The following is a 56858-nucleotide window of genomic DNA, read 5'->3' as shown; positions in this document are numbered from 1 at the left end:
AGGGCGTGGGCGGGGTTGCGGACGTGGGGAGCGTGTGGCCTGCGATGACACATTCCTCAAATTTGACTACTGCGGGATCGGAATCGCCGAGGGTACAGGGCGTCGGCGCCGACCGGACGGCTCCACGCCGTGACGTGGGTCACTCTTCGAGCCTTGACGCATGCCCTGTACCTGCGCCTCCGTAGATGCCCCAGCCGGTGCACCCGACATCTCACGGTGGCGTCAGCAACACCCCGCCCCCGGGACAGTCCCCCGACCGGTCCGGGTGGTGGCGCCATGGCGGCAGTGGGCCCCGGATTCGTACGTTTCATGAGGTCAGCGCAGGTCACGAGGGACTGCCTGCCGACTGCCGACTGCCGCCCCGCCAACGACCGGAGACCGTCATGCCCCAGGCCATCGTGAACGCCGAGTCCGGCACGGCCGCTGTGAGGCTCGTGCCTCCTCCTCGCCCCGTCGGCCGGAGCAGCGAGTTCACCCCGCTCCTCAAGGCGGTGAAGGGACAGGGGCTGCTGGAGCGGCGCACGGGCTGGTACGCGGCGGGCATAGCCGTCAACCTTCTCGCCCTCGCCGCGACCGTCACGGCCATGGCGCTCACCGGCGACACCTGGTGGACCCTGCTGTACGCGGTACCGCTCGCGGTGCTGTGGGCCCGCACCGCGTTCTTCGGGCACGACGCGGGCCATGCCCAGATCACCCGTGGCCGGCGCGCGGGCAGGATCATCGGCCTGATCCACAGCGATCTGCTGCTCGGCATGAGCTATGCCTGGTGGAACGAGAAGCACAACCGGCATCACGCCAACCCCAACCACGTCGACAAGGACCCGGACGTCGGCGTCGGCGCGATGGTGTGGACCGAGAAGCAGGCGGAGCGCCGTGAAGGCTTCGCCCGCTGGCTCACCCGCAACCAGGCCCGGCTCTTCTTCCCGATGCTGCTGCTCGAAGGCATCGCGCTGAAGGTGTACGGATTCCAGGACCTGCGCAGGCAGCCGCCGCGCGAACGCGTCGTCGAGGCCCTGCTGCTCGTCGCCCACCTCGCCGGATACGCGACCCTGCTCCTGACCGTGCTCTCGCCCGGCAGGGCGCTGGTCTTCGCGCTGCTCCACCACGCGCTCTTCGGGCTCCACCTGGGCATGACCTTCGCGCCGAACCACAAGGGCATGGAGATGCCGGACGCCGATGACGAGGGCTGGGGCCATCTGCGCCGCCAGGTCCTGACCTCGCGCAACGTACGCGGCGGCTTCCTGACCGACTGGTTCCTGGGCGGCCTGAACTACCAGATCGAGCACCATCTCTTCCCGAGCATGCCCCGCCCGCACCTGCGCCTTGTCCAGCCGATGGTGCGCGCCCACTGCCGCGCGGTCGGCATCCCGTACACGGAGACCTCGCTGATCGACTCCTACCGGCAGGCCCTGCGCCATATGCACGCGGTCGGAGCGCCGCTGCGGCGCGGCGGGGCGGGCTAGCGGGAACGGGCTCGCGCTCGGGTCCTCGTCCTCACGGAGGAGTCCCTACGTCGGGTGCGCGCCGCATAGTGGAAGCAGACAGGGGAAGCGGAAAGCCGGTGTGCGGTGCGGACGGCGATTGTGGACATCTGTCCGCAATCGGATGCCGGGCGGCGGAACCAGGGGCGATTCCCGCACGTTCCCCGGACAGAGAGCGGCGGCAGCAGCGGCCGCGAAGGAGGCGACGGACATGTCGAAGCGCGCGATGATCGCCGCCGGTGGAGTGGTGGTGGGACTCATTCTGATCCCGCTGATCGGATTCCTGCAGGCGCTGCTGGTGCTCATAGGGGTGCCCGTCGTGGCCTATCTGCTGCTGGACCCGAGCCAGCGCCGCCGGCTGCGCCGCATCAGCCGCAAGGAACTGGGCCGCTGACCTGCTGAGACCGTCCGGGAGGCCCCCCGACCGCCCGGACGGCTCGCGACCGCGCCGGGATAGGGTCGAGGTGATCGACGGCACGGCAGGCAAGGGGGTCCGCGAGATGGGCGCAACGGTCACAGCGGTCAGCAGCAACGGCGAGTACGCGTTCACCAAGCCGAACAGGGACAGCATCACGCTGCTCCCCGGCCTCGGCGTGGAAGGCGACGTCCATGCGGGCGTGACAGTCAAGCACCGCTCCCGGGTGGCCCAGGACCCCACTCAGCCGAACCTGCGCCAGGTCCACCTCATCCATGAGGAGCTGTTCGGTGAAGTGGCCGAGAAGGGCTTCGAGGTCCGCCCCGGCCAGCTCGGCGAGAACATCACCACGGGCGGCCTCGACCTGCTCGCCCTGCCCACCGGCACGCTGCTGCGCCTCGGCGCGGAGGCGGTCGTCGAGATCACCGGACTGCGCAACCCGTGCGCGCAGATCGACAACTTCCAGAACGGTCTGCTCAAGCAGGTCGTCGGTCGTGACGAGACAGGCACCGTCGTGCGCAAGGCCGGGATCATGAGCGTGGTCCGGGCGGGCGGCGTGGTCCGGCCCGGGGACCCGATCGAGGTGGAGCTCCCGGCGGAGCCCCACCGCCCGCTCGAACGGGTCTGAGTCCGGGCGAGCTCCAGCGGGACGGGAGGCCAGGCGGATGCCTCAGTCGCTTTCCGTCCCCGCCCCACCCGCGTAGTAATCCCGCATCAGCTCCGCCGACCAGACCGGCTGGACCGTCTCACCGCGCGGTCCGAACTCCGCCATGTACGGCTTGATGTCCAGCACCGGCGTGCCGTCCACCGCGTCGAGGCCGGTCACATGCACGTCGAGCCCGTCGACCTTCACGAGCCGGCAGCGCGAGACCCCGAGCCGGTTCGGCCGGTTCTTGCCGCGCTGTGCGAAGATCCCGACGAGCGGCCACTCGGGGTTGCCGCGCGGGTGCCGGGCCCCCGACTCGATCTTCTCGGGCGCCACCCGGTCGAAGTGGTACACGACTTCCAGATGCGAGAAGTCCGCGAGCCCGAACAGCGCGTCGGGACCGAACTGTTCGGCATCGAGCCGGATAACCGCCGACTCACCGCCCCAGTGGTCGTCGACCACTTCCACGCGTCCGCCGACGACCCGGGCCACCGGACGGCACACCACTTCACCGCCGAACCCGCCCACATCACCCTCACCAGCCATGCGCGCTCCTCCCGTAAACCATCCAGACCGTCCGACACATCCGGTCCACCGGGTTCCAAGACGTTCCCCGGCGTACGCGAACGGGTCCCGGCGTACCCGTAATTACGTTGCGCCCGTGATCCAGGGGCTGCCAGGATCGTACGCATGATGATCCGAAAGGAGGCCGTCCGATCCCACGGTGATCGCTGATGGCCCACTCCACCCCGCCCCAGCCGCTGACTCCCGAGTGGATCAGCACGCACTTCGGCTCCCTGCCGTTCCCGGCCCGGATGCCCGCCCTCGCGCGGTACGCGCGGGCTCTCACCCCCGATGCCTACGCCACCCTGCACCGCGCGCTCGACGCCGGTGACCAGTACGAACGGCACACCGGACTCTTCCTCGCCGCCGCCCGCCGCGACCTCGACGCCGTGGTGGCCGCACTCGACGACCCGGTGCTCCGGCGCCGCGCGCTCGCCGCGGCCATCCGCCTGCCCGTGCCCGAACAGGCCCTCACGGGCCTCGTGTTGAGTGACATCCCCGCAGTCCGCCATTCCACGTACCAGGTACTTCGGCTCAGCCGCCGCAGGCACCTCGCCGACCGGCTCCTTCCCGAGGTGTACGAACGCCACGGTGCTCCGGGCGGCCCGACTGCTCACCGCCTGCTCCGCGTGCGTGGTCGACCGCTGGCTGCCCAGGACCGGTGCTCCGGACGGCGTCCTGTCCTCGCTCGCGCGCACCGCGCCCGCCGCCGTCGCGGTGCTGCTGAGCAGGGAGTACGGCCAATGGGCGGGCGGTCCGTATGTCCGCCGCCATGCGATGCGGCGCAAGCTCGTCGCCGCCGTCGTCGCGGAGCGCGACCCGATGGCGGGACTGCGTCTGCTGCGGAACGCGCCCCGCCTCATAGGGGAACGGGCCGCCGCCGCCCTCCTGCGATGCCCCGCCGAACTCCTCGACACCCTCCGTACGCTTGCGTCCCTCCCGCCCGATGACGGGGACAGGCCTTTCGAACTGGCCATGCCACCCGGCCCGTTGGCGCCGACGGCGGTCGCTGCTCTGCGCGCCCTGCCCGAGTCCGACCTGGTGGAACTGGCGACCCGGTGCCCGAGCGCAGGGGGCCGGTCGCGCGGTCCAGGACGGCTGGAGGTGGCCGCCGATCCGCTGCTGTCCTTGCTGCCGTCGGGCGAACGGCGGCGGCTGGTGGCCGAGCGCGCCCGTCGTCCCCGTGGGCGCGATCTGCTGCCGTCCGCGCTCGCCGCCCTCGATCCGGCGGACCGTGCCGAATTCGCCGACGCGTGGCTGGAACGCTGGAAGCGGCGCCCCACCCGCCACGCCGCGCTCGCCGTCACCCTGCCGCTCGCGGCCGCCGAACCCGTCCTGCGGGAACAGGCCGCGCAACACCGCGCCCACCATCGGGCGCTCGCCTGGCCCGTACTGCTGGCCTGTGCGGAACTCGGCGGTGATCCGGCGGAGTTCGCACGGATCGCCCTGAGCTGCGAGCGGGCTTGGCACGATCAGGAGGAGGTGCGTCGCCACACCCTCCAGCAACTGGCGGGAACGGCGGCGAGGCTGCTGCACGCCGTCCCCGAGCAGGTCTTGCGAGACGTCACCATGACGGTTGTGCAGTCCCGCGACTCCACGGCGGCGACCCTGGCCCCCGCCGCGCTGCTGCTGCGCCGGACCGCCGAGAGCGCCGCCGCCCGAGGCGACCGGGCGCGTGCCGCGTGCGCCGCCGTACTGCTCTGCCGGGTGGTGACCGATCCCCGCCACACGGGCTCGTACCGTCCGCTGAACGTCGATCTCCCGACGGCGCGGCACATATGGGCGCGATGGGCGGAGACGGGCTCGGCAGCCGCCGAGAGCCCGGGCCTGCCCATCGCGCTCGCCGCGCTCCTCGCCCCCCTTCTCACCGAGCTGCCCGAGGCCGACGCCCTGATGAGGCGTACGGCACTGGAGGACGAGGACCCCGAGGTGGCGGCGTGCGCGGCAGCTGTGTGGATCACGCCGACGGCCGTCAGGGAGGAGCGCTGTGCCCAGCTGATCGCCGCCGATCCGTCCTTCGCCACCGTTCCCGAGGTGCTGGTGACGATCGGCGAACGCCGCACGGATCTGCTCGACGCCGTCCTCGCGGCGGTGCGGGCCGGAGGCGACCGGGGGGTGCGCGGCAGGGTCCGGCCGAGGGGTGGTGCCTGGGTGCCACGGCTGCGAGCCGGCGCCACGGGGCGCTGGCAGCCGAGTCAACGCCGGGCGTGGTACGACGTGCTGGCGGCCATCGCCACGGACGAGCGCGAGCCGATACGGGCCCGCGCCGACGCGGCCGCCTGCCTCCGCTCACCCCTGCACCTGCGACACCTTCATGCCCTCGCCGAGCACGCGCCCCAGCCCGTGGCGGCCGCAGCCCTCACCGCCCTCGGTGAAACGGGCCCGGCGACCCCGGAACTCCTCGACACCTTGCTGCGGCACGCCGGAACGGGCGGCGTGCGGGGCCGAGCCGCCGTCGCCTCCGTGCGCGCCCTCCTGTCCGAAGCCCCCGACGGCGACGCCGTCCGGCTCCTGGGTCTCCTCCTCAACTCGCCCTCCTCACCGATCGGCTCACGCAAGGAGGCCGCCCGCATCCTGGGTGTCGTCGGTGGTTCGGCCGCCGACGGCACACTGCTCGCCGCCTGGGACCAGCCGCATCAACACCGCGACGTACGGGCGGCGATCGCGCCCTTCCTGCTGCGGCACGTGGAGCGCGAGGACATCGCCGTACGGCTCGTCGAGGGCGCCGGGGAACCGGCGATTCGTGAGGCGGTCATCACTCGGACCACCACATCTCCCACGTATCTCACCTTCCTCACCCGCCTCGTGCGCGACGGCGAGGACGACGCGGCGGGTGCCGCCTGTGGTGCCCTCTACGGCAGGATCGTCGGCGAGACCGAGGTGATCACCGACGCCGCCCGGGCACTCGGCGAAGCCGCAGTCGCCCCGGTCCGGCCGAGGACGGTGTGGTACGCGGCGATGACGACCCTGGCCACAGCGGCCGATCCGCCGACGCGTGACGCGGTGCGCGAGATGCTGGACGTCCTTGTACGCGGAGGCAGGGCGGATGCGGATCGGGAGTCGGCGGTGGGGGCCGCCGGGTCGCGAGCGGCCGCCCTCCAACGGCTCAACAGCTGTGCGAGCGTGCTCGATTCGAGGTACGGCCACAGCATCACGGAAGAGCGTGTCTCTGGGCTGTCGGCCGCGCTGGAAGAGGCCGGTCTGCTCCGCGACGCCGCGCGCCTCGCCACGGACGCCGCGTTGGCGGCACTCCGGCGCGACGACCCGGCGCCCGAGCAGTGGGCGAGGGCGCTGCGCCTGATCGAGGGGCACCCCGCCCGGATGCCCGACCTCGACTCGTACGCTCTCGGCTCCGCCCTGGAACGCCCCACCGAGACCGTGCGTGGAACGGCCCGGATGCTACGCGAGCGTGGCACCCCGGCGGCCGGACTGCTGGCCCTGGCGCTCGTACGGGCGGCGGGCGTGCGGACACGGTGGGACGAGGCGTGGCGGGCCGAACTGGACGCGCTCCGGCGCCATCCGGACGCGGACGTGGCTATGGAGGCGTTGCTGGTCGAGCCGGTCGACCGGGGGTGACATGTGCTGAAGGTGTGCTGACAGGCCCAGCGGCGGGGCGGTTCGCGTGGCGGCGCGTGGGCGCTCAGGATGGGCGCACGGCCATGGCGTCCAAGGCTTCGAGGAGCCCTGGCAGCTGCGGTCCGCGCCCCACCGGCACCACCTGGCCGGGCTCGTCGTCGAGCAGCACGAACGCGATGTCGTCGGTCCTGGCGACGATCGACCACCCCGGACCATCGGCCCGCAGCATCCGCGCCCCGCCCGGCGCGAAGTTCGACCGCACGCGCCCGAGCGGGGGAGGGGAGTCGAGGTACTGCCGCACCTCGGCGAGCACTTGCTCTACGCGCGCGTGAAGGTCGTTGGGGGCGTCGGCGGTGGCGGTGCCGGTTGCGTCGGCGGGTGCCGGTGGGCTGTCGGCGTCGGTGACGTCGTCCCCGGCGGCGACCGATATGGAGTCAGCGTCCGGGCGGCCGTCGTCCGGCGCCTTCTCCGCTGTGACGTCCGCAGGGTCTGCCTCCGCTTCGCCGACCGGGCCCGGCGCCTGCGCCTCGCCGTCCGGGCTTGCCGCCTCGGCCTCGCCGTCCGGGCTTGCCGTCTCGGCCTCGCCGCCGTCGGAGATCTGCTCCCGCCACATCGCCCACTGCAACGCGACCTCGTCGGCGCCGAGGCGCCGCTGCGGGGCGCCCCACACACTCGTGTCGGGCGGGGTGAGCGGCGGCAGCACCGTGCCGTCGTCGTCCGGTTCGGGCTCCGGGTCGTGCGGCGGGGCGACTCCCGGCGCGGCGACCGCGAGTTCCAGCGGCCAGCCGGGCAACGCGGCGACCACCGTACGCTCGTCCGGCGACAGGTCGTACTCCATCCCGCAGTCCCAGGAGGCGATCGCGACCGCGACCAGCGAGACGTCGTCGACGACCACGGTCCAGCGCGCGCCCGCTCCGTCCTGGCCGAGGACCATCCCGTACCCGCCCGCGTACGGTTCGAGGCCGAGTGCCGCACACGCCTCGGGGAAGTCGTCGCCGAGCACACTCGGGAACTGCGCGGGCGTCAGCAGCACCGCCGTGAGTACGTACAGCGCCTCATCGGCTGTCACGGCAGCCTCGGCCGCAGCTGTGGCAGCCGCCGCCTCGTCCGTCCCGGTCACGGAACCCACCCCTTCGGATCGCTCGTCGGCGCACCATAGCTACTCCACAAGCCGATCGTCGAGGGTTTGCGGCTCTGGACGCCACAGGCGGCAACAGTCGAGTTCAGACGGCATGGAGCCGCCGCACGACGAGATCGGTCACGATCGGGTGGAACAGGCAGGATCAGCCGATGTGAGCCGGGATCGGACGGTTGCGGCGGGCACGATGGGGCAATGTCAGCTGACCGGCAGCCCCATCAGCGACCGCGCGACGGACTGCGGCGACTCGTCGCGCTCACGCGCCAGCGTGATCACCGCGCGGCAGGCCAGCTCCCGTACGCCGAAGGACATCGCTTCGGGTGACACCCAGCCGGCCACTTCGTCGAGTGCTTCCTGGTCGTCGTCCGCGCAGGCCGCGACGTACATGGCCGCCGCCTCGAATATGTTGTGCTGCCGCGCGGGCTCACGCCGCGCCGGTTTCCGGCCTCTGCCGAACATACGAAACATTCGGACTGCCTTCCCCATGGGTGCTTCTCACAAGTTGCCCATCAAATGCCCACCAAACGTCCTTTCTCAACGTAGAGTTGAACGCCGGACAAAAGAAGGGCCCGCGAGGCACCCGCCCGAACCCCTCCGCCCGACCGTTGCCGCCTGGCCGTTCACGATTCGAGCGTACGCAGCGTGGTCCGCAGCCACTTCAGCTCGGCCGCACTCGTGGCCCGGGCCACGATGAGGATTCCGCTCCGGAACGGATCATCCAACTCCTCGGCCGCGAGCGGGTGTTCACCGTCGTAGAAGAAGCTCGCCGGCTCTTCGAGGAAGCCCAACCGCCGCCGCAGTACCGCCGCCTGCCGCTTCGGCTCGGGCAGGTGCCGCAGAAACGCCAGCAGGGTGAACCACCGGTTCTCGTCCGTGATCTCCAACTGCTCCGGCTCGGCGAGCCGCCGCACCAGTTCCGCCCGGCCCTCGGCGGTGAGCGTGAGCACATGGCGCGGCGCCGCCCCCGCCCCCGGCTGTGTCTCCCGCGCGAGCCACCCGGCCTTCTCCAGCCGCTTGATCGCCGGATAGAGGGTGCTCTCGGCGACCGGCCGCACGTGTCCGGTCAGCGCGGTGATGCGTTTGCGCAGCTCATAGCCGTGCAGCGGCGATTCGTACAGAAATCCCAGGATGGCGAGCTCAAGCATGCCCGCATTCTGCCGTACGCGCGGAGTACATCGCTATTGCAGTACATCGGTGCCGATGTATAGTCGCACCGCAGACACAGTCAGCAGGCGGAACGGGGGAGCGGGCCATGCGACAGACGGCGTTCGACAAGCGGGGCAGCCAGATCCGGTGGACGGAGTCGGCGGGAGCGAGCCATGAAGGTGCGGGCCTCCGTGACCCGGAGCCGGATGCACTGAAGCGCCCGGACGATTCGAGCTGGCCCGATCATTCGAGCGGGTCCGACCGGCCGAGCGGGTTCGACCACCTGACTAGGGTCGACCACCCGACTGCGTCCGACCGGCCGAGCGGGGCCGACCACCTGACTGCGTCCGACCGGCCGAGTGCGGCCGACGGATCCAAGCCGCCCCTCGTGTACGTACACGGCCTGGGCTCGGCCTCGACCATCTACCACGCCCACATCGCCGCCGACCCCGAACTCGCCTCCCGTAGGCAGCTCTTCGTGGACCTGCCCGGCCACGGCATCAGTGACCGCCCGGCCGACTTCGGCTACACCCTGGAGGAACACGCGGACGCCCTCGCCGCCGCGCTCGACGCCGCAGGCGCCACCGGGGCCGAGGTGGCAGGGCACAGCATGGGCGGCGCGGTCGCCATCGTCCTGGCCGCCCGCCGCCCCGACCTCGTGTCCCGGCTGGTCCTCACCGAGGCCAACCTCGATCCCCATCCCACCCCGATGGCCGGGAGCAGCGGGATCGCCACATACACAGAGGACGACTTCGTCCATGGCGGCGGGTTCGCAGCAGTCCTGGACCGCATTGGCCCGCTGTGGGCAGCGACGATGCGGCTCGCCGACCCGCTCGCCCTGCACCGCACGGCCGTCGGGCTCGTACACGGCACCCAGCCCACGATGCGCCACCTGCTGATGGGGCTGTCCATCGACCGTACCTATCTGGTCGGCGGCATCGAGGATGATCTGGCGGGCCGCGACGAGCTCATCGCCTCGGGTGTCCACGTCGAGGTCGTGCCGAATGCGGGCCACAACATCATGTTCGACAACCCGAACGCCTTCGTCCGGGCGATCGCCGACCGACGCTGACCGTCACTCGGGACGGGGTGGCCCGCCCGGTCCGCCCCCACCCCTCGTGCTATCCCTCGCGCACCGCGAGCGCGAGGAAGCGCGAGTCCTCGTCCACGTATGACACCAACCGCCATCCCGCCCCCGCGAGCAGCGGCCGAAGCTGCGGCTCCGCTCGCAGATCGTCCGGTGTGATCTGCCGTCCCTGGCGCGCGGCGAGGGCCGCGCGCCCGATGGGGTGGAAGAGGGCCAGCTGCCCGCCCGGCCGCACCACTCGCGCCAACTCCCGCAGGTTCTCGCCGGGTTCGGGCAGATGCGAGATCAGGCCCGCCCCGAAGACCGCGTCCAGCGAACCCGTCCGCAGCGGCAGCCGTGCCACATCGCCCAGCAGCAGCCGTCCGGCCTGGTCCCGCCCGGCCCGCACCGCCGCTTCGAGCATCTCGGCCGTCAGGTCGACGCCAAGTACCGTGCCGGTGGAGCCCACCGCATCCCGCAGCGGCGGCAGCGCCCTGCCGGTCCCGCAACCGGCGTCGAGCACGGCACCCCCGGCCCGCAGCCCCAGCTCCGCGACAGCCGCCGCGTACGCCGGACCGTCGTCCGGAAAACGACGGTCCCAGTCCGCGGCCCGAACACCGAAGAATTCCTGAACGTGCCTGTGGTCGTCGGTCATGTGTCCATGATCCCTCATTGGCGCGTCCCCTCCACCCTGGCGTGGATGGCTGAAACCTACGCTCTATGCACACGTTCGAACCCTGCTCGATCGTTCGGTAGCGCACTTGTGTCAAATTTCAACAGCTTTCGAAATGGGCCCCAGTCATGCGCCCCCTTCCGGACTACCGTCCCGGGGTCATGGGACACCTGGACCACGCCGCCTTCGGCTGGCTGACCCCCGTGCTGTCGTATGTGATGGCTTGCATCGGATCGGCTCTTGGACTGAGCTGCACCGTGCGGGCGCTCAGTGCGACCGGCCGCTCCCGGCGCAACTGGCTCGTCACCGCCGCGTCCGCGATCGGTACCGGCATCTGGACCATGCACTTCGTGGCGATGCTCGGTTTCGCTGTCACCGGCACGGACATCCACTACGACGTTCCGCTCACCCTCCTCAGTCTGCTCGTCGCGATGGTCGTCGTCGGCGTCGGAGTCTTCGCCGTCGGCTACGGCAAGGACCGCACCCGGGCCCTGTTGCTGGGCGGTCTCACCACCGGCCTCGGCGTGGCCAGCATGCACTACCTCGGCATGGCGGCCCTTCGCTTGCACGGCCAGGTGCACTACGACCCGGTTCTCGTGGGCCTTTCCGTGGTCATCGCCGTCGTCGCGGCCACTGCCGCCCTATGGGCGGGACTCAACATCAAGTCCCCTGTCGCCGTTGCCGTCGCGGCCCTTGTCATGGGCGCGGCCGTCAGCAGCATGCATTACACCGGAATGATCGCGGTGAGCGTGCACGTCACCCCGTCCAGCGGCGCACCGCCCGGAGCCACGGCCATGCAGTTCATCTTCCCCCTCGCTGTCGGTCTCGGCTCCTACCTCTTCATCACCTCGGCCTTCGTCGCGCTCTCACCGACGGCCCGCGAACGCACGGCGTACCGCATCGCCGAGTTCGCAGAAGCCGACGATCCCGCCGTCTCGTACGTCGACACGGGCACCCCCTCATCCAACTGACGCGTACAGCTGACCCCGTGCACCTTCCGCGCCACACCTACCTCACCCACCCACTCTCACAACGGCCCGTCCCGCGCCGAAGTTCCGTCCGCCGAACGGAAGTTCCTCGGAATTTTGCAGAACCGTTCCCCTCGACGCTGAACCGTTTCCCGTGAATGAGGCGATCCGTGCGTATACCCCGCAAGGCTCCGGGCGCCGCCCCCCGGCCGCTTCCGCCATCACCCGCCCGCGGTCGGCGTGCCCACGCCGGCCCGCCCGCCGCGGACGAACATCCGGGCGCGGATCACTTCGGCGGGGCGGACCCGTCCGAAGGGTTCGGGCCCGGTGCCTGGGTGAGGGGACGGCTGAAGCCGACGACGGTCCGGGCCAAGATCGTTTCTCTGCTGATGGTTCCGGTCGTCTCGCTGCTCGCGCTCTGGGGATTCGCCACCGTCACGACCGCGCGGGACGTCTCCGCACTACGTGACCTTCGCCGCGTCGACGAGCAGGTCCGCACACCGATGGCCGCCGCCATCACGGAACTTCAGGCGGAACGGCGAGCCGCGGTGAGTTACTTGGCCGCACCCGCCGACGACCGTTCGGCCGCGCTGGCCCTGCAAGCCAAGCGGACGGACCGCGCGATCGGACGACTCCGCCTGGGGGAGAGGAACACTGTCGCCGACGCCGGGGACGTGCCCGGCGACGCGGCCGGCCGACTGCGGCAGTTCGTGGCCCGGGCTCAGGGACTTTCGACTCTGCGGACCGACATCCTGGATCATCAGGCGAACTGGGACACCGCCTATCAGCAGTACACCGACACCATCACCTCGGCCTTCGACGTCACCGGCTCTCTCACCGGCATCCAGGACTCCGAAGTCGGCTCATACGCGCGCGTGGTGTACGAGTTCGCCCGCGCCGGCGAAATGCTCGCCCGTGAGGACGCGCTGCTCGCCTCCGCCCAGCTGACGCACCTGTTCACCGCCGCCCGTCACACCAGGTTCATCGGTGCGGTCGACTCCCGCTGCACTCTCACCGACGCCGCTACCACTGACCTCAGCGGTGCTGAACGATCGGCATGGCACACCCTTGGCGAGCAGCCCGCCTACGCCGCGCTCCGCACTGCCGAGGACAAGGTGGCGGTCGCCGCACCCGGTCACGACGCGGCCCAGGCTGTCCCGGCGTCGTCGTGGGACGACGCGCTCGGCACCGTCCAGAAGGGCATGCGCGACATCGAGAGCGGCGCCGCGCGCGATGTCGTCGGCCGCGCCGATCCGTTCGCGCGAGGCCTCATGAGCCCGGCCGGCGCGGCCGTGCTCTTCGGCCTCGTCGCAGTCGCCGCCTCTCTTGTCATCTCCGTACGCATCGGCCGTGGCCTGGTCGTCGAGCTCGTCAGCCTCCGCAATACCGCCCTGGAGATCGCCCGGCGCAAACTGCCGGCCGCCATGGACCGGTTGAGGGCGGGGGAAGACCTCGACGTCGAGTCCGAGGCGCCCCGAGGACCGGTGTCCGCGGACGAGATCGGGCAGGTCGGGGAGGCACTCGGCACGGTCCACCGGGCAGCCCTGGCCGCCGCTGCGGAACGCGCCGAACTGGCGAGTGGCATCTCCGGAGTCTTCGTCAACCTGGCCCGGCGCAGTCAGGTTCTCGTCCACCGTCAGCTCAATCTGCTCGACAGCATGGAGCGCCGCGCCGAGGACCCCGGTGAGCTGGGTGATCTGTTCCGGCTCGACCATCTCACCACCCGGATGCGTCGTCATGCCGAAAGCCTGATCATCCTGTCCGGCGCCGCCCCCGGTCGGGCGTGGAGCGTGCCCGTTCCCCTCACCAGCGTCGTACGGGCGGCCGTCTCGGAAGTTGAGGACTACGCGCGCGTGGAGGTACGCCAGCTCCCGGAGGCGGCGGTCACCGGAGGAGCCGTCGCCGACCTCACCCACCTGCTCGCCGAACTCGTCGAAAACGCAGCCCAGTTCTCCCCACCGCACACCAAAGTGCGCGTCAGCGGCGAGCCGGTGGGCAACGGATACGCCCTGGAGATCGAGGACCGGGGCCTGGGCATGGGCAGGGAGAGCCTTGACGAGGCCAACCACCGGATTATGCACTCCGAAGATGTCCACCTCTTCGACACCGACCGGCTCGGCCTCTTCGTCGTCAGCCGCCTCGCGGCACGGCACGGCATCAAGGTCCACTTGCAAGCCTCGCCGTACGGCGGCACGACCGCTGTTGTCCTCCTGCCGACAGGGCTGTTGGACAGCGCCCTCACCGTCGCCACGCACCTGGCGCACCACACGGCCCGGCGACTTGACCGAGACGCTGTCGCCGGGGGCGCCACCCGGTCGTCATCCGCCCAGCACGACGACCAGGCGGCGCCCACGGCGATGACAGACCTCGCGCCGGAACACACCGTCGCGCCCGCCATCTCCGCGCCCACCCCACCCCGACCGACCTTGGTTGCCCGGCCCGATACCGCGTCCACGCGCGCGACCCCATCGCCCGTGGCTCCACCGGCACCACCACCCGCTGTCGCCACCCTCCGACAACGTGCACGTACGGTCGCCCCAGACAGCGGCCACGGCGAAGGACTTCCGCGCCGTATACGCCAGGCGAGTCTGGCCCCCCAACTGCGCGAACCCCTCACCGAGGAACCCCCGATGGGCGAAGCCGACACACGCACCCCGGAACTGGTCCGCGACCGTATGACCGCGTACATGGGCGGCTGGGCCCGCGGCGGCGCCCCGCGCACCACCGCAGTGACCGGTGGCACCGAGCGCGCCGACAGCGGCACGGCCCCCGTGAATGGCGCCTCCAGAGATGACGACACAAGCGAAGGAGACCACGCATGATCGACCACCAGAGGCTCGACTCCCCGCACCGCGCCGGGGAACTCGACTGGCTGCTCGACGACCTGGTCGTGCGGGTCGGTGAGGTCCGGCACGCAGTTGTGCTCTCCAATGACGGGCTCGCCGTCGGCGCGTCCACCGGCCTCGGTCGTGAGGACGCCGAGCATCTCGCCGCCGTCGCCTCCGGGTTCCACAGCCTCGCCAAGGGCGCCGGACGCCATTTCCACACCGGAGGTGTGCGGCAGACGATGGTGGAGATGGACGAAGGTTTCCTCTTCGTCGCCGCTGCCGGGGACGGCTCGTGCCTCGCCGTACTGACCGCTCTCACGTCGGACATCGGGCTGATCGCGTACGAGATGGCCCGCCTCGTGAAGCGCGTCGGCGAGCACCTTCACACCCCACCCCGGCACACCATGCGGCCGTCGGCCGCTGGATGACCGGACGGCAAGGGCGTCCCATCCCATGACCGACGATCAGGCAGCCGCTCCGAAACCGGCAGGAAGCCGCTGGTACGACGCGGACGCGGGCCCGTTGGTGCGTCCGTACGCCATGACCGGCGGGCGCACCGAACCGGCCGTCGGCGGAACGGGGCTCGACCTCATCGCCCTCGTATCCGTGGCAGCCGACGCGCCGGGCGCCGCCGAGGAGTCCTTGCTGGGGCCCGAACATCGCTCCTTGCTCGCGTTGTGCCGGACGGAAACCCAGTCCCTCGCCGAGCTCGCGGCCGACTCCGACCTGCCCGTCGGGGTCGTCCGCGTCCTCATCGGCGACCTCCTGGAAGCCGGTCACATCACCGTGCGGCGGCCCGTGCCGCCCGCGCTGCTACCCGACGAGAAGATCCTGAGAGAAGTGATCGATGGCCTCCGAGCACTCTGACCCCACCCCCGCCCTCGCGTTGAAGATCCTGGTCGCGGGTGGATTCGGGGTCGGCAAGACCACGCTCGTCGGAGCGGTCAGCGAAATTCGGCCACTGCGCACCGAAGAAGTCCTCAGCGAGGCGGGCGAGTCAGTCGACGACACAGGCGGCGTCGACCACAAGACGACCACCACCGTGGCTATGGACTTCGGACGGATCACTATCCGCTCGGGGCTGTCCCTCTACCTGTTCGGCACTCCTGGACAGGACCGCTTCTGGTTCCTGTGGGACGAGCTTTCGCAGGGAACGCTCGGCGCGGTGGTTCTGGCCGATACCCGTCGTTTGGAGGACTGCTTCCCCGCAGTCGACTACTTCGAGCACCGCCGTATCCCGTTCGTCGTCGCTGTCAACTGCTTCGCGGGCGCGCGCAGTTTCGGCGCCCACGAGGTCTCCCAGGCCCTCGACCTGGACCGAGGTACCCCCGTTGTGCTGTGCGACGCCCGCGATCGCGACTCGGGAAAGGAGGTTCTGATCCGGCTCGTCGAGTACGCCGGACGCGTTCACACCGCCCGGCTCCTGGACTCCGTCGGGTGACCCACGCCTTTTCTGCCCCGGAGACCTGCTTGCCCCCGCGCGTCCCTTGGGTAAGGCTTGCCGCAGACCTGGGGGGAAACGGGGTACACATGAGCGGGGTGAGGCCGTGATGGCACTGAACAAGGAACTCGACTGGCTGCTCGACGACCTGACCAAGCGGGTCGAGCACGTACGGCACGCCATCGTCCTGTCCAACGACGGTCTGGTCACCGGAGCCAGCGCCGACCTGCCCCGTGAGGACGCGGAGCACCTCGCCGCCGTGTCCTCCGGGCTGCACAGTCTGGCCAAGGGATCCGGGCGCCACTTCGGGGCCGGTCATGTGCGCCAGACCATGGTCGAGTTCGATGAGGCGGTCCTGTTCGTCACGGCGGCGGGGGACGGCAGCTGTCTGTGCGTGCTGGGCACGGCCGATGCCGACATCGGCCAGATCGCCTATGAGATGACGCTGCTGGTCAACCGGGTCGGCGAGCACCTCGGCGTCTCGGCCCGCCGCCCGGGTCCCTCCATATCTGGCCTCTGACCAGCAGCTACTTGAGTGGTGCGCAACGGCCGACGGAAGTTATCCACAGGTCAAGCGGGATGTCCGCACGGAGGGTTACGGTCGTCACCGAGAGTATTCGCACTCACGGGGGAGGACCTCATGACCACGGACTTCATGACCGCCACGGACGCGGCCGAAGCGAGCGGCAGGACGCTGGCCTTGGGCCGGGCCGCACAGCAACTGGAGCTGAAGCGAGGTGAATTCGACCTGGCCGTACAGCTCGGCCATGTCCGCACCGTACGAGAAGACCTGAGCGTGCGACCTCGGGTCGCCGAGGAGGAGATCGAGCGGATTCGTTCGGCCGAAGGGTTCCCGGACGCCCTGCGTGAGCGGGTCCGTGTGGTGGGTACGACGGAGGCGTCCCAGCTGCTCGACATCGCCACCCACCGCTTCACCCGCCTCGCGCGCGCCGGCCACTTCACGCCGGTCAAGTGCTATCTGAACCGCTACCGGGCAGTGGTCTGGCTCTATCTCGCCGAGGAACTGACGGACATGGCCCTGCGGTATCCGGCGCTGCTCTCCGACCGACGGTTGCCGAAGGAACTGCTGGGCCGATTGGAGACGGGAGAGGACCGGCGCCCGCGCAACTGGCGCGGGCGCCGCGCCTCGATGCTGCTGCGGCAGACAGAGGATCCCTGGGAGCGGGCGGCGGGCATCGCCACCGCGCTGGACGCCGCGCATCTGGCGGAAGTCGTGAGTGATCCGTACGAGCGGGCGTATCTGGCCCGGCTGCGGCCCGAGCCGACCCGGGTCGGCCCGGACTCGCCGACTGCCCGGGAGATCATCGAGCGGTTGCAACTGGCCCAGGACCCGGACGAGGTCCTGTGGTACCGGATGGATCTCGCACGGACCCTCGAAGTCGCCCGCTCGACGCGTCCGGCACCCCGGCCGGAGTGGGAGCGCAAGCCGCGGGAAGCAGCGGCGCGTCCGATCTCCATGGCTGTGGACCCCGTGCGCGCTGCCGCAGTGCCTGAACCCGTGGCTGCGTTTCCTGCACCGGCGCCCGCACCACCCGCCGCACCCGCGCCCGCACCCGTACCCGCCGCACTGGCGCCCGCACCCGCACCCGTCATTCCCGAACCCGCGGTTCCGGTTCCCGCCGCGCCGCTTACTGCTCGCCTATCTGCCCCTGCCCCTGCCCCTGCCCCGGGCCCGGCCTTGGTCCCGAGGCTTCGACAGGTGGAGCCGGTGGCAGGCGGTGGAAGGCTCCGGCGCGGGCTGGCGCGTATCAGGCGTCCCAGGGCGGGCGCCCGGACGGCGACAAAGACCGCACCCTGATCCCGGCGGCGATGAGAGTGCGACGCTTCATGCGCCGGATCGGAGCGGCGAGATCAGTTCTGCAGCGAATGCTGCGCGGTGGCGGGCGGCCTGCCCCGGCGCCCGCGCCTTCGCCCACGTGTCCGGTCTCTCTGCGGCCACAGCAGTACGTACGCGGTGGAGACCACCACGAAGGCGAGCCGTATCAGTCCCTTAGTGGAGTCGTCCGGGACGACGAAGACCGTGCCGTAGAGAGCGATCAGTGCGAGCCAGCTCCACCACGGCACAAGACGGCGCTGCCCGATGACGTCCCAGAGCAGCGTGCCCAGCAGCACCGACGCCGTGTAGTACGTGTAGACACTCGGGTCGAGAACGATGCGGGCGTTGGCGCCGAGCAGCACCACGGCGGCCCAGCGCTTGCGCCAGACCGCGATCCCGCCGAGTGCCAGACTCAGCGCGGCCTGGGCCGGCCGGTCCCAGCCCGGTGTCTCGGCGTCCCCGACTCCGAGCCAGCGCAGTGCCGACGCGGGTTGGTTGGGTATGGCGAATCCGGTCGCGGCGAAACTGCCCGAGTTGCCTATGAAGAACGGCAGCCAGGCCACCGCGATCAGCCCCGCGCACCACAGTCCGGCGCGCAGCCACGACTGCCTGGGCAGTGCGAACAGCAGCATGGCGAAGCCCAGCGCGGTCGGTTTGGAGTCCACGGCGAGTGCAAGCCAGATGCCGGTGCCGACCGCGTTGCCCCGGGTGACCGCGCGCACGGCGAGGGTGGTGAAGAACAGCGCCAGGACATCGTCGAGGTGGCCGAACCGGACCGAGACCTCGATCCACATCGGGATGAAGGCGAGCCCCGCGATCAGGACTCGCTGGCGCAGCCGCTGATGGTTGGTACCGGTGCCCAGGAAGTGCCACGCGGCGCTGCGGCCGACCAACACCACGATCACCAGGCCGAGCACGGACATCAAGGCGGCGGCGAGGAACTGGCCGGTCGATTCGGGGAACGGGTTGAACAACCCGGCGACGAGGAAGCTGATCGGCCCCATCTGGAGCTCGGGGTGGTGCGCGTAGAGGTTGAGGCCACCGGTGCCGTCGCCGGACGGCCCCTGGTAGATCAGCTCCCCGCCGGTGCGCAGATAGTGCCAGGAGAACCCACCGTTCGGCTCCACCACGGCGAACCAGAGGGCGGTCCACGCGGTGAGCAGCACGAGGTGCATCCGCTGACTGATGACCGGCACGTGCGTTCAGCTCCTGATTCCCCGCCGGGTGCGTCGACTGCTCTCAGGGGCCTGCGGAGCCCAACAGTGAAGACGGGAGTCTGGAGTGACTCGTTCATTCAGAAGAGAATTTGTGCTTCCGCCCACACCCGAAGGGTGACGAATGGGTCAGTCGGCGCTGATGACACCGGCGAGGGTAGAGATGCCGTCTGTACGGAGAGCGAACGGCCGGTGAGCGTCGGACAGCAAGACTTCGGGGTCACGACCGACTGGGCGTCCCCTCGTTCCGTTCGTTCCTTCGCGTCGGTCATCGACAGGGCGCCCGCCTTGGAGACGTCAGATCGCGGGCTCGACTTCGAGGTGGCGGTGGCGGCGGGCGCCTCGGTATTCCAGTGCCTCCCAGCCCAGTGGGCGCAGTGCGTTCGCGCACCGCCGCAGCGCCTCGGCCTCGTCCTGCGCGGCGCCGCTGCCGGCCGGGCCCAGCCATTCCACGATGACGGCTCGGGTGGAGTCCGTGGGGGTGACTCGGTAACCGGTTGCGGTGCGTCGGCCGGTGGTGTCGACGGCGGAGGGCGGGATCCCTGCGGCCTCCAAGGTCAGGGCGACGGCTCGCACCATCTGGTTGCGCTCCCAAGCGGCGGGGACGGAGAGCGGGTCGGGGTGGTCGGTGTTCATCAGGCGGCGGATTTGTCGTAGTCCCTCGAACGCCACCCGCACGGCGGCCTCGCGCTGGGCGGGCGGTTCGGCCGTCGTCGGCTCGTCGCCGGTCGCCGCCTCGAACGCCGAGGTCCGTTCGCCGTGGTCGTTGGAAGGCGTCACCGTGTTCCTTCCGTGCGGTGATCGGGGGCATCGGGGAGTCAAGTGTCGCCGACCGGGCGGCTGAGGTGTGGGGGACTTTGGGATGCTCGCGCCTCCAGCTCGCTCCGGCGCCCACCCTGCTCGCTCCCGCGCCCACTCGCTCGCTCCCGCGCCCCCTTCACTCACTCCCGTGCAGCCCGCTTGCTCCCCTGCTCGCCTCGCCGAGGGCCCGCGCCGCCGCTCCCCGCCGTCCTTTGTGAGTAAAGCTTGCTCCATATGAGACATATTTGTATCATGTGAGGCATGGGAGGATCGTCATGCTGAAAGATGAAGCGCTGCTTGACGCGGCGGCGCGGGTACTTGCGGACAATCGTGGGGCCTCGCTGGTCCAGGTGGCTGCCGGGATCGGCATCAGCCGTGCGACGCTGAGCAGGCGCTATCCGACCCGGGAAGCGTTGATCAGGGCCGTCGCGGCGCGTGCCATCGAGGTCATCGACGAGCGGCTGGCCGAGACCGATCTGCCCGACGACGCCGACGCGGCGGACTTCGACGCGTCACTCGAACGGCTGATCGCCGACCTCGCGCCCGCTGTCGACCTGTACGGCTTCACGGCCCACGACGGCCTCGTTCTCGCCGACCCGGTCTTCCGGGCCGGGCTTGAGCGGCATGACCAGCGCGCGCTGCGTTTCGTGGCCCTCGGGCAGCGGCTCGGGCGGCTTCGCAGTGATCTGCCGCCGTACTGGATCTGGTACATGCTGTGGGGACTGCTCGACGCGGCCGCCGAGGGTGTCCGCGACGGGCATCTCGGACACCGGGAGATCCGCCGTCTGGTCGGCACGGTGTTCCGTCATGGCGCGGAACCTCCGGACGCGTCGCTCTGACGAGCGCGTCCACCTGGCTCGTACCGTCGAACGCCATGGCGCACAGGACGGGTACGGCACCTCGAAACAGCTCCGAACGGAACACCCATGCAAGCCTCTGTCTCCCGGCCCGTTACCGCCGACCTCACCGAGCGCCTGGATCCCCGGCGTTGGATCGTTCTGGCGATCCTCTCCGGGAGCCTGCTGCTGATCGCGATGGACACCACGATCCTCAACGTGGCGTTCCCGTCGCTCGTCGCCGACCTTCAGCCCGGCTCGATCGAGCAGCTCTGGATCATCGACGTCTATGCCCTGGCCCTCTCCGGGCTGCTCGTCACCGCGGGTGGTCTCGGTGACCGATGGGGGCGGAAGCGTCTGCTCCTGCTCGGTTTCGCGATATTCGCCCTGGCGTCGCTGCTCGCCGTGTTCGCCACCGCGGCTTGGCATGTCATCGGGGCGCGGGCGTTGCTCGGTGTCGGCGGCGCGGCGATCATGCCGTCCACGCTGTCGATCCTGCGGGATGTCTTCACGGACGCGCGCGAGAGGGCGTTCGCGTACGCCGTGTGGGCGGCGGTGCTCGGTGGCGGTATGGCGCTCGGCCCGATCATCGGGGGTCTGCTCGTTCAGGACCACGGCTGGCAGTCGGCGTTTCTGCTCAACATCCCTGTTGCCGCGCTGGTGATTGGCTTTGGGCTGTGGTTCCTGCCTGAGTCGCGTTCGGCGCGGAGTGGCAAGTGGGACTGGTGGGGTGTGGGTCAGTCGATCGTCGGCATGCTCGCCCTCGCGGGCGGTATCAAGCAGCTCGGCAAGAGTGGTGTCACCGACCCGATGCCGTGGATCCTGCTGACGATCGCGGCGGTCGCGCTGACCGTGTTCGTACGCCGTCAGCTCCGCCTGGAGATACCACTGCTCCAGGTACGGCTGTTCACCAACCGGGCCTTCAGTATCGCCGCCGTCGCCATTTTCCTTGGCATGGTCGGTATGGGTGCGGTGTTGTTCCTGGTGACCCAGTGGTTCCAGTATGCCCAGGGGTACACGCCGTTGCAGGCCGGGTTGCGGCTGCTGCCCGCGCCGCTGGGGCTGATCGTCACCTCGATGGTCACGCCCGCGCTGATGCAGCGCTTCCCGATCCGGCATGTCATGGGCGCCGGACTGGTCGCGATGGCGGTGGGGCTCGCGCTTCCTTGGGTCGTCCAACGGTTCGCGGAGGTCGGATACCCGGCGTTCGGAGTTGCCCTGGCGGTGCTCGGTCTGGGGGTCGGCGTGGCGACCACGGTGGCGTCCGTGACCTTGATGGCCGCGGCTCCCGCGAGTGACGTCGGTGGTGCGGCGGCGATCGAGGAGACGTGTTACGAGCTGGGTGCCGCTATGGGGGTGGCGATTCTGGGCAGCCTCGCGACCGCGCTGTACACGGCCAACCTGCCGTCGCTCGGCGGCCTGGACGGGGCGGCCGTCGGCAAGGTGCGCGACTCCGTTGGCGAGGCCGCGCATGTGGCCGAGGGGGTAGGTGGCTCGGCCGGCAACGCGCTGCTCGATGTCGTGTCGCACGCGTACAGTACGGCGATTACGCCTGCGTTCCTCGTAGCCGGGGGGCTGGTGGTCGCGGCCGCCGCGATGGTGTGGGCGTGGATCCCGAGGGACCTGCGTCCGACGGAGAACGCGCACTGAGGAGTGAGCCCCCACCCCGCCCGTTCCCTTAACCCTCCGGGGGATGGTGGGGGTTGAGGTGGGGGAGGGGGAGTTTTCCCGGGGCTCCGCCCCGGGAACCCCGGCGGGGCCTGCGGCCCCTGCACCCCGCGCTGCGGGCTCCGCCCGTCAGGAGAAGGCCCGGCCGGGGTTTCCCACAGCCCCGCCCCGGATCCCCAGCGGGACCCGAGCCCGTGCACCCCGGTGCAGGGCCCCGCCCAGCCCCGCCCCGGATCCCCGGCGGGACCCGCGCGCGTACACCCCGGTGCAAGGCCCCGCCCCTGCACCCCGTTGGGGTCGGTGGGCAGTGGGGCCTGCGGCCCTGGGGGTGAGCCGCGCGGCGGAGCCGGTGCGCCGAACGCCTCGGCGATGGCCTGGACATGGGTGCCGAAACCGGTCGGCTCCGGCGGCGGTCAGCTCTTGTTCCGTCCGCCGACCCCGCACACCGCTCGCCCCCGCCAGGAGAATCCTCATCGCCGTGTTCCCCGCGTCACGACTTCAGGAGCTGTACTCCGATCTTGTCGGTGGTGTCCGCGTCGCCGCTGAGTCGGTGGACCAGGATCCATCGGCCGCTGGGCAGGGCGCCCGCGAAGACGGAGGCGTCCTTGGTGGCGCCGTTGTGCCACAACAGGCCGCCGGTCCGCTGCCAGGAGGGGGCCGGGTCCCCGAGGCGGCGCTCGACGAGGAGCGAAGTGACCAGCCGGGCGGTCGCGTTGGGGGTCGCCCACAGGCCGCCTGCCGGGAGTATCGCGCCGGTCATGGTCCACGGTTTGACCGTGCGGCCGAACAGCCCGCGGGACAGCAGCCGTCGGTCGTGCGGGGGCGTGGACGTGACGTCGGTGATGCCGAGCGGGGTGAGGACGTGCCGGCCGAGGAGTTCTTCGTACGGTGCTCCGCCCGCCGCCACGAGCGCCGAACCGAGCACCGCGTAGCCGAAGTTGGAGTACTCCTCGCGCTCGCCCGGGCGGGCGGTCGTCAGCGAGTCGAGGCGCCGGAGCAGACTGTCGAGAGCCTGGGCGTCGAAGGGCGCGTACGGGTTCAGGGGGCGCAGTCCCGGCGGCAGCCGGGGCAGGCCGGAGGTGTGCTCGGCGAGGTGGCGAAGGGTGATGCCGGTGCCCGACGGCACGGGCAGGAAGCGGTCGAGCGGGGCGTCGAGGTCGAGGGCGCCCTCGGCGGCGAGGCGGACCAGCAGCGTGCCCGTGAGAGGTTTGGTCAACGAACCTATCTGGACGAACAGTTCGGGGTCGTGACCGTACTCGGCCCGTGGCGGGGCGGAGTCGCTGAGGACGCAGATCGGGACGGAAGCCATCGTCCCATGATCAGCGACGCCCTGGGCCGGGAACGCGGCGGGGGCCCGCCCCGAAAGGTGCCGGGGCGGGCCCGCCTTGCTGCGTGCCGGACGTCGGCGGTGAGGTGTCAGCCCCGGGGCAGCGTCAAGCCCTGGGCCTGCGGAAGGGCGGTCCAGTCGTTGGAGGCGATGGTCGCGTGGGACTTGGCGAGCAGCGCTATACGGGCCTGGGCGTCGGCCGGGGTCGGGTTCTTGTCGTCGAGGGCCGGTGCGACCTTGTGCGCGTCGGTCATGACCAGCAGATAGTGGCGGGCGTCGTACCAGGCGGTGTCGATCGTGCCGTTGAGATACGTGGCGGCGTCACCGTCGAAGACGACGAACCACGGGCGGAGCGAGGTGTCCGGGTAGCGGGTGCGGGGGTCGCCGCTCTGGGCGCCGTGGACGGTGGGGAAGATCTGCGCCTGGTCGGTCCGCCCGGCGGTGTGCAGATCGCGCAGGTAGGTCGCGTACTCCTTGTCGGTCCACAGCGTGTCGGTCGGATTGTTCTCCTCGACCGTGCCGGGAATGATCTCCAGGAGTACCCTTCCGGCGAGCTGCGCGCGCGTGGGCCAGTTTCCGGCGATGGCCGCCTCGTCGAGCGTGGCGTACCGGCCGCCGCCGGGCTTGGCCAGCAGATCGGCCGGGCGGAAGACCGTCGAGCCGAGGTGGGCGCTGATGGCCTTGTCCAACTGGGCCGGGCCGAGGCCGAAGTGGGACTGGAAGCCCGCCTTCATCTCCAGCTTGATCACGAGCGGCGCGTGCCCGGGGTGGGCCGCGAGCCAGACCCGTACGTCGTCGAGGCAGCTCTCCAGGTCCTTGTTCGCGCCGCCGGAGTAGAGCTGCGCGGGCGTGCTGGCGTTCACGCAGTTGTTGCTGTTGCCCAGGGGGTTGGAGTGGCTGACCTTCCACTCCTTGGTGATGAAGTCGTCCCACACATCGAGCTCGATCATGGAGGTGCCGGTGTCGAGCGCCTGCGCCAGATACTTGAACGCGGCCGGGTCGTATGTGTTGTGCAGACCCGACGAAGTGGCGCCGGACAGCGGCAGGGTGTCGGTCCCTGCGGGAGCGGCGGAGGCCGCGGAGGCCGCGTGGCCCCCGCCGGTGCCGACGAGCACGAGACCGGCGGCGAGCGCGCCGGCCAGCGCGGTGCGCAGGACTACGGGAAATCGGCGTCTGGGCAGCGGTTTTGGCACGGGGTTCCTCCTGTGGGGGATGGCTCTTCGCCGGACGGTGACAGCAGAGTGTGAATCGACGAAGTCATGACAAGCAACACGAGCTGCACTGCGGCTGCATTCCGCTCGCATTCCGCCTGCGTCGCCGCTGCCGGTCTCGTGCGCTGAACACCACGCCCGACAGCGGTCTGATGGACGGCCAGATCGTACGGTCGGGCCCCGCTGAGCTTCGCCAGCAACAGCAACAGCAGCAGCAACGACACCGACCCGGCCACCGGAGCCACCGTGTCCACCTGGCCGCTGACCACGACGGCCACCCGCGCCGCCCGATGCGGAACAGGCGGGCAAAGGCCGGTCGTCCGGCACCCGGATGGTCACCCCGGCCGTGTCGTGCGGCCCCGCCGGGGTCCGCCGCAACGATGATGCGCAAATGCGCAGGTTCAATCCCAAACAGGTACTTGTCGGTCGACCGCTCGACACCTCACGGCTCGGCGAGACGCTGCTGCCGAAGCGCCTCGCGCTGCCCATCTTCTGCAGCGACCCGCTCTCCTCGGTCGCGTACGCGACCGAGGAGATCCTGCTCGTCCTCGCGCTCGGCGGCGTCACCCTGCTGCATCTGGCCTGGTACGCGGCCGCCGCGATCGTCTTCCTGCTCGTCGTGGTCGTCGCCTCGTACCGGCAGACCTGCTACGCCTACCCCGGAGGTGGCGGCGCGTATGTGGTGAGCTCCGAGAACCTCGGCGCCACCGCTGCCCTCACCGCCGCGAGCGCCCTGCTGGTCGACTACGTCCTCACCGTCGCCGTGTCGGTGGTCTCCGGTGTGCAGGCCATCACCTCGGCGGTCCCCTCGCTCCACGACCACCAAGTGGCGCTCTCCGTCGGCTTCGTCACCATCCTGACCCTGCTGAACCTGCGCGGGGTGCGCGAGTCGGGGCGGATCTTCGCCATTCCCACGTACGGTTTCGTCGCCGTCATCTACGTGATGTTCCTGATCGCGGGCATCCGGCTGGCCGGTGGCACCACCATCCGGGCCGAATCCGCGCATCTGCCGATCCAGCAGGCGGGTACGTACGCCGGGCTCGCGCTGGTGCTGCTCGCGATGCGGGCGTTCGCGTCCGGCTGTACCGCGCTCACCGGTGTCGAGGCGATCAGCAACGGGGTGCCCGCCTTCCAGAAGCCGAAGAGCCGCAACGCCGCCGCGACACTGGCCGCCATGGGCTTCCTGTCGGTCACCATGTTCGTCGGGATCACCGCCCTGGCGCTGGTCTACAAGGTCCATGTGGCATCGGATCCCACCGAGTTGGGCCTGCCGGCCGGTACGGCGACGTCCACCGCGCTCGCCCAGATCGCCCGGGCCACCTTCGGGCATGTGGACATCCTGTTCTATCTGGTGCAGGCGTTCACCGCGGGCGTCCTGGTCCTCGCCGCCAACACCGCCTTCAACGGCTTCCCGATGCTCGCCTCGATCCTGGCCCGGGACCGGTACGCGCCGCGCCAGCTCTACAACCGGGGCGACCGGCTGGTGTACTCCAACGGCGTCGTGCTGCTCGCCCTCGCCGCGATCGGGCTCATCGTCGCCTTCGACGCCGAGCTCACCCGGCTCATCCAGCTGTACATCATCGGGGTCTTCGTCTCGTTCACGCTCTCCCAGGCGGGCATGGTCCGGCACTGGCGCAAGGAGCTGCGGGCGAATCCGACGGGCGCGCAGCGGCACAGGATCCACCGCTCGCTGGCGATCAACGCCGTGGGCGCCACCCTCACCGGCCTCGTCCTGATCATCGTGCTCATCACCAAGTTCACCCACGGCGCCTGGCTGGTCATCATCGCGATGCCCGTGCTGTTCCTGGGGATGAAGGGCGTGCGACGGCATTACGACCAGGTGGCCGGGCAGGTCGCCGTCGCGCCGGACGCGCGGCCGCGCAAGCCCGCGCGCCACCATGTGATCGTGCTGGTCGCGTCGGTGCACGCCCCGACCCTGAAGGCGATCGGCTTTGCCCAGGCCCTGCGGCCCAGCACGCTCACCGCGCTCACGGCCGCGGCCGACGAGGATGCGGAACGGCTGCGCCGGGCGTGGGACGAGCACGAGCTCGACGTCCCGCTGCGGATCCTGCACTCGCCGTACCGGGAGGTGGTGAGCCCGATCATCGCCCATGTGCAGGAGGTGGCGGCGGCGGACTCCGAAGCGGTGGTGTCCGTCGTCATCCCCGAATACATCGTGGGCCGCTGGTGGGAGCAGCCGCTGCACAACCAGAACGCGCTGCGGCTGAAGGCCCGACTGCTGTTCACCCCGGGGGTGACGGTCATCGATGTGCCGTACCTGCTGCAGTCGGGCCGCGAGGCCGGCCGCTGACCGATCAGCCGTTGACCCGATCAGCCACTGACCGGTCAGCCGCCGCCGGGAAGGGTGATCCTCACAGCGGAGGGCGGACATCCCGGGCCGGGGAGCTGAAGTGGTAGACGGGGCCCTGCTCGGCGTGCGGGAAGGTGAGGAGGGTGATCTCCAGCGTGCGATGGTGCTGGTCGCGCACCTCGCGGTGGATCTCCAGCTGGGGGACGCCGTTCGACGTCTCGTCGCCGGGCGCCATGATCAGCTGCTCGTTGTGCTCCAGGCTGAGCCCCGCGTCCGCCGCCCACGCGTACAGCCTGCGCAGATCGCTGTGGGTGTGGTGGGAGAGCGTGCGCTCGTAGCGGGCGAGCAGCGGGACCTGGGCGATGAGGCTGGGGGAGAGGTAGCTGACGGCGTGCTGGATGACCCGGTCGGCGGCGGAGGCCACGTAGTAGTGGACGAGGGTGCGGGCGCCGGCCCGCATGCCGAGCTTCGCCGCGTAGTGCGCGGGAGCGGGCTCCCAGACGAGCCGGGTGGCGGCCGGGACGCCCGCGCGGGGGCTGAGCGCGCCCAGCGGGAACTGCGCCTCCGGTGGCGCCTGGAGGAGCCGCGCGTGCGCCTCGCCCGGGCGGTCGCCGCGTACGAACGAGCCCCGCTTCTCGGTGCTGATCAGGCCCTCCTGCCGCAGTACGTCCAGGGCCTGACGGATCGTCTGGCGGTTGCTGCGGTAGTGCTCGGCCAGGATGCGCTCGGCGGGCAGCCGGTGTCCGGGGGCCGAAGTGCCGGACTCTATCGTCGACTTGAGGTCGTGGGCGATCTCCATGTATCGGGGAACGGGGGGAAGGGAATGACCATGTGTGCCGGGCATGTGTCTCCCTGGAGTGATCACTGCGGGTGTCTGAGTGGTTCTGTGGAGCGACTGCCTTTGTATCATTGGTCTAGACCGCAAGCGCGATCCACAGCCTCCGATTGGCGAGATTGCAACACGCGGGAGAGGCCGCGTGCGGGTCACGCGGGCAGGAATGGCCGGAGCGCGTCGATCGCTTCCGGAAAGCCGCGCAGGTCCGCCTCCGTCGCGAACTCGTGGTCCGCGTAGTCGAAGCCGGGCGTGACCACCTCGGCGACCAGGCCGTGTGCGGCGCCGTCGACGAGGTGGGACGCCTTCCAGTGGCCGCCGGGGACGAGCAGGAATCTCTCGTCGTCCGCGCCGAGCCGCACACGGCCGAGGCTGCCGTCCGGGGCGAGCGTGACGTATTCCAGCGGCCCGCCGTCGATCAGGAAGTGCAAGATGTCGCTGCGGTTGCGGTGCAGACGGCCGCGCGGCTCGTCCCGGGTGAGCAGATAGTGGATCGAGGTGGCGGCCGCCCGGGGGCCCCGGGGTAGCGACAGGGTGTGCGCGCTGGTGTAGATCCGGCGGAAGTAACCGCCCTCCGCGTGGGGTTCGAGCCCGAGCTCCGCAACCCAGTCCCGCATGGCGTGCACCCTTTCCGATCGCCGTCGCCCCCGGAGCCCCCATAGTGTCAGGTGCGGCCCGCCGTCATGGACCCGAGGCGCAGGTATCGGTCTGGAGGTCCTCCACCAGGGCGAACAGCCTGGCTTCGTTGCCCGCCAGGCCCGCCGCCCGCAGGGACTCCTCCGCCTCGGCCATCGGCCCGGCGAGCAGCGCCAGCGCGCGCGGGGCCGTCCGCGGGTCGGCGAGCACGGCCTGCGCGGTCCGCAGCAGCCGGACGTACGCCTTGGCGGCCGTGCGCTCCGGTTCCGTCATCTCGGCTTCTCCTTGTCTTCGGTACATCTGTCTCAGACGCCGCATCGCGTCGTATCCGGCGTGAAGGTGTCGGACCGTCAAGCATCTCTCGCGGCACTGACAATGAGAGGAGCGCGGCGCGCCAAGGCCGTCGACCGGGGCGTCGTGGGGACGGATGCGGGCCCGTACGCTCTGCCTCGCTCCGGCTCGTACGTTGTATGTTCAAGGATTCCCCATGGTCTAGTCCAAGTCGTTGACGTGCCCCGGACACGGCTCGATTCTGCTGGGAACCCATCCCCCCTCGGGGTCCTATCGGGACCCCTCGGGACTCCTCCCCCCACTCAGGAGACCTCGACATGAAGCGTCTTCGCGCGCTCCTCTGCGGTGCCGCCACCGCCGCGCTGGCCACGGCCGGCCTCTCCGCCTTCGTCGCCGGGCAGGCCGCCGGGGCGAGCGCCGACGCGACCGCCCTGAGCAACAGGTGGTACGCGGCGGCGCCCTATCTGATGCCGCTCGACAACAATCCGCCGAACGCCGCCGCCATCATGGACGCCACCGGGCTCAAGGCGTTCCAGCTCGCCTTCGTCCTGGCCCCCAACGGCGGCGGCTGCAGCCCGACCTGGGGCGGCACCGCGCCCGTCTCGTCCGACACGGCGGTCGCCGGGGTCATCGCGTCCATCAGAGCCAAGGGCGGCGACGTATCGGTCTCCGTCGGCGGCTACGGCGGCACCAAACTCGGCCAGAACTGCTCCGACGCCGCGAGCACCGCCGCCGCGTACCAGCAGGTCATCACCAAGTACGGGCTGAAGGCGATCGACTTCGACCTGGAGGAGCCGGAGTACGAGAACAGCACGGCCATCGCCCATGAGATCGGCGCCGCCAAGATCCTCCAGCAGAACAACCCCGGCCTGTACGTCTCGGTCACCACGGCCGGAACGGCCGACGGCACCGGCTGGTTCGGCAAGCAGATGCTCAACGAGGCCAAGGGGCAGGGGTTTGTGCCCAACAACTTCTCGATCATGCCGTTCGACGGCGGGTTCGGCGGCGCCGCCGCCCAGACGAGCGCGCTGACGAACCTCAACTCCATACTCCGGTCCACCTTCGGCTGGGACGAGGCGACCGCGTACGCCCACGAGGGCTTCTCCGGGATGAACGGCCGCAGCGACAGCGGCGAGTACTTCCGCCAGGCCGACTTCCAGACCGTGCTCGACTACGCGACCAGTCACGGCATGGACCGCTTCACGTTCTGGTCGCTCAACCGCGACCGGCAGTGCTCCCCGCCCGACAACAACGGCACCACCTCCGGAACGTGCAGCAGTGTGGCCCAGGCCGACTGGGACTTCGCCAAGTACTCGGTGACCTTCGCCGGCGCCACCCCTCCGCCCACCACCCCGCCGACCACGCCGCCCACTTCGCCCCCCGGCGCCTGCTCGGTGGCCGCCTGGAGCGCCACCGCCGTCTACACCAAGGGCAACGAGGTCTCCCACAGCGGCCACAAGTGGCTGGCCAAGTGGTGGACCCAGAACGAGGAGCCCGGCACCACGGGGGAGTGGGGCGTCTGGCAGGACGAGGGAGCCTGCTGATCGGCCGCACACCTCGCGCATCGCTGATCCGCCGCACCCCTTGAATCACTGATCCGCCACACCGCGCGGCCCGTATGTCCGGCGCGCCCCCTTGACCGGGGGCGCGTCGACGTATTTCCGGTAGTCGATCGGGGCAGTTGAGTCGGTTCGGGCGCGCGGTGCGTATGTGAGGTGGTGGAATCCGTCACTAACAGCACAGTCCATTTCGTCATAGAGGACATAGAGACGACGCTGGTGCCGTCCCGAGGGGGGAGACATGGAAGAGATCTGCGTACCGCTGTATGTGGAGCTGTTGCACGAGGGGGGTGATGCCATGACCCCGGTGGAAGCGGTGATGACCTACGACCCGGACGACCCGCTCGCGGTGTCGGTCGACTTCGTCTGCGGCAACGGCACCCACACCACGTGGACGATGGGACGGGACCTGGTGGCCGAGGGCCTGCTGTCGCGCCGTCCGGTCGGCCTCGGTGACGTACGGGTCTGGTACTGCGGCGACGGGGGGCTGCGGATCAGGCTGGATTCGGACGAGGGCAGCGCGGACCTCCTCGCGGGCCTGGAGGACGTCGCGGTCTTCCTCTCGCGTACGTACCAACTCGTGCCGGAAGGAAGCGAGTTAGAGGGTTACGACGTGGACCGGGCCGTCGGGCTGTTACTCGCGGCGACTCCGTCTCCCGCGGTGGCCCGCTGTCGGTGCGGCCGGGAGTGTCCATGTCGTGACCACGGCGGCCAGTAGCGCCGGTGGGGGGTTGAAAACTTTCCGCATGCGGCCCGTCCCGAGGTCCGGGGCGGGCCCACCGGCTCCGGAGCATCCCGCGTGAAGGTGTGTGTTCCCTGCGGCTATTGACAGTTCTGTCAATGACATGGACATTACTAGTCGCTCACCCGGTTCCGTCGCGGCGCACCGTCCCGCGCCGCCCGCGAGCCGTGCTCCGACCCCCCACCGTCGTACCCCATGACGTCCGGACGCCCCGTCCGGTACTGGAGGAGCCACGTGAACAGACACCTCCCGATACACGGCGCGAGATCCAGCGGATCGAACAGGTCCATCAGTTCGATCAGGTCCACCCGATCCCTGAGAGCCGTCCTCGCGGCCGCGCTGCTCGTGGTCGCCGCCGCACTCGGCACGCTGCCGGGCGCCGGCACCGCCGCCGCCCGCCCCCTCGACCGCGTCGGCGCCGCGCCCTCGCCCGACGCCCCGCACCGCGGAACCGTCGCCCACGCGCGCGTGCCCGGCCACGACGCCGGTCGCGAAAAGGCGGTGAAGGCACTCAAGGACGGCCGGTCCGCGCACCGCCGAATCGGCGCGGCCGATCTCACGCACAACTGGTGGGGCATCTTCCCGCAGCCCGGCACCCACGACGGCATCACCGCCACCCACAGCGTCGACCCCGCCTACCACGTCACCGGCCCGGACAACTTCACCTACGCGCCCACCACCAAGGCCCAGAACTCGTGCATCGAGGTGGTCACCGCGTACTGGAACAGCGGCAACGAGCTGTGGGCCTGGGACTGGTGCTCACAGGACGGCGGTCCGGCCAAGATCCTGCCCATCGACGCGGACTTCCGTACGAAGTACACCAGCACGGTCGATGGCCGCCCGTCCTTCAGCATCCAGCTCGTGAAGGACGCCGGTTCCGGCAACCGCTGGTCCTCCTACCTCTACAACTACCCCTCCGCGCGGTGGGAGTTGCTCTACCGCCAGTCCGGGACCGACCAGAGCGACCTCGACTACGGCTGGGACATCTTCGAGATATACGCGAGCACCGACCCGGCCACCGGAGTGGGCTACTTCTGCACCGAGGCGAAGAACACGGTCTTCGACAGCAGCGCCATCCAACTGCGCAGGAACGGTGCCTGGAGCCCCGCGCGGCCGGCCGACTCCCCGTGGACCGAGGCCGACCCGGCCGGGCGCGACTTCCTCTGCCCGCCCCTGAAGTTCCTCCAGGCCGGTGCCAACGACCACTGGACCGTACGGCAGTGACCGCGCCCGCGGGCTGAGCGCCGCCCCTTCACGTCCGGCCGTGTCCCTGGGCGGCCGGACGTCACGGCGCGTCGGCCGTCCACCACCGCGCCTTGTACAGGCTCGACCCCTTCAGCTCCTCCTCACCGCCCGGCCCGTGGAAGCGGATGTGCGAGGTGCACCAGGCGCAGGGCGAGCCCGCGCCGGGGCTGACGGTGAGGACCTGACCGGTCACCGGGTTCTGGCTGACGCTCTTGACCGTCGGCCGGTCGATACCGCCCTGGTCCCTGTACGGGACGAACAGGCCGTCGCGGACGCTGAGCCGGCGTACATGGCTGCTCGTCGACACCCACAGCCCGCCCTCGGCGCCGACCGCCTTCGCCAGGTCGTGGCCGCCGGACTCGGGCAGGGCGACCGTACGGGCGGCCGTCAGCCGGGGGTTCGCGGCGGTGCCGTCCACGGCGAGGCCGACGAGGCGGGTGTCGCCCAGCGCCCAGAGCAGGCCGCTCGTCCCGTCCCAGAACAGCCCGTGGGCATCCGGCAGCGCGAATTCGGCGTACACGTCGGAGCGGTCGCCCTGCGAGGCGGTGTAGACGCGTACGAAGCCACCGGTGCTCGCCGCCACCGCGATGTTGCCGTCCGGCAGCAGCTCGACGCTGTGCGGGTTGCTGCCGGACGGCAGGGCGGTCGCCCAGTACACCGTGGAGTCGTTGCGGTGGACCGCCGCCACGAGCCCGCCGGAGGCGCAGGTCAGCAGGAGCGGGCCGGTGGCCGGGAAGCGGGCCTTTGCCTCGCTGACGTTCTGCCAGGCCGTGCTGGTGTCGAGGTCGTCGAGGGCGGGGTCGTCGACGGGCGACCAGGACCACAGCGGCACCAGATCGGCCACGCGCGCCAAGCCGTCGAAACCCCCGGAGCGCCAGTAGGCACTGGTCGCGTCGAGCAGGAGCACGGACTGGGACGCCTGGTCGCAGGCGAGGATCTGGGTCTGCGGCGCCTGGCGCGCGCGGGGCGCGGGCAGCGGGCGCGGGGCATACCCGGCCGCGTGGGCGGGCGACGCCGCCAGCGCGGTCAGAGCACCGGCGACCGAGGCGCGCAGCAGGGCCCGGCGGGGCGTGGTGCGGCCGTGCGCGGGACTCGGGACGGATTCGGTGGGCACGGGGCCACACGTTGGCAGGCGTGGTCATTTCATATGCATAACCGGGCGCCGAGTCCCTCGCACTCCACCCGGACGGGCCAGTCGTCGGCTGTTTTCCCGATGGGCGCGGGCGGCGCGTACGTATGACTATGGAGCGGTGAACACGTCGACATCCGCACCCGGGGGTCTGCTCGCGCGGCCGATGGACAAGTCCGATGTGGCCGCCTGGCTGGAGCTGCGCGACGACACCGAGCGTGTCGACCGGACGGGCCACCGTGTCGACGCGGACGACCTCGCCGAGGAGCTGGAGAACCCGAAGCTGGATCCGGCCGAGTCCACGCTCACCGTGTGGGACGGCGAGCGGATGGTCGCGTACGCGCTGGTGCACGCGCCCGACGGCGCGGTGGACGCGGCCCGCTTCAACGGCGACGCGGCGGTCCGCCCGGGGTGGCGGCGCCGGGGGCTCGGCGGGCATCTGGTCGCCTGGATGGACGCGCGCGCCCGCGCGCGATACGCCCAGGACTTCACCCATCTGCCGGGCGAGCTCCTGATCAGGGGAAAGTCGGGCGACGACAACCTTCGGGCGCTCGCCGACGCGGCGGGCTTCAGTGCCTGCCGGTGGTGGTTCGAGATGACCCATCCGCTCGACGCGAGCCGTCCGATGCCGCGCGGGGTGCCCGCCGGGCTGCGCCTGGTGACCTTCGAGCCCGCCTACGACGAGGCGACCCGGCTCGCCCACAACGACGCCTTCCGCGACCACTGGGACTTCACGGAGCTGGACGGGACCGACTGGCGGACCTGGGTCGTGGGGGCCCGCTCGTTCCGCCCGGCGCTGTCCCGGCTGCTCCTCGACGGCGACGAGGTCGTGGCGTATCTGATCGCCGAGGAGTACGACGCGGACACCGCGGCCGACGGCACCCGCGACTGCCACATCGGCTATCTCGCCACCCGCCGCAGCCACCGGGGGCTCGGCGCGGCCCCCGCCCTGATGGCCGCCACCATGGAGGCGGCCCTGACCCAGGGCTACGACAGCGCCTCGCTCACCGTCGACACCGCCAACCCGTCCGGCGCACTGGGCCTCTACGAGCGCCTCGGCTTCACCACACACCGCGAATACGTCACGTACGCACGGCCGTTGAGAACCGGCTGACCCGGGAACGCCGCCACCGCGCGCGTAGCGGCCGCCCGGGCTTGTGCACGCCGAAGGCGCCCCCGCGGATCCCGCGAGGGCGCCTCCGGGTGGATCGCGTCGGGCGTCAGTGCTTGGGCGTGTTCGCCACGGTGACGTTGACGGCGGCCCAGGCCTTGTCGACCGTCTTGTACTCCACGCTGGACGCGCCGTACAGGTCGGACGCCGCCTTCAGCGTCGCGACACGGGCGTCGTGGAAGTCGGTCGAGGAGACCATGTAGCGGGTCAGGGCGCGGTAGAAGATCTGCGTCGCCTTGTCCCGGCCGATGCCGGTGACCGTCGAGCCGTCGTACGTCGGGGAGTCGTACTGGACGTTCCCGATCGTCTTCTGGCCGCTGCCCTCGGCGAGCAGGTAGTACGCGTGCGAGGAGACGCCGGAACCGGCGTGGACCTCGGTGTCGTACGACGCGGGCGACCAGTAGTCGACCGTGCCCTCCAGCTGGTCCATGGACGGCTTGTCCAGGCGGCGCAGGAAGGTCTGCGCGAGCCCGAGCTTCTCGCCGATCAGGTAGTTCGGCGGGTTGTTCGGGTTGTTGGTCTGGAACTCGACGTTGCTGCCGAAGATGTCCGCCAGCGACTCGTTCAGCGAGCCCGCCTCACCGAACTGGTTGCCCCGCGCGTCGACCCGGGTCGGCTGCAGGTTGGCGGTCGCGTCGACGACGCCGTGGGTGAGCTCGTGGCCCGTGACGTCGAGCACGACCAGCGGCTTGGTGAAGGTGTCGCCGTCACCGTCGCCGTAGAACATGCAGCCGCAGTCCGAGGACCAGAACGCGTTGCCGACGTTGGAGCCGAAGTGCACCATCGCGTGGGCGCCGGCACCGTCGTTCTTGATGCCGTTGCGGCCGAACGCCTTCTTGTAGAAGTCGAGGGTGCTGGTGATGCCGTACTGGGCGTCCACGGCGGCCGTCTGGCGGTTGCTCGTGGAGCCGTTGCCCCAGGTGTTGGAGTTGTTGGTGAGCAGCTTGCCCTGGGCGAACTGCTCCAGCTCCTGGCCACCGGCGTCACGCGTCTCGGTGTTGCCGCGCGTGGCGTCCTTGAGGAGGTAGGAGGACTTGCCGGTCTTCAGCGTGTTGAGCTGGACCTGACCGACGAAGATCGAGGAGCCGGTACCGATGGAGGGGATGCCCACGGTCTTCGGCGGGTTGAACCCGAACGCCGTGCCCGCCGAGGCGGTCGCCTTGGACGTGGCGGCGGCGGCCCCGGTCTTGGGCGCGAGCGTCTCGCCGCGCTGCTTGAGGGTCTGCTTCAGTCGCGGCGAGACGAACTCGTCGTTGACCGGGGTGTTGCTGAGCACGGCACCGGTCGCGGCGTTGATGACGACCGTGCGGGCGCCGCCCGCCTCGGTGGTCTTGCTGCCGCTGACCTTGATCTGGTAGGCGAGCGTCGTGCGGCCGGCGCGCGCGTCGACGACCAGCTCGGCGGTGCCCGCGTTGCCCTTCGCGACCGAGGCGGCCTTGGCCTTGGCCTGGTCGGGCGTCAGCTTGGGAGTGCTGGAGGCGACCTGCACCTGGTGGCGGACCGCGCGGGTCACGTCCAGGTACTTGGACTTGGCGTCCAGGTGCACGACCAGGTCGCCGCCGAGAACCGGCAGGCCCTTGTGGGCGCGGACGAAACGGACGTGCTGCTTGCCGTCCGCGTCGACCAGCGCGTCGGTGGCCGTCAGGGTGTCGTCCTTGGAGACACCGGTGGCCGAGGCGTGCGCGAACGCGGCGGCGCGCGCAGCGTCCACGACCGACTTGGCGGCCGTGGTGGAGGCGACGGAGGAAGTCCCCGTGACGGCGGGGTTCGCGAAGGCGGTGCCCACGCCCCCTGCCGTGATGGTCGCGGCCGTGGTGACGGCCAGGGCTATCGCCAGGCTGCGTATGTGGGGTGTACGCACTATGGAGGGTCCTTAGTGGTGCAGGGGCGGCCGGCTACAACCGCCCGTACGCACGGTGCTGTTGTGCACCGAGGGGACCGTGTGGTCCCGAGTCGAACCCTGCTATGCCTGACATGCGCATGTAAAGCCGTTTGATCGGCATATGTGCCTTTGGAACTCAGATTTAACAATCGCGTGTTCAACCAGTCGCGCTGAGGTGACGCAGGGGTGACGCAGAGGTGACTGACACGCGGGTTTGCTGTGGGGTTCCTGTGTTTCATTGGTCCAGATGCGCGGACGCGGCAAATGGTTGCACACCCCGCGCACTGTGCTTCTGATCACAGCGCGCGGGGCGGGGTGTGTGCGCCATGTACGCGGGTAGCTGCGGGTGTTGGGGGACGTTCTTCCGCCTTGACCCGTCTTGTGACAGATCACCCCGGTTCGTACATGCGGAAGGGAGTCAGCCCGCCGAGGGGCCGGTCCAGTCGGCGGGGACATGGCCGATCCGTACCCGCTGCGGATGGTCGCCGACCGGGACCGAGACGGTCTTCTGTCCGGTGGCGAAGTCGATCGCGGTGATACGGTCCGCGCCGCTCTCCGAGATGACACAGGACTTGCCGTCGCCGCTCACCGTCGCCCAGTACGGCTTCGACGCGGGAACCAGCGGGCCTTCCCGCAACGTTGTACGGTCGACGACCGTCGCGTAGTCGTCCATCGTCCCGGCCACGCAGAGCCTGGCCCCGTCGGGGCTCATGGAGAGCCCGTGGTGGCGCGAGTCGTTGACCCAGGTGGTGCGGTCCTTGCTGGTCGCGGGGTTCTCGGGGAGCGTCTTCGACCGGGTGATCTTGTCGCTTGCGACGTCGTACTCCAGGAAGCCGTTGAAGAACGAGACCTGGAAGTACGCCTTCGACTCGTCGGGGGTGAACACCAGCGGCCGTACCGCGTTGGACAGGTCCTTGCGGCCGAACGCGTCGAGCCGGGCGCGCATGTCGATGGTCTTGACCTGCTTGTAGGTGTGCGCGTCCACCACCGTGATGTGCCGGTCGCCCTTGGTCCAGTCGAGCCAGGGGGCGTCCAGCGCCGTGTCGACCTCGCCGATCGACATGTTCCAGAGGTACTTGCCGCCGTCGGTGAAGACGTTCTCGTGGGGTTTGTCGCCGGCTGCGAACGAGCCGAGCTGCTCGCCGGTGACGATGTCGAGCACGTGCACAGTGTTCGAGGTGGACGCGGAGACGGCGACACGGGCGCCGTCGGGGGAGACCGCCATGTGGTCGGAGCGGTAACCCGACACGGGGAAGCGCCAGTTGATGTGTCCGGTCGCGAGGTCGATCGAGACGACGTCGGCGAAGCTGGGTCGGGAGACGACCACGGACGAGCCGTCGGGCGTGGTGTACATGTCGTCGACGAACTGGTCGTGACCCTCGCCGGGCCCCTGTCTGATGCCCAGGAAATAGGCGAGTTTGACGGGGTTGAGGTAGATCTCGGTGAGCCGCTGGTCCTTGTCGGGGATGACGTTGATCCGCCCGATCTTGGCGAAGTCGCCGCTCGATCGGACGACGTCGGCGGTGCCGTCCCAGTTGTTGCCGACGAACATGACCTCCCGCAGTCCGGCGGCACCGGCGTGCCGTGCGGCGGTGGCCGAGGCGGTCGTGGCGGTGGAGGTGCCGGCCACGGCCAGGGTGAGAACGGCCGCCAGGGAGCCGAGTGTTCGGGTAACAGGCATCGTCACTCCGGTGATCTCGTGGGGGGCATGACAATGGCGTGCGATGTGGCTCCGGGAAAGTAGTGAGCGCCGGTCCACATCACAAGAGCCGTGACGATGAATGTTGGCGGCGCGACGCGACGCGAAAGGCCCGCCGCCGACCCGCGAGGGGTGGGCGACGGGCCTTCGACGGGAAGATCCGAACGTACCGGTGTACCGACACCCGGCGTACCGACTACCGGCGTACCGGCGTGCGGACCTGCCGACGTGTCGGCGTCAGCTGACGTTGAGCGCCGTGTCGTCGACGACGAACGACGTCTGGAGCGTGGAGCCCTCGACTCCGGTGAACTTCACCGTCACCGTCTGGCCCGCGTACGCGCTCAGGTCGAAGGTGCGCTTGGTGTAGCCGTCGGCCGCGTCGAGGTTGGAGTACGTGGCCAGAGTGGACAGGACCGTCCCGGAGCCGTTCACGACCTGCGCCTTCAGCGTGTCGTACGCCTTGGTGGTCGTGGTCTCGTCCGTGTCGATGTGCAGATAGAAGCTGAGCGAGGCCGCGCAGCCGGACGGGATGGTGACCGTCTGGGAGAGCGTGTCGGTGTGCGCGGTGCCGGTGCCGTCCAGCCAGGCGTCGTACGAGCCGGTGTGCGCGGGCTCGCCCGGGTCGTTGGTGATGACCCCGCTCGTGGCCGACCACGGCGAACTGCCGGACTCGAAGCCGGGGTTGGCGAGCAGCTGGGCGGCCGTGCAGGTACCGGTGCCGCCACCTGTGGTGCCGCCGGTGCTCCCACCTGTGGTGCCGCCCGTGCTGCCACCTGTGGTGCCACCGGTGCTCCCGCCCGTGGTACCTCCGGTGCTCCCACCCGTGCTGCCACCTGTGGTGCCGCCGGTCGTGCCGCCCGTGGTGCCGCCGGAACCACCCGCTCCGGCGAGCCACTCCGTACCGTTGAGGGCGAGTGCCGCGTCCGTGCCGGCCGGGTCGTCCCAGCCGTCGAACAGGGTGTTGTTGGGCTGGCCGGTGCCGTCGTCGATCGGCGAGCTGTCGCCCCAGAACGCCACCCGGCCGCTGCCGAAGGTGCTGGTCGCGAAGAAGGCGCCGGTGTTGCCGGAGTAGCCGGTGCGGTACACCAGGCCCTTGACCGACGGGTTGTCGGCGGGCTTCAGGGTGGCCGTCGTGCCGTTGCGGATGATGCTGCCGGTGACCTTGCCGAAGGAGCCGTTGAGCACCGGGTCGGTGCTGTCGGCGATGGCCCTCGGGTTGTCGTTGGCGATGTTCAGCGAGTCGATCGAGAAGCCGAACGGGTCGTTGTTGTTGACTCCGTTGTTGGTCATCAGATCGTTGAGGATCTGGACCGCGTCGGAGCCGTCGTTGTTGCGGTCCGAGCCGGTGTGGTCGGAGATCATGAACAGACCGCCGCCGTGCTGGACGAACTGCATGATCGCGGTCTTCTCGGACGCCGACAGCAGGATGTTCGGCTCCGGCAGCACGAACGTGTCGAAGTTCTGCAGGTCCAGTGGCGACGAGGTGCCGTAGGTGATGGTGCCCCCCGAAGGCAGCGTCTTCAGGGCGTAGTTGCCCGTCTTCTGGAGCGAGACGCCCCACGAGGACAGTGCGCCGGTCCAGTCGGTCTCGGCCGACGGGTTGGCGTTCTGGGCCAGCGGGTCGGGCTGGCTGGTGCTGATGATCCAGTCGGCGTTGCCGGCGGTCTCGGCCTTGGAATTGTCGAAGAGCACGCGGTGCGGGGTCACCGCGGCGGCTGCGGGGGCGGTGACGGCCAGGGCCGCCGCGCCGGTGCCCAGCATGCCGAACGCCACGAGCGTGGCGGCGAGTCTGTGCCGTGGCCTTTGGGGACTCCGGGTTCGGAGCATCCTGCTACCTCCATGAGGGGTGGGGGAGAGGCGGTGCGGGCGCCCAGTCTGCGCGCGTAGAACGGCAGTTGGGATACTCCCGAGCTACGCGTATTTGAACGGTACATGGCGAGATCGCATCGGTGCAGTGTCTCGGCCGTGACTCTTGAAACCGGCCCCTCGCGTAGGACGCACGCGCAGGCCCCCGCCGACCGGGTCGACGGGGGCCTGACGCTATGTCATATGCCTTAGCGGGTAAGGAGACTGTAGAACCCCCGGCCGAAGGTGGCCGCGACCAGGCGATGGTGGGTGGGGTCGTATGTGATGTCCGACACCGGCACCAGCGGCAGGCCGCTGCCGAGCCGGTGCCAGCCGCCCCGGCCGTTGACGAACACGCCCTGGTCGGTGGCCGCGTAGAGCGTGTTCCGGCCGACCGGCACCACATCGTTGACCGGCGCCTGGGGAAGGTTTCCGGACAGATCGGTCCAGCTCGTGCCCGCGTCCCTGGTCCGCAGCAGATGCGGTTGCGGCGATCCCGCCCGGTACCCGGACAGCGATACATACGCGGTCGCCGGATCGTCCGCGTCCACCGCGATCCGGGTCACCCACGGCTGCCCGGACAGGACCTGGGTCCAGTGGGCGCCCACATCGCGGGTCACCCACACCCGTCCGTCGTCCGTGCCCGCCCAGACGGTGTGTCCGTCGTGCGCGGCCGCGACCGTGGTGATCGTGCCGTAGGGGTAGGAGTCGCGGCTCGGCCCGCCGGTGAGGTCGGGGCTGATCGGCTGCCAGGTGGCGCCGCCGTCGGTCGACCGGTTGAGCCGGTTGCCGCCGTAGTAGAGGACGTTCGGGTTCACCGGGTCGAACTGCACGGGGGTGAGCCAGTTGCGGCGGTCGGACGTGGTGGCGCCGGTGTACTCGGTGAGTGTGGCGCCGCCGTCGGTGGAGCGGAAGCAGTTGCCGTACTGGTAGCAGGCGTACACCCGGTTCTTGTCGGTGGGATCGATCAGGTTCTGCAGCCCGTCGCCGCCCAGGTACTCGTTGAACGCGTCACCGCCCCAGGAGCGCACCGACCCGTTGTCCTGGGCGCCGCCGGATATCCGGGTGGTGTCCTGCGGGGTCGCCGCCACCGTGTAGAGCTGGGTCCACGGCTCGTACGTCGCCTTGGTCCAGCCCGAGTCGCCGCGTGCGTCGGAGCGGTAGACGCCGCCGTCGTTGCCGAGGTAGACGCGGCCCGGGGTGCGCGGGTCCCAGAGCAGGGCGTGCTGGTCGGAGTGGACGGCGTCCTCCTCGGCGGTCCAGGTCGCCCCGCCGTCCTTGGTGGTCATGAAGCCCACCCCGGCCGCGTGCACATGCCGGGCGTCGGCCGGGTCGACCCACACCTTGCCGAACCACCAGGAGTAGCTGGACTGCGAGTCGGCGAGCGTCGGGTTGTCGGGCAGTCTCGTCCAGCTGTCGCCGCCGTCGGCGGAGGTGAGGAAACCGCCGAAGGAGCCGCCGGTGGCGCCGACCAGGGCGTACAGGCGGCCCGGCTCCGAGCGCGCGATGCCCAGGCCGATGCGGCCCGAGTCGGCGGTGGGCAGTCCGCCGCCGAGCCGCCGCCAGTGGGCGCCCCCGTCGTCGGAGCGGTAGACGCCGGAGCCGGTGCCGCCGTAGGTGCGTTTGTCCGGCTCGCGCCGGTGGTCCCACAGCACGGCGTACACGCGGTCGGGGTTGGCCGGGTCGCGCTGGACGTCCACGGCTCCGGTGAAGCCGTTGGGCACGTCGAGCACCCGCCGCCAGGAGTCCCCGGCGTTCTCGGAGAGGTAGACGCCCCGGTCGCCGCCCGCGTTGTAGAGGGACCCGGTCGCCGCGGCGAGCACCCGGCGGGGGCTGCGCGGGTCCACGTCGATCGCGCCGACCGCCCCCGAGTCCCGCAGTCCGACCGCCCGCCAGCTGCGGCCCTGGTCGGTGGAGCGGTAGATCCCGGTGCCCTCGTAGGTGACGCTGCCGCCACCGGGGTTGGGCTCGCCCGTTCCCGCGTACAGCGTGCCGTCCGGGGCGGCGGCGAGTGCGCCCATCGCCTGGGTGCCGCGCTCCGGCCACGCCGGGGTGAACGTCTTCCCGGCGTCGGCCGAGCGCCACACCCCGCCGCTGGCCGCCGCCGCGTACACCGTGTCGGCGTGGCGGGGGTCGAGGGCGAGCGAGACGACCCGGCCGCCGATGTTCGTGGGGCCGATCGGCTGCCAGGAGCCGGGGGCCTGGGGCAGGTCGGCGGCCTGCGCGGCCGCGGTGTCGTAGGCGTGCCGGGGCAACGGCTGCCCGGGAACCGCCTTCTGCAGATAGCTGTACTCGGCGGGCGCGGCGGGGCCGGCTCCGTCGTCGTCCTCCAGGCCCCGGGCCGAGGCGGTATGGCCTCCCGGCGCCAGCAGCCCCGCGACCGCGAGGACCGCGATCGCGGCGGTGCGTATCCCGCTGGATCTCCCTGTACGCATGGACGGCTCCTTACGCGGCCGGGATCGCCGGTCCGCGACGAGGGGAAGAGCATTCCGGTGGCGCGCAACTCACGTAACAGGGGGAGAGTGTTCATCAACTGCCGCAGCCGCACCAGTAGTTGGCGGCGGAACGCGGTGTGAATGCGCCGGTGATCCGCACGGCGCCCCGCTCGGACAGGATCGGCCTGTTCATCACGATCGGGTCTCGGAGGCCCGGTGAGGGCTTGTCCGGGCTCGTGTAATCGATTCCAATCCTCCGTGTAATCGATTCCACGGCGGTACGAGGAGGGGGTGGTCCGGCGATGGCGGGCATCAAGGACGTCGCGGCCGAGGCGGGAGTGTCGGTCGCCACGGTCTCCCGCGTCCTCAACAACCACCCGTCCGTCAGCCCCGAGGCGCGCTCGCGCGTCCTCGCCGCCGTCGACGTGCTCGGCTACCGCCCCAACGCGGTCGCCAGGTCGCTGCGCACCGACCAGACCCGCACCCTCGGCCTGGTCATCAGCGATGTGCTCAACCCGTACTTCACCGAGCTCGCCCGCTCGGTCGAGCAGGAGGCCCGCGAGCTCGGCTACAGCGTCATCATCGGAAACGCCGACGAGCGGCCCGAGTTGCAGGACCACCACATCCGCACCCTGCTCGACCGCCGCATCGACGGGCTGCTCGTCTCGCCCACCGACGGCGGCTCCCCGCTGATGCTGGAGGCGGCCCGCGCGGGCACCCCGATGGTCTTCGTCGACCGTTGGATCCCGGGTGTCGATGTCCCCGTGGTGCGGGCCGACGGCCGCGCGGCCGTCCGCGACCTGGTCGCCCATCTGCACGGCCTCGGTCACCGCAGGCTCGCCATCATCGCGGGCCCGGCCGCCACCACCACGGGCAGCGAACGTGTCGAGGCGTTCCGGGACGCGCTGCGCGAACTCCGACTCCCGCTCCCCGACGCCTATACCGGCCAGGGCGACTTCCAGGCCGACAGCGGCCGCCGGACCACCGAACGCTTCCTCGCGCTTCCCGAACCGCCCGAAGTGGTCTTCGCCGCCGACAACCTGATGGCGCTCGGCGCCCTCGACGCGATCCGCGCGCACGGGCTGCGGGTGCCGTACGACATCGCGCTCGCCGCCTTCGACGACATCCCGTGGTTCGTGCACACCGATCCGCCGATCACCGCGATCGCCCAGCCGACCGACGCGCTGGGCCGGGCCGCCGTACGCGCCCTCGTCGACCGGATCGAGGGGCGGCCGCCGCAGTCGGTCACCCTCCCCGCCCGTCTCGTCGTGCGCCGCTCCTGCGGCGAGGGCTCCACCGGCACAGGGAGCGACGCATGAGCGAGCAGGGCGAGGTGCTGCGGACAGAAGGCATCCGCAAGGCGTTTCCCGGTGTGGTCGCGCTCGACGGCGTCGACTTCGCGCTGCGCCGCGGCGAGGTGCACGTACTCCTGGGCGAGAACGGCGCGGGCAAGAGCACCCTCATCAAGACGCTCTCCGGCGCCCACCGCCCGGACGGCGGCCGCGTCCTCGTCGACGGGCACGAGGTGCGCATCCACAGCGCGCAGGACGCCGAACGGCTCGGCATCGCCACCATCTACCAGGAGTTCACCCTCGTCCCCGATCTGACGGTCGCCGAGAACATCTTCCTGGGCCGCCAGCCCCGCCGGTTCAAGATGATCGACCGCAAGAGGATGGAGGCGGACGCCGCCGTGCTCCTGGAGCGGGTCGGCGTCGATGTCCCGCCCCACGCGCGCGTACGCGACCTGGGCATCGCCCGGCTCCAGATGGTCGAGATCGCCAAGGCGCTCAGCCTCGACGCCCGCGTCCTGATCATGGACGAGCCGACCGCCGTGCTCACCTCCGACGAGGTCGACAAGCTCTTCACCCTTATACGCGGGCTGCGTGCGGACGGTGTGGGCATCGTCTTCATCACCCACCACCTCGACGAGATCGCGGCGCTCGGCGACCGGGTCACGGTGCTGCGCGACGGCAGAAGCGTCGGCCAGGTGCCGGCCTCGACCCCCGAGGACGAACTCGTACGCCTCATGGTCGGCCGCGACATCGACCAGCAGTATCCGCGCGAACGCCCCGACGTCGGCGCCCCGTTGCTGTCCGTGCGCTCGCTGACCCGACAAGGCGCCTTCCACGACGTCAGCTTCGAGGTGCGGGCCGGTGAGGTCGTCGGCCTCGCCGGACTGGTCGGCGCCGGGCGCACCGAGGTCGCCCGGGCCGTCTTCGGCGCCGACCGCTACGACAGCGGATCCGTGGACGTGGGCGGGCGGCGGCTGCCCCGGCACGACGTGAACGCCGCGATGGGTGCCGGGATCGGGCTTGTCCCCGAGGACCGCAAGGGCCAGGGCCTGGTCCTCGACGCCTCCGTACAGGAGAACCTGGGCCTGGTCACGCTGCGCTCGGCCACCCGCGCCGGGCTCGTCGACCGCAAGGGCCAGCGGGCGGCGGCCGCGCGGATCGCCGAGCGGCTGGGCGTGCGCATGGCCGGGCTCGGCCAGCCGGTGCGCACCCTGTCCGGCGGCAACCAGCAGAAGGTCGTCATCGGCAAGTGGCTGCTCGCCGACACCCGGGTGCTGATCCTCGACGAGCCGACCCGGGGCATCGACGTCGGCGCCAAGGTCGAGATCTACCAGCTCGTCAACGAACTGACCGCCGCCGGGCACGCGGTCCTCATGATCTCCAGCGATCTGCCCGAGGTGCTCGGCATGAGCGACCGGGTGCTGGTCATGGCCCAGGGGCGCATCGCCGGGGAACTCCCGGCGGGCGAGGCGACCCAGGAGGCCGTCATGGAACTCGCCGTCGGCGCGGCGCCCGCGCCCGCCCCCGTGGACAACGAAGTGGAGGGCTCCCGTGGCCACTGACACGCTCCGGAGCGGCGCGGGCGTACCGGCGCTGCGCCGTCTGCTGCTCGACAACGGCGCGCTGAGCGCCCTGGTGGTCCTGCTGGTGGCGATGTCGCTGCTCTCCGGCGACTTCCTGACCACCCAGAACCTGCTCAACGTCGGGGTGCAGGCGGCGGTGACCGCGATCCTCGCGTTCGGTGTCACCTTCGTCATCGTCTCGGCGGGCATCGACCTCTCGGTCGGCTCGGTCGCTGCGCTGTCCGCGACCGTGCTCGCCTGGACGGCGACGAGGCAGGGCCTGCCGGTGTGGCTCGCGGTCGTCCTCGCCGTCGGCACCGGCATCGCCTGCGGCCTGGTCAGCGGCGCCCTCGTCGCGTACGGCAAACTCCCGCCGTTCATCGCCACCTTGGCCATGCTCTCGGTCGGCCGGGGCCTGTCGCTGGTGATCTCGCAGGGCAGTCCGATCGCGTTCCCCGACTCCATCTCCAGGATCGGCGACACCATCGGCGGCCGACTGCCCGTCCCGGTGCTGGTGATGGTCGCGATGGGGCTGCTCACGGCGCTGATCCTGTCCCGTACGTACCTCGGGCGCTCGATGTACGCGATCGGCGGCAACGAGGAGGCGGCCCGGCTCTCCGGGCTGCGGGTCAAGCGGCAGAAGATCGCGATCTACGCGCTCTCGGGTCTGTTCGCCGCCGTCGCCGGAATCGTGCTCGCCTCCCGGCTCGTCTCGGCGCAGCCGCAGGCCGCCCAGGGCTACGAGCTCGACGCGATCGCGGCGGTCGTCATCGGCGGCGCGAGCCTGTCCGGCGGAGTGGGCAAGGCGTCCGGCACCCTGATCGGCGCGCTGATCCTGGCGGTGCTGCGCAACGGCCTCAACCTCCTTTCCGTGTCCGCCTTCTGGCAGCAGGTCGTCATCGGCGTGGTCATCGCCCTCGCCGTCCTGCTCGACACGGTGCGCCGCCGGGCAGGGGCCGCGCCGGGGGCGGCGGGCGCGGGCTCCGGAGGCGGGTTCGGCGGCAGGGGCGGACCGGTGAAGGCGGCCGTCGCCGCCGTGTCCGTGGCGGCCGTCCTCGGCGCGCTCTCCTTCGTCCACACCGACTCGTCCGGGACCTCCACCAAGGTGGGCATGTCGCTCTCCACCCTCAACAACCCCTTCTTCGTGCAGATGAAGGCCGGGGCCGAGGCGGAGGCCAAGGCGGCGGGAATCGACCTCACCGTCACCGACGCGCAGAACGACGCCTCCCAACAGGCCAACCAGATCCAGAACTTCACCGGGGCGGGCATGAAGTCGATCATCGTCAACCCGGTGGACTCGGACGCCGTGGGACCGTCGGTGCGCGCCGCCAACAAGGCGGACATCCCCGTGGTGGCCGCCGACCGGGGCGTCAACAAGGCGACCGCGGCCACCCTGGTCGCCTCCGACAATGTCGCGGGCGGCAGGCTGGCGGCGAGGACGCTCGCCGACAAGCTCGGCGGCAAGGGCAGGATCGCCGTCCTCCAGGGCACCGCGGGCACCTCCGCCAGCCGCGAGCGTGGCCAGGGCTTCGCCGAGGGCATCAAGGCGTACCCCGGCATCACGGTCGTCGCCCGTCAGCCCGCCGACTTCGACCGCACCAAGGGCCTCGACGTGATGACCAATCTGCTCCAGTCGCACCCCGATGTCAGCGGAGTCTTCGCCGAGAACGACGAGATGGCGCTCGGCGCGGTCAAGGCGCTCGGTGCCAGGGCCGGATCCTCCGTGGCGGTGGTCGGGTTCGACGGAACTCCCGACGGTCTCAAGGCGGTCGGGGCGGGCACACTGTACGCATCGGTCGCGCAGCAGCCCGCCGAGCTCGGCCGCATCGCCGTGCGCAAGGCGGTCGAGGCGGCGAAGGGCGACAAGGTCGAGAGCACGGTGAAGGTTCCGGTCAAGGTCGTCCTGCGCGAAAACCTCGCCCAGTTCTCCTGAACGTCGCAGACTTCTCTCGACGGTCACCGGCCACCCCCTACCTCGGCCCCCAGCGAAAGCAGGACAGGGATGTACGACTACGACCTTCTGGTCGTCGGGTCCGCCAACGCCGACCTGGTCATCGGCGTGGACCGCCGCCCCGCGCCCGGCGAGACCGTGCTCGGCTCGGACCTGGTCGTCCACCCGGGCGGCAAGGGCGCCAACCAGGCCGTCGCGGCTGCCCGGCTCGGGGCGCGCACCGCCCTGCTCGCCCGGGTCGGCGACGACGGCCACGGACGGCTGCTCCTGGACTCGCAGCGGGCGGCGGGCGTGGACACCGTCGGCATGCTCGTCGGCGGGGCGCCCACCGGCGTCGCGCTGATCACCGTGGACCCGTCCGGCGACAACAGCATCGTGGTGTCGCCGGGCGCCAACGCCCGGCTCGCCCCGCAGGACGTGCGGGCCGCGGCGAGCCTGTTCCAGGCGTCGAGGGTGGTCTCCGCGCAGCTGGAGATCCCGCTGGAGACGGTCGTCGAGACGGTTCGCAGTCTCGCCTTCGGCAGCCGTTTCGTGCTCAACCCCTCCCCGCCCGCCCGGGTGCCCGCCTCGGTGCTCACCGCCTGCGACCCGCTGATCGTCAACGAGCACGAGGCTCGATTCCTGCTGGGCGACTCGGCGGGCCCCGCCCCCGAGGACTGGGCCCGGGCGCTGCTGCTGCGCGGCCCGCGCTCGGTGGTGATCACCCTGGGCGCGGCGGGCGCCCTGGTCGCGGCCGGCAGCACCAACTCCTTCGTACGGGTGGCCAGTCCGCAGGTCGACGTGGTGGACACGACCGGGGCCGGGGACGCCTTCACGGCGGCTCTGGCCTGGCGGCTCGGCCTCGGTGAGGACCTGGCCGAGGCCGCCGCGTTCGCGGTCCGGGTCGGCGCGGCGGCGGTGACCCGGCCCGGCGCGCAGGAGTCGTATCCGACGGCCGAGGAGGTCTTCGCGCGGTGAGGTGAGCGGCAGCGCGGCGCGTCCGTAGCCGTACGGTCGAGGCCGTACGGCTACGGCTGTTGTCGGCCATCCGCGTGGAATTGGCCATACCCCTACAAATCCCGGAAAGCAACCGACCTCACCCCCTACCGTGATCCCGATGCGTCGGCCGACGCAGCACGGCGGCCCACGGGGGCCATGCGCCAGGGAGTTGCGGGTTCATGAAACGACGGTTGGGCATCCTCGTCTCGGTCGGCGCGCTCACGTGCGGTGTCACCGGAGTGGGCACCGCGGCGGCGTCCGCCGCACCGGCCCACCCCACCGCGACCGCCGAGATCTTCGCCACCAGCAACACGGCCGTCATCACCGACCCCGCCGACCCCCGGCTGCGAACCCGGCTGCGCGGCTTCGACCGCGAGGTGCGCTCGGTCATCCGCGCCAACGGCGCCAGGGCGGCGAAGTCGTCGCTCCTGAACGGCGTCTTCTGGTCGTCCGACCTCAAGCAGGCGACGTACGAGCGCTCGCGCGAGTTCGACGTCAACCACGTCAGCGCGAGCGGCCTCCACCACATCGCGGACGTCATCCGCAAGGAGTTCAAGCAGGAATCCGTCCTGACGTTCCGTCATCTCCCGCGCGGCTCGGCGCAGACCAACGCCGTCGACATCGAGGCGACCGGCGTCACCTCGACCCACCTGCACGACGCGCTGCTCGCGGACCCCGAGGCCCGCGACGAGCTCGGCGGCGGTTCGGTCACCGCCCGCGACGGCAGGCTCATCCTCATCGCTCCGCTCGCCGATCTGCCGCTCGCCAAGAAGTTCGTGGGCGAGCTCGGGGTGGACTGGGCGCAGGCCGAAGTGCGGTACGGGGCCGAGGAGTTCGTCGGCGGTTGACACGCGGACGCGCGCGGGTCCGGAAGCCCGCGCGCGCCGACCCGAGTTGGTGCCGTCGCCGGTCGATTACGTAACGTAACCGCTTGCGCACCACCCGCCCCGTGGTCCGCGTGGCTGTCCCTGAGCAGCGGAATTGGCCACTTTAAGTGGCCGCACGACGGGTGCTTTTCGGGGGAGGGCGGCGCAAGCTGGAGGCGGAGCCGGGCCGTCTATCCCCGAGCAGACGGCCCAGCTCCGCCCGGGGCGCCGCCACCGAGCGGGAGGACGGCGCCCCTCGGACCGCTCCCGGATCAGCCCACCAGCTCCGGGTGGTGACGCCGCGCCACCTCCGGGTGGGCGCGCAGCCAGCCCTTGAGCTCATTGCGGCCGTACTCGGCGTGCAGCGGGTTGTCGGCGCTGTGCGCGACGCCGGGCGCGTGCGCCAGATAGCCGCCGGGGACCGTCTCGACGCGGGCGTCCAGGCGCGGGTTGTAGAAGAACGGCACCGAGTACCGCTCCACGGCCCCGGGCGGCGAGACGACGCGGTGGTCGGTCGCGGACAGATAGCCCTCGGTCGCGATCTCCAGGAGCTCGCCGAGGTTGACGACGAAGGCGCCGGGCAGCGGCGGAACGTCCACGAAGCCGTCGCCGAGCCGGACTTGCAGACCCCCGACGGAGTCCTGGAGCAGCAGCGTGAGGAACCCGTAGTCCTTGTGCGCGCCGACGCCCTGGCCGTCGCCCTCCGGCGCGCTTCCGGGGTAGCGGATCAGCTTGGTGTGCAGATGGGGGCGCTCGGCGAAGGCGGCGTCGAAGAAGTCGGCGGGGGCGCCGATGGAGGCGAGGAGCTCCTGGAGCAGCCGGTGCGCGACGGCCGCCAGCCGGTCCTGCCAGCCGAGCACGACGGTGCGCAGCTCGGGCAGCGCGTCGGGCCACTGGTTGGGCCCCTCCAGCCAGCGGTACGCCGGGTCGTCGGGCCCCACCACGGGCGCGGGCCGCTCGGCCCCGACGTCGAGCTGGTCCCGCCAGTCCGAACGCCCGCCCGTCAGCTCATGGCCGATGCGCGTGTAGCCCCGGAAGTGCGGCGAGCGCAGATTGCTCAGGGCGAGCCGATCGGCCTCGGGCAGCGCGAAGAACTCCCTGGTCAGCCGCAATATCCGAGCGACCTCGGCGTCCTCGATGCCGTGTCCCACGAGATGGAAGAACCCGGTGTCGCGGGCCGCGCGGTGCAGCCCCTCGCGAAAGGCGTCGCGCGTGGCCGGGTCGGCCGCCTGCGACAGGTCGACCACGGGCAGTGAGGTGGGAAGCAGGGTGGTGCTGGACATGGCGGGTTCCGTTTCCGTTCCGGGATATACGGAGGTCCTGTTCCCGGGGTTGCCGGGAGGACGGCCGGAACGGCTGGGCGAAAGGGTGCGCCGGAACCGGGGGTGACCGCGACAGGACCGTGGGGCAGAAGGGCGAGGGGCCCGGGGCGGGGCTCGAAGAGCCGGGCCGGGGGCCGGGGCCGAGAAGGCCGCGAAGGTCAGTCCTGCGGGCGACAGCTCATGGTCGTGACGCGCACGTAGTCCACGTGTCGGCGCATCACGAGAAGAGTCATGCCATGAGAGTACGCCTGCGCCGCGTGCCCGTGGAGGAGATCTTCCCCACACGCACGCGCCCCGACACTCACGCGGCCCGCATCCATCCGCCCGCCGATCCACCCGCGCTGATCCGATCAGGGGAACGACCAGCCTGTCGGGTGGGCGTGCGGGCGTCGGTTGGCGAGAGTCTGACGCGACCAGTCGGACACACCACCCAAGGGACTCCCATGCTCCGTCGCCTCGCCGTCGTCCTCGTCAGCCTCTCCGCAGCGGCCTGTTTCACCGCCGGCACCGCGACCGCCGCGTCCTTTGACGACCCGAGGGAGCTCACCCCTCGCGAGCAGGCGGGCCTGGAGTTCGCGGGCCATGTGCTCGGCGGCCTCCTCGGCGGCTCCCCGCTGCGCGGCGCGGGCTTCTGACGCCGTACGCGCTGATCCGGAGAACCAGGAGAACGCGAGACGGGCGCCCACCCCCGTCGGGGTGGGCGCCCGCATGTCGGTGCTCCGGTTACCGGATCACTTCACGTTGACCGCGGCCCAGGCCGCGTCCACCGTCTTGTACTCGGTGCTGCTCGCGCCGTACAGCGCGCTCGCCGCGCTGAGGGTGGCGGTGCGGGCGCCCTTGTAGTCGGTCGTCGAGGTCATGTAGGCGGTCAGCGCCTTGTACCAGATCTTGACGGCCTTGTCCCGGCCGATGCCCGTGACCTTGGAGCCGTCGGACGTCGGGGAGTCGTAGCTGACGCCGTTGATGGTCTTGGCGCCGCTGCCTTCGGACAGCAGGTAGAAGAAGTGGTTCGCGACGCCCGACGAGTTGTGGACGTCGAGGTCGCCGACCCCGGCGGACCAGTTGTCGGCCGAACCGCCGTCCTTGCTGGGCTTGTCCATGTACCGCAGCGGCTTGCCGTCACCGTTGATGTTGATCTTCTCGCCGATGAGGTAGTCACCGGGGTCGGAGGCGTTGTTCGCATAGAACTCCACCGCGGTGCCGAAGATGTCCGAGGTCGCCTCGTTGAGGCCGCCGGACTCACCGCTGTAGTTGAGGGCGGCGGTGGCCGCCGTCAGGCCGTGCGACATCTCGTGGCCCGCGACGTCGAGCGCGGTCAGCGGTGCGGCGTTGCCGGACCCGTCCCCGTACGTCATGCAGAAGCAGCTGTCGTCCCAGAACGCGTTGACGTAGTTGTCGCCGTAGTGGACCCGGCTGTAGGAAGCGACGCCGTCGTTCTTGATGCCGTTGCGGCCGAGGACGTTCTTGTAGAAGTCCCAGGTCACAGCCGCGCCGTAGTGCGCGTCCACGGCCGCCGTCTGGCTGTTGGAGGCCTTGCCGTCGCCCCAGGTGTCGACGGCGTTGGTGAAGAGCGTGCCCTTGCCGGACGTCTTGTGGCCCAGGTCGTACGTCTTGTGGCCGCCGCGCGCCGAGTCGTCGAGCTGGAACGAGGAGCCGGACTTCGAGGTGCCGAGCGTGACGCTGCCGCTGTACTGGCTGTTGCCCGTACCGGTCTTGACGGCCTGCCACTGCGAGAGCTTCTTGCCGGTGGTGGCGTCCGTGATGACGTGCAGCTGGCTCGGTGTGCCGTCGTCCTGGAACCCGCCGACGACGGTCTCGTAGGCGAGGACCGGCGTGCCCTTCGCCGCCCAGATCACCTTGCGCGGCGCCTGGTCGGCCGAAGCCTTCTGCGCGCCCGCGCTCTTGGCGACGCTGAGCGCGTTCTGCTGCACGGCACTCGCCGCGATGGCCGGCGTGGTGGACGCGACCTTGATGGCGGCTCTGGCCGCCTTGGTCACACCGGCGCTCTTGCCGTTCTTGGTGACGTGCACGACCAGGTCGCCGCCGAGGACCGGGAGGCCGTCGTAGGTGCGGTCGTAGCGGGTGTGGACGGTGCCGTCGGCGTCCTTGATCACATCGCGGACGACCAGCTTCTCCTGGGCGCCCAGGCCCAGTTCGGCCGCGGTCTTCGCGGTGGTGGCGTTCTGCTGACGGATCAGCTCGGCCCGCTGCGAGGCGGACAGGCTGAGCGGCTTCGCGGCACTGTCGGCGCTCGTGGGGGAGGCGCCGGCGGATCCGGAGGCCACGCCGGTGAGACCACCGGCGAGGAGCGCGGCGGCGGCGACGGAGCCGGCGACACGGGTGGAACGCGTTATACGAAAAGTCACGCGAGCGTCCCTTTCTAGGGAGTGGGGGGTTGATGGTGCAGGTGTCACGTGTGGGCACAGAGTGGCAGGCGGGACGCGTGCATGTCAGGAAGGTGACCATGAAATGGCCGGAAAGCCGCTTGGGGGCGGCGCGGCGGCGCGCGGGGCCGAAGTGGCCGTCCGGCCAAGGGATTTCGGGACCGATCAGTGGTCCCGGCGGCGCCTGACGAACCGGCTGTCGAAAAATCACCTGACCGAAAATCGACCCAACTGAAGTGGGTTCTCGATCGTCTGCGGGCCGAGGTCTGGACGTCCGGCGTCCGTCGTGGTTACTCTCCAGTACACCTAATCAACAAGTTGAGTATCCGAGTGTGGAGAGGTGGCTGAGGCGATGTCCGCCTTCCGTAAGGCCGTGGAATCCGGGGACCATGACGGCATCGAGGCGCTGCTCGCCGAGAACGTCGTGTTCACCAGCCCGGTGGCGTTCAAGCCCTACCCGGGCAGGGCGATCACGGCCGCGATCCTGCGGGCCGTGGTGCGGACCTTCGAGGACTTCCGCTATGTGCGCGAGATCGTGAGTGCCGACGGCCGCGACCAGGCGCTGGTCTTCAAGGCCACGGTCAACGGCCTGGAGGTCAACGGGTGCGACTTCCTGCACTTCGACGACGACGGCCTGATCGACGACTTCACCGTCATGGTCCGCCCGCTGTCGGGCGCCAACGCCCTCTCCGAGGCCATGGGTGCCCAGTTCGACCGCATCCGCGAGGAGGCGGCGGCCGGCTGATCCGGGTCCGTACGCACAGAAGCCCGGGTCGGCGAGGTACACCTCGCCGACCCGGGCTTCTTCAGCTGTTGCGAGCGATTACTCGATGACGAGCTCGACCTCGATGTTGCCGCGCGTGGCCTTGGAGTACGGGCAGTAGGCGTGCGTCGCCTCGACCAGCCGGCGGCCGGTCTCGCCCTCCAGGGCGTCCGGCAGCTCCACGCGCATGACGACGGCGAGGCCGAAGCCGGTGTCGTCCTTGCCGATGGAGACCTCGGCGGTGACGGCGACGTCCTTGGTGTCGAGCTTCATCTCGCGGCCGACCGCTCCCATGGCGCTGGCGAAGCACGCGGCGTACCCGGCGGCGAAGAGCTGCTCGGGGTTGGTGCCCTCACCGTTGCCGCCGAGCGCCTGGGGCATCGCGAGGGGGAGGTCGAGTCGGCCGTCCGAGCTCACGGCCCGGCCCTCGCGCCCGTTGGCGGTGGCGGCGGCGGTGTACAGCGCGTTCATGGAGGTGCCCTCTTCCGTCCGGTGGGGAGCGGCTGCCCGCTCCCGGCTACCCCCAAAGAGTTGCACACAACTAAATTGTGCGCAACTCAATGGCGGGCGACAAGCTACCCTGGACCCATGACCTCCTCGTCGACCCCTGCCGCGCCGTCCTCGCCCCTCGCGTCCGACGTCGATCTGCTCCGCCTCGACCACCAGGTCTGCTTCTCCCTGCACGCCGCGTCGCGCGCCTTCGGCGGCATCTACCGCGACGCCCTGAAGGACCTCGGCCTCACCTATCCGCAGTACCTGGTGATGCTGGTGCTCTGGGAGCACGGACCGCAGCCCGTCAAGGTGATCGGGGAGCGGCTGCGGCTCGACTCGGGCACGCTCTCGCCGCTGCTCAAGCGGCTGGAGACGGCCGGGCTCGTGACCCGTGAGCGCAGCGCCCACGACGAGCGGTCGGTGACGATCCGGCTGACCGAGGACGGCGGCGCACTGCGCGAGCGCGCGCTGCCGGTGCCGCTGAAGATTTTGTCGGCGACGGGCCTGTCGGTGGAGGAGGTGCTGTCGCTCCAGCAGCTCCTCGGCCGGATCACGACGGCTCTGGACCAGGCGAGCTGACCAGACCGGGACGCGCCGGGCGGGTCTGGAGCCGGGCCTCGGCCCGGGCCTTCGCCTCCGCCGCGTAGGTGTCCACGTACTCCTGCTCGGAGAGCGCCCGGATCGCGTACATGATCTCGTCGGTGACCGCGCGCAGCACTTCGCGCCGGTCGGGCATGTTCGCGTACCGGGAGAAGTCGAGCGGGGCGCCGAAGCGGATGGTGACCGGTACGCGGCGCGGCAGCCGCTGGCCGCGCGCCTGGGCCTCGAACGTGCCGATCATCGCGCAGGGGATCACGGGCGCGCCCGAGCGCAGCGCCATGGCGGCGACCCCGGCCTTGCCCTTGTACAGGCGGCCGTCGTGCGAGCGGGTGCCCTCGGGGTAGATGCCGAGCAGTCCGCCCGCCGCGAGCACGCGCAACCCGGTGTCGACCGCGGCCTGTGCGGCGTCTTTGCCCGAGCGGTCCACCGGTATTTGCCCGACCCCCCGGAAGAACCCGGCGGTCAGTCGGCCTTTGACGCCCCGGCCGGTGAAGTACTCCATCTTGCACAGATAGGTGATCCGGCGCCTGATGCTCACGGGAACCAGGAATGAGTCGCAGAACGAGAGATGGTTTCCCGCGATGATCGCCGCACCGCCGCGCGGCACGTGCCGCAGCCCCTCGACCCTGGGCCGCATGGGCCACCGGAGCAGCGGTACGAGCACGATGTATTTGAACGCGTAATAAAGCACGCCAGTGAGACCCTTTCCCCGGAGTGACCCCCGCGCCGAGGCACGCTAATGGCGGGTCGGGCGAATGGGGAGAGGGCCTAATGAGCCAGGCGTGATGGTTCAAAAACGCTGTTACGCCCCGGCGTTGACACCGGGGCGTAACATTTGCATTCAGAATTCAGCCGTTTGCGGACGGGTTTGCCGCCGGGCGCTTCGGCTGACGTGTCCGATCCGTATCGCTACGGGTGCCAGATTTCCTTGATGGCGACGACGTTGCCCTTGGCGTTCAGGGTCACGTCGTAGATGCCGCCGGAGCAGGTGAGCGGAGGCTTGACGGCCTCGTGGTCGTTGGCGAGGCAGTCGCCGATGTGGTCCCAGAGCTGGTACAGCTCGACCTTCTTGGTCTGGCCGGAACCCGTGGCGAGCTCCGCCGTGACGTTCTTCTCGAACCAGTACGGCTTGTGCGGGCCCTCGCCGTGGTAGATCCAGTCGTTCGGCGTGCACGCGGGCTTGGCGTCCTGTGCGTGCATGGTGTTCTGCTTGGGCCGCTCGATCGGGTGCAGCATCTTGTGACCGGCCGGGAGCTTGGGCGGGTTGCCGCAGTCCTGGTTGGGGTCGGCGGCCGGGTCGGCCGGGGTACCGGCCGTCGGAGTGGCCTTGGCGCCGGCGGACTTGGAGGCGGCGGGCGCCGAGCCCTTGTCGTCGGACGGGCCGCACGCGGTGACGGTGACAAGGGCCGCCGCGAAGGCGACGGCGGTGAGAAGACTACGAGTTGACGGCATTTCAGGTATCCCCCGAGGTGGTGCGTGAATTTGCGGCATGATCATGCCATACGGCGAGATCAAGCCACCAATCGAGCGGTTTCGGGGGTCGGCGGCCGCTGACGGTGGCGTACGGCCGCCATGGGCGGGGGCTACCGCGTCACTTCAGACCCATCGCCTCACATGCGTCCCTGACGTTGGCCGTGCAGATCTCGGCCGCCGAGTAGACGCCGTCGCGGATGACGGTCTCCTTGATGTTCGCCTTGGTGAGCGCGACGATCGGGATGATCACGGAGGGAACGCCCTTGGTGGTGGGGGAGTCGACCGTCGCCTTGGTGATGAGGGTCAGCGGTTCGCCCTTGGCGAGCGAGACCGCCATCTGCGCGGCCACCGGGCCTTCTTGGACGTACGGCTTGTAGACGCTCATGAACTGCTCGCCCGCGACGATGCGCTGCACGCCCGCGAGTTCCGCGTCCTGGCCGGTGACCGGGGGGAGCTTGGACAGACCGGCGGCCTTGAGGGCGGTGATGATGCCGCCCGCCATGCCGTCGTTGGCGGAGTACACGCCGATGATCTTGTCCTTGCCCAGGGCAGAGATCGCGCC

At 70.6% G+C, this 56858-nt stretch carries 51 protein-coding genes (1 of these 51 running past the window's edge); 27 read left to right on the top strand and 24 right to left on the bottom strand.

Annotation, left to right across the window (positions count from 1 at the left end; translation table 11 throughout):
• On the bottom strand, positions 1 to 46 hold the 5' portion of the coding sequence (locus ACGFRG_RS32165; RefSeq protein WP_393269740.1) for a DEAD/DEAH box helicase. 2885 nt of this gene lie to the left of the window's left edge; 46 of the gene's 2931 nt are visible here — the first part of the coding sequence; it begins with the start codon at positions 44 to 46; its stop codon lies beyond the left edge, outside the window.
• A gap of 337 nt (positions 47 to 383) precedes the next feature.
• Between ACGFRG_RS32165 and ACGFRG_RS32160 the strand changes: the two genes are divergently transcribed.
• The 3 genes from ACGFRG_RS32160 to ACGFRG_RS32150 all read left to right on the top strand — a co-directional run bounded on the left by ACGFRG_RS32160 (position 384) and on the right by ACGFRG_RS32150 (position 2524).
• Positions 384 to 1463 carry a fatty acid desaturase family protein gene (locus tag ACGFRG_RS32160; protein ID WP_393269645.1) on the top strand — a complete coding sequence of 360 codons (1080 nt, stop codon included), beginning with the start codon at positions 384 to 386 and terminating at the stop codon, positions 1461 to 1463.
• Between the two features lie 229 nt (positions 1464 to 1692).
• A complete protein-coding gene (locus ACGFRG_RS32155) occupies positions 1693 to 1875 on the top strand; it encodes a hypothetical protein (protein WP_361430874.1) in 183 nt (60 codons plus the stop codon).
• 106 nt (positions 1876 to 1981) lie between these two features.
• Positions 1982 to 2524: an MOSC domain-containing protein gene (locus tag ACGFRG_RS32150; protein WP_361430873.1), complete on the top strand. Its 543-nt coding sequence runs from the start codon at positions 1982 to 1984 to the stop codon at positions 2522 to 2524.
• Between the two features lie 42 nt (positions 2525 to 2566).
• Here ACGFRG_RS32150 and ACGFRG_RS32145 read toward each other — a convergent pair whose 3' ends face one another.
• Positions 2567 to 3088, bottom strand: a complete 522-nt coding sequence (locus ACGFRG_RS32145; protein WP_361430871.1) for an SAM-dependent methyltransferase — start codon at positions 3086 to 3088, stop codon at positions 2567 to 2569.
• A 609-nt stretch (positions 3089 to 3697) separates the two neighbouring features.
• Between ACGFRG_RS32145 and ACGFRG_RS32140 the strand changes: the two genes are divergently transcribed.
• Entirely contained in the window at positions 3698 to 6682 is a 2985-nt protein-coding gene (locus ACGFRG_RS32140) for a hypothetical protein (RefSeq protein WP_393269641.1), read from the top strand.
• 64 nt (positions 6683 to 6746) lie between these two features.
• Here ACGFRG_RS32140 and ACGFRG_RS32135 read toward each other — a convergent pair whose 3' ends face one another.
• From ACGFRG_RS32135 to ACGFRG_RS32125, 3 genes are all read right to left on the bottom strand, one after another.
• On the bottom strand, positions 6747 to 7802 hold the full coding sequence (locus ACGFRG_RS32135) for a hypothetical protein (RefSeq protein WP_393269640.1): 1056 nt from the start codon (positions 7800 to 7802) through the stop codon (positions 6747 to 6749).
• 216 nt (positions 7803 to 8018) lie between these two features.
• On the bottom strand, positions 8019 to 8288 hold the full coding sequence (locus ACGFRG_RS32130) for a hypothetical protein (RefSeq protein ID WP_393269637.1): 270 nt from the start codon (positions 8286 to 8288) through the stop codon (positions 8019 to 8021).
• Positions 8289 to 8440: 152 nt separating this feature from the next.
• A complete protein-coding gene (locus ACGFRG_RS32125) occupies positions 8441 to 8965 on the bottom strand; it encodes a PadR family transcriptional regulator (RefSeq protein WP_361430865.1) in 525 nt (174 codons plus the stop codon).
• A 338-nt stretch (positions 8966 to 9303) separates the two neighbouring features.
• Here ACGFRG_RS32125 and ACGFRG_RS32120 point away from each other — a divergent pair, with 338 nt between their 5' ends.
• Positions 9304 to 10038, top strand: coding sequence for an alpha/beta fold hydrolase (locus tag ACGFRG_RS32120; protein WP_393269737.1), 735 nt, complete (start codon positions 9304 to 9306; stop codon positions 10036 to 10038).
• Positions 10039 to 10087: 49 nt separating this feature from the next.
• Here ACGFRG_RS32120 and ACGFRG_RS32115 read toward each other — a convergent pair whose 3' ends face one another.
• Positions 10088 to 10687: a class I SAM-dependent methyltransferase gene (locus tag ACGFRG_RS32115; protein WP_361430864.1), complete on the bottom strand. Its 600-nt coding sequence runs from the start codon at positions 10685 to 10687 to the stop codon at positions 10088 to 10090.
• 179 nt (positions 10688 to 10866) lie between these two features.
• On the opposite strand from ACGFRG_RS32115, the gene ACGFRG_RS32110 reads away from it, so the two are divergent.
• The 7 genes from ACGFRG_RS32110 to ACGFRG_RS32080 all read left to right on the top strand — a co-directional run bounded on the left by ACGFRG_RS32110 (position 10867) and on the right by ACGFRG_RS32080 (position 17761).
• Entirely contained in the window at positions 10867 to 11676 is an 810-nt protein-coding gene (locus ACGFRG_RS32110) for an MHYT domain-containing protein (RefSeq protein ID WP_361430863.1), read from the top strand.
• Positions 11677 to 11843: 167 nt separating this feature from the next.
• Positions 11844 to 14495: a nitrate- and nitrite sensing domain-containing protein gene (locus tag ACGFRG_RS32105; RefSeq protein WP_393269633.1), complete on the top strand. Its 2652-nt coding sequence runs from the start codon at positions 11844 to 11846 to the stop codon at positions 14493 to 14495.
• Positions 14492 to 14929 (top strand): roadblock/LC7 domain-containing protein, encoded by a 438-nt coding sequence (locus ACGFRG_RS32100; RefSeq protein WP_361430861.1) that lies wholly within the window; start codon positions 14492 to 14494, stop codon positions 14927 to 14929. The genes ACGFRG_RS32105 and ACGFRG_RS32100 overlap by 4 nt, the downstream gene beginning before the upstream one ends.
• Before the next feature lie 25 nt (positions 14930 to 14954).
• Complete coding sequence (locus ACGFRG_RS32095) at positions 14955 to 15368, top strand: DUF742 domain-containing protein (RefSeq protein WP_361430859.1); 414 nt, start codon at positions 14955 to 14957, stop codon at positions 15366 to 15368.
• The gene (locus tag ACGFRG_RS32090; RefSeq protein ID WP_393269630.1) at positions 15349 to 15942 is read left to right on the top strand and encodes an ATP/GTP-binding protein; all 594 of its coding nucleotides are present in this window, start codon (positions 15349 to 15351) and stop codon (positions 15940 to 15942) included. The genes ACGFRG_RS32095 and ACGFRG_RS32090 overlap by 20 nt, the downstream gene beginning before the upstream one ends.
• 109 nt (positions 15943 to 16051) lie before the next feature.
• On the top strand, positions 16052 to 16462 hold the full coding sequence (locus ACGFRG_RS32085) for a roadblock/LC7 domain-containing protein (protein WP_361430857.1): 411 nt from the start codon (positions 16052 to 16054) through the stop codon (positions 16460 to 16462).
• A 120-nt stretch (positions 16463 to 16582) separates the two neighbouring features.
• Complete coding sequence (locus tag ACGFRG_RS32080) at positions 16583 to 17761, top strand: DUF6397 family protein (protein WP_393269628.1); 1179 nt, start codon at positions 16583 to 16585, stop codon at positions 17759 to 17761.
• Positions 17762 to 17814: 53 nt separating this feature from the next.
• Here the strand turns inward: ACGFRG_RS32080 and ACGFRG_RS32075 are convergent, their stop codons facing one another.
• The gene (locus ACGFRG_RS32075) at positions 17815 to 18975 is read right to left on the bottom strand and encodes a hypothetical protein (protein ID WP_393269625.1); all 1161 of its coding nucleotides are present in this window, start codon (positions 18973 to 18975) and stop codon (positions 17815 to 17817) included.
• A gap of 315 nt (positions 18976 to 19290) precedes the next feature.
• Positions 19291 to 19773 (bottom strand): hypothetical protein, encoded by a 483-nt coding sequence (locus ACGFRG_RS32070; RefSeq protein WP_361430855.1) that lies wholly within the window; start codon positions 19771 to 19773, stop codon positions 19291 to 19293.
• A gap of 296 nt (positions 19774 to 20069) precedes the next feature.
• Here ACGFRG_RS32070 and ACGFRG_RS32065 point away from each other — a divergent pair, with 296 nt between their 5' ends.
• Complete coding sequence (locus ACGFRG_RS32065; protein WP_361430853.1) at positions 20070 to 20633, top strand: hypothetical protein; 564 nt, start codon at positions 20070 to 20072, stop codon at positions 20631 to 20633.
• Positions 20634 to 20720: 87 nt separating this feature from the next.
• Complete coding sequence (locus ACGFRG_RS32060) at positions 20721 to 22280, top strand: MFS transporter (RefSeq protein ID WP_361430851.1); 1560 nt, start codon at positions 20721 to 20723, stop codon at positions 22278 to 22280.
• Positions 22281 to 22788: 508 nt separating this feature from the next.
• On the opposite strand, the gene ACGFRG_RS32055 is transcribed toward ACGFRG_RS32060, so the two are convergent.
• A complete protein-coding gene (locus tag ACGFRG_RS32055) occupies positions 22789 to 23607 on the bottom strand; it encodes a serine hydrolase domain-containing protein (RefSeq protein WP_393269620.1) in 819 nt (272 codons plus the stop codon).
• A 107-nt stretch (positions 23608 to 23714) separates the two neighbouring features.
• Positions 23715 to 24818 carry a phosphatidylinositol-specific phospholipase C domain-containing protein gene (locus tag ACGFRG_RS32050; protein WP_393269617.1) on the bottom strand — a complete coding sequence of 368 codons (1104 nt, stop codon included), beginning with the start codon at positions 24816 to 24818 and terminating at the stop codon, positions 23715 to 23717.
• A gap of 409 nt (positions 24819 to 25227) precedes the next feature.
• Here ACGFRG_RS32050 and ACGFRG_RS32045 point away from each other — a divergent pair, with 409 nt between their 5' ends.
• The gene (locus ACGFRG_RS32045) at positions 25228 to 27147 is read left to right on the top strand and encodes an APC family permease (protein ID WP_393269615.1); all 1920 of its coding nucleotides are present in this window, start codon (positions 25228 to 25230) and stop codon (positions 27145 to 27147) included.
• A 61-nt stretch (positions 27148 to 27208) separates the two neighbouring features.
• On the opposite strand, the gene ACGFRG_RS32040 is transcribed toward ACGFRG_RS32045, so the two are convergent.
• The 3 genes from ACGFRG_RS32040 to ACGFRG_RS32030 all read right to left on the bottom strand — a co-directional run bounded on the left by ACGFRG_RS32040 (position 27209) and on the right by ACGFRG_RS32030 (position 28888).
• Positions 27209 to 27946, bottom strand: a complete 738-nt coding sequence (locus ACGFRG_RS32040) for a GntR family transcriptional regulator (protein ID WP_361430843.1) — start codon at positions 27944 to 27946, stop codon at positions 27209 to 27211.
• A gap of 185 nt (positions 27947 to 28131) precedes the next feature.
• Entirely contained in the window at positions 28132 to 28596 is a 465-nt protein-coding gene (locus tag ACGFRG_RS32035; RefSeq protein ID WP_393269612.1) for a cupin domain-containing protein, read from the bottom strand.
• 64 nt (positions 28597 to 28660) lie between these two features.
• Positions 28661 to 28888, bottom strand: coding sequence for a hypothetical protein (locus ACGFRG_RS32030; protein WP_361430839.1), 228 nt, complete (start codon positions 28886 to 28888; stop codon positions 28661 to 28663).
• A 335-nt stretch (positions 28889 to 29223) separates the two neighbouring features.
• Between ACGFRG_RS32030 and ACGFRG_RS32025 the strand changes: the two genes are divergently transcribed.
• From ACGFRG_RS32025 to ACGFRG_RS32015, 3 genes are all read left to right on the top strand, one after another.
• Positions 29224 to 30450, top strand: coding sequence for a carbohydrate-binding protein (locus tag ACGFRG_RS32025; RefSeq protein WP_393269608.1), 1227 nt, complete (start codon positions 29224 to 29226; stop codon positions 30448 to 30450).
• Between the two features lie 256 nt (positions 30451 to 30706).
• Complete coding sequence (locus ACGFRG_RS32020) at positions 30707 to 31183, top strand: SsgA family sporulation/cell division regulator (RefSeq protein WP_361430835.1); 477 nt, start codon at positions 30707 to 30709, stop codon at positions 31181 to 31183.
• A 258-nt stretch (positions 31184 to 31441) separates the two neighbouring features.
• Positions 31442 to 32431, top strand: coding sequence for a carbohydrate-binding protein (locus tag ACGFRG_RS32015; RefSeq protein WP_393269604.1), 990 nt, complete (start codon positions 31442 to 31444; stop codon positions 32429 to 32431).
• Positions 32432 to 32492: 61 nt separating this feature from the next.
• Here ACGFRG_RS32015 and ACGFRG_RS32010 read toward each other — a convergent pair whose 3' ends face one another.
• A complete protein-coding gene (locus ACGFRG_RS32010) occupies positions 32493 to 33566 on the bottom strand; it encodes a DUF6528 family protein (protein ID WP_393269601.1) in 1074 nt (357 codons plus the stop codon).
• A 136-nt stretch (positions 33567 to 33702) separates the two neighbouring features.
• Here ACGFRG_RS32010 and ACGFRG_RS32005 point away from each other — a divergent pair, with 136 nt between their 5' ends.
• Entirely contained in the window at positions 33703 to 34695 is a 993-nt protein-coding gene (locus ACGFRG_RS32005) for a GNAT family N-acetyltransferase (protein ID WP_393269598.1), read from the top strand.
• A 106-nt stretch (positions 34696 to 34801) separates the two neighbouring features.
• On the opposite strand, the gene ACGFRG_RS32000 is transcribed toward ACGFRG_RS32005, so the two are convergent.
• The 4 genes from ACGFRG_RS32000 to ACGFRG_RS31985 form a co-directional block, all read right to left on the bottom strand.
• A complete protein-coding gene (locus tag ACGFRG_RS32000; RefSeq protein ID WP_361430827.1) occupies positions 34802 to 36613 on the bottom strand; it encodes a M4 family metallopeptidase in 1812 nt (603 codons plus the stop codon).
• Between the two features lie 439 nt (positions 36614 to 37052).
• Complete coding sequence (locus ACGFRG_RS31995) at positions 37053 to 38315, bottom strand: YncE family protein (RefSeq protein WP_393269595.1); 1263 nt, start codon at positions 38313 to 38315, stop codon at positions 37053 to 37055.
• 255 nt (positions 38316 to 38570) lie between these two features.
• Complete coding sequence (locus tag ACGFRG_RS31990) at positions 38571 to 40160, bottom strand: hydrolase (RefSeq protein ID WP_393269592.1); 1590 nt, start codon at positions 40158 to 40160, stop codon at positions 38571 to 38573.
• A gap of 227 nt (positions 40161 to 40387) precedes the next feature.
• Positions 40388 to 42613: a glycosyl hydrolase gene (locus ACGFRG_RS31985; protein WP_393269589.1), complete on the bottom strand. Its 2226-nt coding sequence runs from the start codon at positions 42611 to 42613 to the stop codon at positions 40388 to 40390.
• A 302-nt stretch (positions 42614 to 42915) separates the two neighbouring features.
• Between ACGFRG_RS31985 and ACGFRG_RS31980 the strand changes: the two genes are divergently transcribed.
• The 5 genes from ACGFRG_RS31980 (at position 42916) to ACGFRG_RS31960 (ending at position 49244) form a co-directional block, all read left to right on the top strand.
• Positions 42916 to 43932 (top strand): LacI family DNA-binding transcriptional regulator, encoded by a 1017-nt coding sequence (locus ACGFRG_RS31980; protein ID WP_393269586.1) that lies wholly within the window; start codon positions 42916 to 42918, stop codon positions 43930 to 43932.
• Entirely contained in the window at positions 43929 to 45467 is a 1539-nt protein-coding gene (locus ACGFRG_RS31975) for a sugar ABC transporter ATP-binding protein (RefSeq protein WP_393269582.1), read from the top strand. The genes ACGFRG_RS31980 and ACGFRG_RS31975 overlap by 4 nt, the downstream gene beginning before the upstream one ends.
• Entirely contained in the window at positions 45457 to 47400 is a 1944-nt protein-coding gene (locus tag ACGFRG_RS31970; protein ID WP_393269579.1) for a substrate-binding domain-containing protein, read from the top strand. The genes ACGFRG_RS31975 and ACGFRG_RS31970 overlap by 11 nt, the downstream gene beginning before the upstream one ends.
• 69 nt (positions 47401 to 47469) lie before the next feature.
• Positions 47470 to 48375, top strand: a complete 906-nt coding sequence (locus ACGFRG_RS31965) for a ribokinase (protein WP_361430820.1) — start codon at positions 47470 to 47472, stop codon at positions 48373 to 48375.
• Positions 48376 to 48575: 200 nt separating this feature from the next.
• Positions 48576 to 49244 (top strand): hypothetical protein, encoded by a 669-nt coding sequence (locus ACGFRG_RS31960; protein WP_393269576.1) that lies wholly within the window; start codon positions 48576 to 48578, stop codon positions 49242 to 49244.
• 290 nt (positions 49245 to 49534) lie between these two features.
• On the opposite strand, the gene ACGFRG_RS31955 is transcribed toward ACGFRG_RS31960, so the two are convergent.
• Entirely contained in the window at positions 49535 to 50545 is a 1011-nt protein-coding gene (locus ACGFRG_RS31955; RefSeq protein ID WP_361430818.1) for a 2-oxoglutarate and iron-dependent oxygenase domain-containing protein, read from the bottom strand.
• A 482-nt stretch (positions 50546 to 51027) separates the two neighbouring features.
• Here ACGFRG_RS31955 and ACGFRG_RS31950 point away from each other — a divergent pair, with 482 nt between their 5' ends.
• Positions 51028 to 51219 (top strand): hypothetical protein, encoded by a 192-nt coding sequence (locus ACGFRG_RS31950; RefSeq protein ID WP_361430817.1) that lies wholly within the window; start codon positions 51028 to 51030, stop codon positions 51217 to 51219.
• 96 nt (positions 51220 to 51315) lie between these two features.
• Here ACGFRG_RS31950 and ACGFRG_RS31945 read toward each other — a convergent pair whose 3' ends face one another.
• Positions 51316 to 52950, bottom strand: coding sequence for a M4 family metallopeptidase (locus ACGFRG_RS31945; protein WP_361430816.1), 1635 nt, complete (start codon positions 52948 to 52950; stop codon positions 51316 to 51318).
• 370 nt (positions 52951 to 53320) lie between these two features.
• Between ACGFRG_RS31945 and ACGFRG_RS31940 the strand changes: the two genes are divergently transcribed.
• Complete coding sequence (locus ACGFRG_RS31940) at positions 53321 to 53713, top strand: nuclear transport factor 2 family protein (RefSeq protein ID WP_393269571.1); 393 nt, start codon at positions 53321 to 53323, stop codon at positions 53711 to 53713.
• Positions 53714 to 53791: 78 nt separating this feature from the next.
• Here ACGFRG_RS31940 and ACGFRG_RS31935 read toward each other — a convergent pair whose 3' ends face one another.
• On the bottom strand, positions 53792 to 54202 hold the full coding sequence (locus ACGFRG_RS31935; protein ID WP_361430813.1) for an organic hydroperoxide resistance protein: 411 nt from the start codon (positions 54200 to 54202) through the stop codon (positions 53792 to 53794).
• A gap of 117 nt (positions 54203 to 54319) precedes the next feature.
• On the opposite strand from ACGFRG_RS31935, the gene ACGFRG_RS31930 reads away from it, so the two are divergent.
• The gene (locus ACGFRG_RS31930; protein ID WP_361430812.1) at positions 54320 to 54802 is read left to right on the top strand and encodes a MarR family transcriptional regulator; all 483 of its coding nucleotides are present in this window, start codon (positions 54320 to 54322) and stop codon (positions 54800 to 54802) included.
• Here ACGFRG_RS31930 and ACGFRG_RS31925 read toward each other — a convergent pair.
• From ACGFRG_RS31925 to ACGFRG_RS31915, 3 genes are all read right to left on the bottom strand, one after another.
• Entirely contained in the window at positions 54774 to 55514 is a 741-nt protein-coding gene (locus tag ACGFRG_RS31925) for a lysophospholipid acyltransferase family protein (protein ID WP_393269567.1), read from the bottom strand. The genes ACGFRG_RS31930 and ACGFRG_RS31925 overlap by 29 nt on opposite strands.
• Positions 55515 to 55732: 218 nt before the next feature.
• Entirely contained in the window at positions 55733 to 56275 is a 543-nt protein-coding gene (locus ACGFRG_RS31920) for a hypothetical protein (RefSeq protein WP_393269565.1), read from the bottom strand.
• A 139-nt stretch (positions 56276 to 56414) separates the two neighbouring features.
• On the bottom strand, positions 56415 to 56858 hold a 444-nt coding region (locus ACGFRG_RS31915; protein WP_393269562.1), incomplete at its 5' end, for a substrate-binding domain-containing protein.

The sequence above is a fragment of the Streptomyces sp. NPDC048696 genome, from assembly GCF_043198895.1.
In the GTDB taxonomy this organism is placed as follows: Bacteria; Actinomycetota; Actinomycetes; order Streptomycetales; family Streptomycetaceae; genus Streptomyces.
This window is presented reverse-complemented; position numbering and strand designations above follow the sequence as displayed.

Coding starts and splice junctions, on each gene's coding strand:
- ACGFRG_RS32155 (WP_361430874.1), top strand. CDS start 1,693: ATGTCGAAGCGCGCGATGATCGCCGCCGGTGGAGTGGTGGTGGGACTC.
- ACGFRG_RS31950 (WP_361430817.1), top strand. CDS start 51,028: ATGCTCCGTCGCCTCGCCGTCGTCCTCGTCAGCCTCTCCGCAGCGGCC.
- ACGFRG_RS32145 (WP_361430871.1), bottom strand. CDS start 3,088: ATGGCTGGTGAGGGTGATGTGGGCGGGTTCGGCGGTGAAGTGGTGTGC.
- ACGFRG_RS31990 (WP_393269592.1), bottom strand. CDS start 40,160: ATGCTCCGAACCCGGAGTCCCCAAAGGCCACGGCACAGACTCGCCGCC.
- ACGFRG_RS31960 (WP_393269576.1), top strand. CDS start 48,576: ATGAAACGACGGTTGGGCATCCTCGTCTCGGTCGGCGCGCTCACGTGC.
- ACGFRG_RS32060 (WP_361430851.1), top strand. CDS start 20,721: ATGCAAGCCTCTGTCTCCCGGCCCGTTACCGCCGACCTCACCGAGCGC.
- ACGFRG_RS32150 (WP_361430873.1), top strand. CDS start 1,982: ATGGGCGCAACGGTCACAGCGGTCAGCAGCAACGGCGAGTACGCGTTC.
- ACGFRG_RS32040 (WP_361430843.1), bottom strand. CDS start 27,946: ATGGAGATCGCCCACGACCTCAAGTCGACGATAGAGTCCGGCACTTCG.
- ACGFRG_RS32090 (WP_393269630.1), top strand. CDS start 15,349: ATGGCCTCCGAGCACTCTGACCCCACCCCCGCCCTCGCGTTGAAGATC.
- ACGFRG_RS31935 (WP_361430813.1), bottom strand. CDS start 54,202: ATGAACGCGCTGTACACCGCCGCCGCCACCGCCAACGGGCGCGAGGGC.
- ACGFRG_RS31930 (WP_361430812.1), top strand. CDS start 54,320: ATGACCTCCTCGTCGACCCCTGCCGCGCCGTCCTCGCCCCTCGCGTCC.
- ACGFRG_RS32035 (WP_393269612.1), bottom strand. CDS start 28,596: ATGCGGGACTGGGTTGCGGAGCTCGGGCTCGAACCCCACGCGGAGGGC.
- ACGFRG_RS32045 (WP_393269615.1), top strand. CDS start 25,228: ATGCGCAGGTTCAATCCCAAACAGGTACTTGTCGGTCGACCGCTCGAC.
- ACGFRG_RS32055 (WP_393269620.1), bottom strand. CDS start 23,607: ATGGCTTCCGTCCCGATCTGCGTCCTCAGCGACTCCGCCCCGCCACGG.
- ACGFRG_RS31965 (WP_361430820.1), top strand. CDS start 47,470: ATGTACGACTACGACCTTCTGGTCGTCGGGTCCGCCAACGCCGACCTG.
- ACGFRG_RS32125 (WP_361430865.1), bottom strand. CDS start 8,965: ATGCTTGAGCTCGCCATCCTGGGATTTCTGTACGAATCGCCGCTGCAC.
- ACGFRG_RS32100 (WP_361430861.1), top strand. CDS start 14,492: ATGATCGACCACCAGAGGCTCGACTCCCCGCACCGCGCCGGGGAACTC.
- ACGFRG_RS32110 (WP_361430863.1), top strand. CDS start 10,867: ATGGGACACCTGGACCACGCCGCCTTCGGCTGGCTGACCCCCGTGCTG.
- ACGFRG_RS32115 (WP_361430864.1), bottom strand. CDS start 10,687: ATGACCGACGACCACAGGCACGTTCAGGAATTCTTCGGTGTTCGGGCC.
- ACGFRG_RS32095 (WP_361430859.1), top strand. CDS start 14,955: ATGACCGACGATCAGGCAGCCGCTCCGAAACCGGCAGGAAGCCGCTGG.
- ACGFRG_RS32030 (WP_361430839.1), bottom strand. CDS start 28,888: ATGACGGAACCGGAGCGCACGGCCGCCAAGGCGTACGTCCGGCTGCTG.
- ACGFRG_RS31985 (WP_393269589.1), bottom strand. CDS start 42,613: ATGCGTACAGGGAGATCCAGCGGGATACGCACCGCCGCGATCGCGGTC.
- ACGFRG_RS32025 (WP_393269608.1), top strand. CDS start 29,224: ATGAAGCGTCTTCGCGCGCTCCTCTGCGGTGCCGCCACCGCCGCGCTG.
- ACGFRG_RS32080 (WP_393269628.1), top strand. CDS start 16,583: ATGACCACGGACTTCATGACCGCCACGGACGCGGCCGAAGCGAGCGGC.
- ACGFRG_RS32020 (WP_361430835.1), top strand. CDS start 30,707: ATGGAAGAGATCTGCGTACCGCTGTATGTGGAGCTGTTGCACGAGGGG.
- ACGFRG_RS31975 (WP_393269582.1), top strand. CDS start 43,929: ATGAGCGAGCAGGGCGAGGTGCTGCGGACAGAAGGCATCCGCAAGGCG.
- ACGFRG_RS31995 (WP_393269595.1), bottom strand. CDS start 38,315: ATGCCTGTTACCCGAACACTCGGCTCCCTGGCGGCCGTTCTCACCCTG.
- ACGFRG_RS31940 (WP_393269571.1), top strand. CDS start 53,321: ATGTCCGCCTTCCGTAAGGCCGTGGAATCCGGGGACCATGACGGCATC.
- ACGFRG_RS31920 (WP_393269565.1), bottom strand. CDS start 56,275: ATGCCGTCAACTCGTAGTCTTCTCACCGCCGTCGCCTTCGCGGCGGCC.
- ACGFRG_RS32085 (WP_361430857.1), top strand. CDS start 16,052: ATGGCACTGAACAAGGAACTCGACTGGCTGCTCGACGACCTGACCAAG.
- ACGFRG_RS31980 (WP_393269586.1), top strand. CDS start 42,916: ATGGCGGGCATCAAGGACGTCGCGGCCGAGGCGGGAGTGTCGGTCGCC.
- ACGFRG_RS32160 (WP_393269645.1), top strand. CDS start 384: ATGCCCCAGGCCATCGTGAACGCCGAGTCCGGCACGGCCGCTGTGAGG.
- ACGFRG_RS32130 (WP_393269637.1), bottom strand. CDS start 8,288: ATGTTTCGTATGTTCGGCAGAGGCCGGAAACCGGCGCGGCGTGAGCCC.
- ACGFRG_RS31955 (WP_361430818.1), bottom strand. CDS start 50,545: ATGTCCAGCACCACCCTGCTTCCCACCTCACTGCCCGTGGTCGACCTG.
- ACGFRG_RS32065 (WP_361430853.1), top strand. CDS start 20,070: ATGCTGAAAGATGAAGCGCTGCTTGACGCGGCGGCGCGGGTACTTGCG.